Origin of the sequence: Ruegeria sp. HKCCD6119 (genome assembly GCF_013110585.1) — a bacterium.
Classification (GTDB): Bacteria; Pseudomonadota; Alphaproteobacteria; order Rhodobacterales; family Rhodobacteraceae; genus Ruegeria.
Genome location: NZ_WVQV01000001.1, coordinates 1 through 57348, shown reverse-complemented (window position 1 = coordinate 57348; position 57348 = coordinate 1). Strand labels below are relative to the sequence as shown.

54 protein-coding genes and 2 tRNA genes (1 of these 56 only partly in view) are annotated in these 57348 nt (G+C 57.4%); 36 read left to right on the top strand and 20 right to left on the bottom strand.

Going from position 1 to position 57348, the window contains the following annotated elements; translation table 11 throughout:
* The 5 genes from GS611_RS00285 to GS611_RS00265 form a co-directional block, all read left to right on the top strand.
* On the top strand, positions 1-333 hold the 3' portion of the coding sequence (locus GS611_RS00285) for an ABC transporter substrate-binding protein (RefSeq protein ID WP_171167064.1). 1254 nt of this gene lie to the left of the window's left edge; only the last 333 of its 1587 coding nucleotides appear in the window; its start codon lies beyond the left edge, outside the window; its stop codon occupies positions 331-333.
* Positions 334-348: 15 nt separating this feature from the next.
* Positions 349-1305: an ABC transporter permease gene (locus tag GS611_RS00280; RefSeq protein WP_152458791.1), complete on the top strand. Its 957-nt coding sequence runs from the start codon at positions 349-351 to the stop codon at positions 1303-1305.
* The gene (locus tag GS611_RS00275; RefSeq protein ID WP_171630787.1) at positions 1302-2117 is read left to right on the top strand and encodes an ABC transporter permease; all 816 of its coding nucleotides are present in this window, start codon (positions 1302-1304) and stop codon (positions 2115-2117) included. Before GS611_RS00280 ends, GS611_RS00275 begins: the two co-directional genes overlap by 4 nt.
* Entirely contained in the window at positions 2114-3751 is a 1638-nt protein-coding gene (locus GS611_RS00270; RefSeq protein ID WP_171630785.1) for an ABC transporter ATP-binding protein, read from the top strand. The genes GS611_RS00275 and GS611_RS00270 overlap by 4 nt, the downstream gene beginning before the upstream one ends.
* Before the next feature lie 154 nt (positions 3752-3905).
* Complete coding sequence (locus tag GS611_RS00265; RefSeq protein WP_171630783.1) at positions 3906-4742, top strand: alkaline phosphatase family protein; 837 nt, start codon at positions 3906-3908, stop codon at positions 4740-4742.
* 23 nt (positions 4743-4765) lie between these two features.
* Here GS611_RS00265 and GS611_RS00260 read toward each other — a convergent pair whose 3' ends face one another.
* From GS611_RS00260 to GS611_RS00235, 6 genes are all read right to left on the bottom strand, one after another.
* Positions 4766-5569 (bottom strand): methyltransferase domain-containing protein, encoded by an 804-nt coding sequence (locus GS611_RS00260; protein ID WP_171630781.1) that lies wholly within the window; start codon positions 5567-5569, stop codon positions 4766-4768.
* A 98-nt stretch (positions 5570-5667) separates the two neighbouring features.
* The gene (locus tag GS611_RS00255) at positions 5668-6591 is read right to left on the bottom strand and encodes an alpha/beta hydrolase (protein WP_171630779.1); all 924 of its coding nucleotides are present in this window, start codon (positions 6589-6591) and stop codon (positions 5668-5670) included.
* A 12-nt stretch (positions 6592-6603) separates the two neighbouring features.
* Positions 6604-8493 carry an acyl-CoA synthetase gene (locus tag GS611_RS00250; RefSeq protein WP_171630777.1) on the bottom strand — a complete coding sequence of 630 codons (1890 nt, stop codon included), beginning with the start codon at positions 8491-8493 and terminating at the stop codon, positions 6604-6606.
* Positions 8494-8653: 160 nt separating this feature from the next.
* Positions 8654-10474, bottom strand: coding sequence for an ABC transporter transmembrane domain-containing protein (locus GS611_RS00245; protein ID WP_171630775.1), 1821 nt, complete (start codon positions 10472-10474; stop codon positions 8654-8656).
* A 129-nt stretch (positions 10475-10603) separates the two neighbouring features.
* A tRNA-Gly gene (locus GS611_RS00240) sits at positions 10604-10677 on the bottom strand.
* Between the two features lie 93 nt (positions 10678-10770).
* Positions 10771-11643 carry a MurR/RpiR family transcriptional regulator gene (locus GS611_RS00235; RefSeq protein ID WP_171630773.1) on the bottom strand — a complete coding sequence of 291 codons (873 nt, stop codon included), beginning with the start codon at positions 11641-11643 and terminating at the stop codon, positions 10771-10773.
* A 103-nt stretch (positions 11644-11746) separates the two neighbouring features.
* Here GS611_RS00235 and GS611_RS00230 point away from each other — a divergent pair, with 103 nt between their 5' ends.
* The 7 genes from GS611_RS00230 (at position 11747) to GS611_RS00200 (ending at position 19624) form a co-directional block, all read left to right on the top strand.
* Complete coding sequence (locus tag GS611_RS00230; RefSeq protein ID WP_253284937.1) at positions 11747-12532, top strand: N-formylglutamate amidohydrolase; 786 nt, start codon at positions 11747-11749, stop codon at positions 12530-12532.
* Between the two features lie 16 nt (positions 12533-12548).
* Positions 12549-13067 (top strand): TRAP transporter small permease subunit, encoded by a 519-nt coding sequence (locus GS611_RS00225; protein WP_171630769.1) that lies wholly within the window; start codon positions 12549-12551, stop codon positions 13065-13067.
* Positions 13067-14392: a TRAP transporter large permease subunit gene (locus tag GS611_RS00220; RefSeq protein WP_171205339.1), complete on the top strand. Its 1326-nt coding sequence runs from the start codon at positions 13067-13069 to the stop codon at positions 14390-14392. Before GS611_RS00225 ends, GS611_RS00220 begins: the two co-directional genes overlap by 1 nt.
* Positions 14393-14459: 67 nt before the next feature.
* Positions 14460-15491 carry a TRAP transporter substrate-binding protein gene (locus GS611_RS00215; protein ID WP_170343589.1) on the top strand — a complete coding sequence of 344 codons (1032 nt, stop codon included), beginning with the start codon at positions 14460-14462 and terminating at the stop codon, positions 15489-15491.
* 90 nt (positions 15492-15581) lie between these two features.
* Positions 15582-16934: a glutamine synthetase family protein gene (locus GS611_RS00210; protein WP_171205338.1), complete on the top strand. Its 1353-nt coding sequence runs from the start codon at positions 15582-15584 to the stop codon at positions 16932-16934.
* Positions 16935-17028: 94 nt separating this feature from the next.
* A complete protein-coding gene (locus GS611_RS00205) occupies positions 17029-18411 on the top strand; it encodes an aldehyde dehydrogenase family protein (RefSeq protein ID WP_171630767.1) in 1383 nt (460 codons plus the stop codon).
* A 67-nt stretch (positions 18412-18478) separates the two neighbouring features.
* Positions 18479-19624, top strand: coding sequence for an iron-containing alcohol dehydrogenase (locus GS611_RS00200; protein ID WP_171630765.1), 1146 nt, complete (start codon positions 18479-18481; stop codon positions 19622-19624).
* A gap of 60 nt (positions 19625-19684) precedes the next feature.
* Here the strand turns inward: GS611_RS00200 and GS611_RS00195 are convergent, their stop codons facing one another.
* Together GS611_RS00195 and GS611_RS00190 are read right to left on the bottom strand one after the other, a co-directional pair.
* Positions 19685-20917: an HlyD family secretion protein gene (locus GS611_RS00195; RefSeq protein ID WP_171630763.1), complete on the bottom strand. Its 1233-nt coding sequence runs from the start codon at positions 20915-20917 to the stop codon at positions 19685-19687.
* Positions 20914-21318, bottom strand: coding sequence for a hypothetical protein (locus tag GS611_RS00190; RefSeq protein WP_216598143.1), 405 nt, complete (start codon positions 21316-21318; stop codon positions 20914-20916). Before GS611_RS00190 ends, GS611_RS00195 begins: the two co-directional genes overlap by 4 nt.
* 186 nt (positions 21319-21504) lie before the next feature.
* Between GS611_RS00190 and GS611_RS00185 the strand changes: the two genes are divergently transcribed.
* From GS611_RS00185 to GS611_RS00175, 3 genes are all read left to right on the top strand, one after another.
* A complete protein-coding gene (locus GS611_RS00185) occupies positions 21505-22578 on the top strand; it encodes an FAD-binding oxidoreductase (protein ID WP_171630759.1) in 1074 nt (357 codons plus the stop codon).
* On the top strand, positions 22575-23228 hold the full coding sequence (locus GS611_RS00180; protein ID WP_171630757.1) for a DUF938 domain-containing protein: 654 nt from the start codon (positions 22575-22577) through the stop codon (positions 23226-23228). Before GS611_RS00185 ends, GS611_RS00180 begins: the two co-directional genes overlap by 4 nt.
* A gap of 72 nt (positions 23229-23300) precedes the next feature.
* Positions 23301-23636: a carboxymuconolactone decarboxylase family protein gene (locus GS611_RS00175; protein ID WP_152458825.1), complete on the top strand. Its 336-nt coding sequence runs from the start codon at positions 23301-23303 to the stop codon at positions 23634-23636.
* A 43-nt stretch (positions 23637-23679) separates the two neighbouring features.
* Here GS611_RS00175 and GS611_RS00170 read toward each other — a convergent pair whose 3' ends face one another.
* The 6 genes from GS611_RS00170 to GS611_RS00145 form a co-directional block, all read right to left on the bottom strand.
* Positions 23680-26187 (bottom strand): FAD-dependent oxidoreductase, encoded by a 2508-nt coding sequence (locus tag GS611_RS00170; RefSeq protein ID WP_171630755.1) that lies wholly within the window; start codon positions 26185-26187, stop codon positions 23680-23682.
* Positions 26188-26329: 142 nt separating this feature from the next.
* On the bottom strand, positions 26330-26608 hold the full coding sequence (locus GS611_RS00165; protein WP_171630753.1) for a hypothetical protein: 279 nt from the start codon (positions 26606-26608) through the stop codon (positions 26330-26332).
* A gap of 86 nt (positions 26609-26694) precedes the next feature.
* Positions 26695-28104, bottom strand: coding sequence for an FAD-binding oxidoreductase (locus tag GS611_RS00160; protein WP_171630751.1), 1410 nt, complete (start codon positions 28102-28104; stop codon positions 26695-26697).
* A gap of 93 nt (positions 28105-28197) precedes the next feature.
* Positions 28198-29985 carry a gamma-glutamyltransferase gene (gene ggt, locus GS611_RS00155; protein ID WP_171630749.1) on the bottom strand — a complete coding sequence of 596 codons (1788 nt, stop codon included), beginning with the start codon at positions 29983-29985 and terminating at the stop codon, positions 28198-28200.
* 110 nt (positions 29986-30095) lie between these two features.
* Entirely contained in the window at positions 30096-30485 is a 390-nt protein-coding gene (locus tag GS611_RS00150; protein ID WP_171630747.1) for a GFA family protein, read from the bottom strand.
* Between the two features lie 20 nt (positions 30486-30505).
* A complete protein-coding gene (locus GS611_RS00145) occupies positions 30506-31492 on the bottom strand; it encodes a D-glycerate dehydrogenase (protein WP_171630745.1) in 987 nt (328 codons plus the stop codon).
* 198 nt (positions 31493-31690) lie between these two features.
* On the opposite strand from GS611_RS00145, the gene GS611_RS00140 reads away from it, so the two are divergent.
* The 3 genes from GS611_RS00140 (at position 31691) to GS611_RS00130 (ending at position 33403) form a co-directional block, all read left to right on the top strand.
* Positions 31691-32152 carry an SH3 domain-containing protein gene (locus GS611_RS00140; RefSeq protein WP_171205541.1) on the top strand — a complete coding sequence of 154 codons (462 nt, stop codon included), beginning with the start codon at positions 31691-31693 and terminating at the stop codon, positions 32150-32152.
* Positions 32153-32248: 96 nt separating this feature from the next.
* Complete coding sequence (locus GS611_RS00135) at positions 32249-33238, top strand: NADPH:quinone reductase (protein WP_171630743.1); 990 nt, start codon at positions 32249-32251, stop codon at positions 33236-33238.
* A 90-nt stretch (positions 33239-33328) separates the two neighbouring features.
* Positions 33329-33403: transfer RNA gene (locus tag GS611_RS00130), tRNA-Gln, on the top strand.
* 274 nt (positions 33404-33677) lie between these two features.
* Here the strand turns inward: GS611_RS00130 and GS611_RS00125 are convergent.
* Together GS611_RS00125 and GS611_RS00120 are read right to left on the bottom strand one after the other, a co-directional pair.
* Entirely contained in the window at positions 33678-34136 is a 459-nt protein-coding gene (locus tag GS611_RS00125; RefSeq protein WP_171630741.1) for a DUF6538 domain-containing protein, read from the bottom strand.
* Positions 34137-34411: 275 nt separating this feature from the next.
* Positions 34412-35128, bottom strand: coding sequence for a hypothetical protein (locus GS611_RS00120; RefSeq protein ID WP_171633749.1), 717 nt, complete (start codon positions 35126-35128; stop codon positions 34412-34414).
* A 115-nt stretch (positions 35129-35243) separates the two neighbouring features.
* Between GS611_RS00120 and GS611_RS00115 the strand changes: the two genes are divergently transcribed.
* Positions 35244-36692, top strand: coding sequence for a DNA cytosine methyltransferase (locus GS611_RS00115; RefSeq protein WP_216598129.1), 1449 nt, complete (start codon positions 35244-35246; stop codon positions 36690-36692).
* Here GS611_RS00115 and GS611_RS00110 read toward each other — a convergent pair.
* Positions 36689-37528 (bottom strand): hypothetical protein, encoded by an 840-nt coding sequence (locus tag GS611_RS00110; RefSeq protein ID WP_171630739.1) that lies wholly within the window; start codon positions 37526-37528, stop codon positions 36689-36691. The genes GS611_RS00115 and GS611_RS00110 overlap by 4 nt on opposite strands.
* 279 nt (positions 37529-37807) lie before the next feature.
* Between GS611_RS00110 and GS611_RS00105 the strand changes: the two genes are divergently transcribed.
* The 7 genes from GS611_RS00105 (at position 37808) to GS611_RS00075 (ending at position 43961) form a co-directional block, all read left to right on the top strand.
* On the top strand, positions 37808-38767 hold the full coding sequence (locus GS611_RS00105) for a hypothetical protein (RefSeq protein ID WP_171630737.1): 960 nt from the start codon (positions 37808-37810) through the stop codon (positions 38765-38767).
* Positions 38768-38892: 125 nt separating this feature from the next.
* Positions 38893-39057, top strand: coding sequence for an Arm DNA-binding domain-containing protein (locus GS611_RS00100; protein ID WP_216598128.1), 165 nt, complete (start codon positions 38893-38895; stop codon positions 39055-39057).
* A 40-nt stretch (positions 39058-39097) separates the two neighbouring features.
* A complete protein-coding gene (locus GS611_RS00095) occupies positions 39098-40669 on the top strand; it encodes a hypothetical protein (RefSeq protein ID WP_171630736.1) in 1572 nt (523 codons plus the stop codon).
* A gap of 164 nt (positions 40670-40833) precedes the next feature.
* Positions 40834-41166 carry a YegP family protein gene (locus tag GS611_RS00090; RefSeq protein WP_171630734.1) on the top strand — a complete coding sequence of 111 codons (333 nt, stop codon included), beginning with the start codon at positions 40834-40836 and terminating at the stop codon, positions 41164-41166.
* Between the two features lie 231 nt (positions 41167-41397).
* Entirely contained in the window at positions 41398-42228 is an 831-nt protein-coding gene (locus GS611_RS00085) for a hypothetical protein (protein WP_171630731.1), read from the top strand.
* A 2-nt stretch (positions 42229-42230) separates the two neighbouring features.
* Positions 42231-43001, top strand: coding sequence for a hypothetical protein (locus tag GS611_RS00080; RefSeq protein ID WP_171630729.1), 771 nt, complete (start codon positions 42231-42233; stop codon positions 42999-43001).
* Positions 43002-43203: 202 nt separating this feature from the next.
* A protein-coding gene (locus tag GS611_RS00075; protein WP_171630728.1) for an IS5 family transposase occupies positions 43204-43961 on the top strand; the annotation gives its coding sequence in 2 pieces (ribosomal slippage) (positions 43204-43528 and positions 43528-43961; 759 coding nt in all).
* A gap of 298 nt (positions 43962-44259) precedes the next feature.
* Here GS611_RS00075 and GS611_RS00070 read toward each other — a convergent pair.
* The 3 genes from GS611_RS00070 to GS611_RS00060 all read right to left on the bottom strand — a co-directional run bounded on the left by GS611_RS00070 (position 44260) and on the right by GS611_RS00060 (position 47476).
* Positions 44260-45405, bottom strand: coding sequence for an HPP family protein (locus tag GS611_RS00070; protein WP_171630726.1), 1146 nt, complete (start codon positions 45403-45405; stop codon positions 44260-44262).
* Between the two features lie 418 nt (positions 45406-45823).
* The gene (locus tag GS611_RS00065) at positions 45824-46645 is read right to left on the bottom strand and encodes an amidohydrolase (protein WP_171630724.1); all 822 of its coding nucleotides are present in this window, start codon (positions 46643-46645) and stop codon (positions 45824-45826) included.
* Between the two features lie 36 nt (positions 46646-46681).
* The gene (locus GS611_RS00060; protein ID WP_171630722.1) at positions 46682-47476 is read right to left on the bottom strand and encodes an IclR family transcriptional regulator; all 795 of its coding nucleotides are present in this window, start codon (positions 47474-47476) and stop codon (positions 46682-46684) included.
* A 137-nt stretch (positions 47477-47613) separates the two neighbouring features.
* Between GS611_RS00060 and GS611_RS00055 the strand changes: the two genes are divergently transcribed.
* The 10 genes from GS611_RS00055 to GS611_RS00010 all read left to right on the top strand — a co-directional run bounded on the left by GS611_RS00055 (position 47614) and on the right by GS611_RS00010 (position 57209).
* Positions 47614-48936, top strand: coding sequence for an ABC transporter substrate-binding protein (locus tag GS611_RS00055; RefSeq protein WP_171630720.1), 1323 nt, complete (start codon positions 47614-47616; stop codon positions 48934-48936).
* Positions 48937-49008: 72 nt separating this feature from the next.
* A complete protein-coding gene (locus GS611_RS00050) occupies positions 49009-49905 on the top strand; it encodes a carbohydrate ABC transporter permease (RefSeq protein WP_171630712.1) in 897 nt (298 codons plus the stop codon).
* 5 nt (positions 49906-49910) lie between these two features.
* Positions 49911-50774, top strand: a complete 864-nt coding sequence (locus GS611_RS00045; protein ID WP_171630711.1) for a carbohydrate ABC transporter permease — start codon at positions 49911-49913, stop codon at positions 50772-50774.
* Positions 50775-50778: 4 nt separating this feature from the next.
* Positions 50779-51870, top strand: coding sequence for an ABC transporter ATP-binding protein (locus GS611_RS00040; protein WP_171630709.1), 1092 nt, complete (start codon positions 50779-50781; stop codon positions 51868-51870).
* Positions 51871-51872: 2 nt separating this feature from the next.
* Entirely contained in the window at positions 51873-52982 is a 1110-nt protein-coding gene (locus tag GS611_RS00035; RefSeq protein WP_171630707.1) for a mandelate racemase/muconate lactonizing enzyme family protein, read from the top strand.
* Positions 52979-53311, top strand: coding sequence for an L-rhamnose mutarotase (locus GS611_RS00030; protein WP_253283369.1), 333 nt, complete (start codon positions 52979-52981; stop codon positions 53309-53311). The genes GS611_RS00035 and GS611_RS00030 overlap by 4 nt, the downstream gene beginning before the upstream one ends.
* A gap of 5 nt (positions 53312-53316) precedes the next feature.
* Positions 53317-54066, top strand: coding sequence for an SDR family oxidoreductase (locus GS611_RS00025; protein WP_171630705.1), 750 nt, complete (start codon positions 53317-53319; stop codon positions 54064-54066).
* Positions 54067-54085: 19 nt separating this feature from the next.
* Complete coding sequence (locus tag GS611_RS00020; protein ID WP_171630703.1) at positions 54086-54928, top strand: fumarylacetoacetate hydrolase family protein; 843 nt, start codon at positions 54086-54088, stop codon at positions 54926-54928.
* Positions 54928-56235, top strand: coding sequence for an L-fuconate dehydratase (locus tag GS611_RS00015; protein WP_171630701.1), 1308 nt, complete (start codon positions 54928-54930; stop codon positions 56233-56235). Before GS611_RS00020 ends, GS611_RS00015 begins: the two co-directional genes overlap by 1 nt.
* Positions 56235-57209 carry an aldo/keto reductase gene (locus tag GS611_RS00010; RefSeq protein ID WP_171630699.1) on the top strand — a complete coding sequence of 325 codons (975 nt, stop codon included), beginning with the start codon at positions 56235-56237 and terminating at the stop codon, positions 57207-57209. The genes GS611_RS00015 and GS611_RS00010 overlap by 1 nt, the downstream gene beginning before the upstream one ends.
* Positions 57210-57348 lie beyond the last annotated feature (139 nt).

The following is a 57348-nucleotide window of genomic DNA, read 5'->3' as shown; positions in this document are numbered from 1 at the left end:
CAGCCCTTCTGCGCCTCTTACTGGGGCGGTCGTCCGGTGCAGGACCAGATGTACTCGACCGCGTATCTGTCGACGGCTGACTGGAACGATACACGTTTCAAAGTTCAGGCATTTGACGACCTGCTGTTCGCGGCTCGTGCAGAACTGGATGTCGAGAAACGCAAGGGCATCTATAGCCAGATGGGCCGCATGGTCCGTGATGAAGGCGGTCTGATTTGCCCGATGTTCAACGATTTTGTTGAAGGTGTCAGCAACCAACTGGATGGTTGGGAAAGCGACCCGACACAGGAAATGATGAACGGCAACATGTCCCGCAAAATGTGGTTCGTCTGATACGGGCATCGGATAATGCATCCTATCATAAAACTGGTTTCCCAGCGCCTCGCGCTGGGAATTCTATTGCTGTTCGGCGCTTCGGCCTTGATTTTTGGCCTGACCGAAGCTCTTCCCGGAGACGCCGCGCAAGCCGTCCTGGGGCAGTCCGCAACCCCCGAGGCCTTGGCCAACCTTCGCGAAGAAATGGGCCTGAACCGCCCGGCCCTGACCCGTTATTTTGAATGGCTGGGCGGCATCGTTCAGGGCGACCTTGGCCAATCGCTGACCAACAAGCTTGATATTGCCGAGAGCATCGGAAAACGCCTCGGGAACACGTTGTTCCTGGCTTGTGTCGCGGCAATCGTATCCGTCCCGCTTGCGATCTTTCTGGGTCTGCTGGCTGTCCGGTTCCGCAATCGCTGGCCCGACAAACTGATTTCCGCCGTCACGCTGACAACGGTTTCCATCCCCGAGTTCCTGATCGGCTACGTCGTGATCTACTATATCTCGGTCAAACTGGGATGGTTTTCCTCGCTTGCGATGATCAACGACTCGATGTCGTTCTGGCAAAAGCTGAACGCGATTGCGCTGCCGGCCTTCGTTCTGACACTGGTGGTCCTCGCGCAGATGATGCGGATGACCCGCGCTGCAATTCTGAACCTCATGCAATCAGCCTATATCGAAACGGCCGAACTCAAGGGCCTGAGCACATTTCAGGTCATCGCGCGGCATGCCTTTCCCAACGCAATCTCACCCATCGTGAACGTTGTCATGCTGAACCTCGCCTACCTCGTTGTTGGCGTCGTCGTGGTTGAAGTCGTGTTCGTCTATCCCGGCATGGGGCAGTACCTTGTGGACGCAGTGACCAAGCGTGACGTGCCGGTTGTTCTGGCCTGCGGCGTGGTATTCGCGGCTGTTTACATCGGCCTGAACATGGTCGCGGATATCGTCTCGATCCTCGCCAACCCAAGACTGAGGCATCCGAAATGAAAAACATCCCTCTTTCGGCTCTGATTGGCCTCATATTCACCGGCGCCTATTTCTTCGTGGCCATTGCTGCCCCGTTGATCGCGCCTTACGGGATGGCAGAAGTGGTCGGCGATGTATGGGAGCCGGCCAGCGCCGAACACCTGCTGGGCACCGACAATATCGGCCGCGACCTGCTGACCCGCATGATCTATGGCGGGCGCACGACGATCTTCATTGCCGCCGCCGCGACATTGCTCAGCTTCTTGACCGGTACATCGCTTGGTCTTCTGGCCGCCGTTCTGGGCGGTTGGGCGGATCAGGCGCTTAGCCGGACGGTCGATCTGATCATGTCGATCCCAACCCTGATCCTTGCGCTGGTCATTCTGGCCATCGTTCCGGTAACTGTCCCGATCCTGATCCTCGTCATGGGCCTTCTGGATGCGACACGCCCTTATCGCCTTTCGCGCTCCGTCGCCGTGGACATCAACGTGATGGATTATGTCGAAGCCGCGAAACTGCGTGGTGAGGGGCGGACATGGATCATCTTCCGGGAAATCCTGCCGAACGCATTGTCACCGCTGGTGGCCGAGTTCGGCCTGCGGTTCATCTTCATGGTGCTGTTCATCTCTACCCTGTCTTTCCTGGGTCTTGGCGTTCAACCGCCGCTGGCCGACTGGGGTGGCATCGTGAAGGAAAACAAGGACGGCATCGTGTATGGCATTGGCGCGGCCCTGTACCCCGCGGTGGCCATCGCGACGCTCGCGATCTCGGTCAACCTTGTGGCTGACTGGATCCTGAACCGTACTACATCGCTGAAAGGAGGTCGGGGATGAGTGATTCCCTTCTCAAGGTCCGTGACCTCAAGATCGGTGCAACCGTTTACCCACCGGGTGAGAAACCCCATGACATCGAAATCGTGCACGGGGTCAGCTTTGACCTCGAGCGCGGCAAGGTATTGGGTCTGATCGGTGAATCCGGCGCTGGGAAATCCACCATCGGTCTTGCCTCGATGGCCTATGGCCGGGGTGGCGTTGAAATCACCGGCGGCGAAGTCTGGGTCAACGGGCGCGACATCCTGAAATCATCGCATGGCGATATTCGGAATCTGCGCGGGGGCGAGGTTGCCTATGTCTCGCAATCTGCCGCCGCGTCGTTCAACCCGGCCAAGAAGATCATGGATCAGGTTGTCGAAGCGGCTGTCGAGCACAAGAAGTTTTCGCGCAAAGAGGCCGAGGCCCGCGCGCGCGAGCTGTTCGCAAAGCTGGGTTTGCCTGACCCTGACAACATCGGCAACCGTTATCCGCACCAGGTTTCGGGCGGTCAGTTGCAGCGTTGTATGACCGCATTGGCACTGTGTCCTGAACCCGATCTGGTGGTGTTCGACGAACCGACCACGGCGCTGGATGTTACCACCCAGATCGATGTTCTTATGGCGATCAAGGATGCCATACGCGACACCGGTGTTGCCGCTTTGTACATCACCCATGACCTGGCCGTGGTTGCGCAGGTCAGCGACGATATCATGGTTTTGCGGATGGGTGACACAGTCGAATACGGCAGCACCGATCAGATCATCAACAACCCACAGGAAGAATATACTCAGGCTTTGGTCTCGGTGCGTTCGATCGAGCACGAAGAAAAGCAGCCCACACCGGAACCGCTGCTTACCGTTGACGGGATCACCGCGCGCTACAAGGGGCTGAACTTCGACGTGCTGCACAACGTCAATGTCGAGCTTCATCCGGGGCAAACGCTGGCGGTCGTGGGCGAATCCGGTTCGGGCAAATCCACGCTGGCCCGGGTGATCACCGGCCTGTTGCCGCCGCGCGATGGCGAGATCCGTTTTGCCGGTCGCACGCTGTCGCCGGACCTTGCGGGGCGTTCTCGGGAGGATCTGCGCGAGTTGCAGATGATCTATCAGATGGCAGACGTGGCAATGAACCCACGCCAAACCGTCGGCACCATCATCGGCCGCCCGTTGGAGTTCTATTTCAACATGCGTGGCGCTGAAAAGCGCAAGCGGATCATCGAGCTGTTGGATGAGATCGAGTTGGGCGAAAAGTTCATCGACCGCTATCCTGCGGAACTGTCCGGAGGTCAAAAACAGCGTGTCTGTATCGCCCGGTCACTGGCAGCCAAGCCCAAGATGATCATCTGTGACGAGGTCACTTCGGCTCTGGATCCGCTGGTGGCAGACGGGATCCTCAAGCTGCTGCTGGACCTGCAAAAGATCGAAGATGTGGCCTATCTGTTCATCACCCATGATCTGGCGACGGTCCGCGCGATCAGCGACAGCATCGCGGTGATGTATCAGGGTCGCGTGGCCCGTTATGGCTCGAAGAGCCAGGTGCTGAGCCCGCCCTTCGACGATTATACTGACCTGCTGCTCAGTTCGGTGCCTGAAATGCACCTGGGCTGGCTGGAAGAGGTTGTCGCCCATCGCAAGATGGAAAGCGCCGGCAACTGATCCGGTTCGTGACATTTCGATGAAGGTTTGAAATCCCGGCACCTTGTGTGAAGACAGGTGTCGGGATTTTGCTATTGGGGGCGCAAAGTGGCAGCCCGAGGACGTCGAATCTCTTAGGGTCGCCGGAATGCAATGTCTCTCAAAGGGCCTCGACATGGACCGCAAGCTACTCCTTATCATTCTGGACGGTGTCCCCTATCGCAACTTTCGCCGCCTGTTCGGCAATCTCGAAGGCTGGGTCGACAGCGGAGAAGCACGCGTCTGGAAACTGCATGCCGTGCTGCCCTCGACATCGGCCAGTTGCTATGCGTCGATCCACACCGGCGTGACGCCGCAAGAGCATGGCTGCACCGGAAATGGAAACGTCTTCCGGCTGAACCACAAGGACGTGTTCAGCCAGGTGCGTGAAGCCGGTGGTGTGACCGGGGCGGTCACACACAGCTATTGGTCGCAATTCTTCAACCGTCATCCCTTCGATTACGTCCGCGACATCGAATATGACGAACCCGAAAGCGCGACGATCAACCATGGCCGTTTTCACAGCATGACGGGCTATGGTAAAGCCAACCAGATGACGCCATCCGATGTCGACCTGTATGCCACTCTGACCAATCTGTGCCTGCGTTTCGGGCTGGGCTATGGCATTCTGCACACCTGCACGCTGGACAGTATGGGCCACCGTTTCTTCCACGATTGTGAAGAAATGGATCACGCTTGCTTTGTCGCCGACGAAATGCTCGCCCCTTTCATCCCCCGCTGGCGCCAGTTGGGATATGAAGTGATCGTCACCGCGGATCACGGCCAGGACGAGCGTGGGCACCACGGCGGGCGCGGCCCGCTGCAACAGGAAACGGCGCTGTACTATTTCGGCGACGCCGAAGGGCCAGACTCAGATACCGTCATAAGCCAGTTGCAATTGGCCCCGACCATCCTGAGCCGAATGGGTGCCCCCATTGCTGAGACAATGAAGGCCGAACCGTTTCTGCGGTAATGCGCACGCAGCTTCGGGGTCACTTATACGGCCTTCGCAGCCACCACTGTCGCAAACACCTGATATCCATAAAGTGACCCGTTTCGAGCACGTCTTTCGTGCTCGGCCACAAGCCCCTCTGCCAGTTCTTTTCCGATATCACCCCGCTCGTACATTTGCTTGGTGGTCAGGTCGACCCAAGGCAACATCTGCTCGGGTGTCGAGACAACTCTGCTCTGCACGTCGAAATGTTGCACGGAAAGTCCGGCATCGGAAATCATTGACCTGAGTTTTGCGACGACAAAAGGATCGGTCACAAACTCGCGTACAAATTCCTTTGCACACATATCCAGTGGATCATTCGGAAAAGCACTGAAGGTCGCTTTTGAGAAATCAGCGTCACAGACGATCAAGATCCCATCGGGTTTCAGCACTCTGAAGGCCTCGGCAACCAACGATTTGGGGTCTTCTACATGCGTGAGCACCGTGTGCATGATGACCGCATCGACGGCATCATCCTCCAGCGGAAGCGCGGCACCGTCGGCAACCTTGAAAGTCAGGTTCGAATGCTCTTTGGCCCGAGTGCTGGCTTCCGAGACAAATCCTTGCGAAGGCTCGAAACCTATGACGTTCGCCGGGTGGCAGTGTGATGCGATGCGACGTGTAACGGCGCCTGCACCGGCGCCAACCTCAACAACCGTCGATGCATCCGTGACGTTCAGGTGGCCCAGATACGCGGCAACGATCTGTTCCATCGTCGGGTCCGCTTGCCGCTGGTCCATCGAATCCGCAAACAGCTTGATGAATTCCGGCCCTGCGGCATCGACGTTCTGAAAGGGGTCGGCCATAAGGTAAGATCTCCTTGGAAAATTTGAGTGAGCTTACCACAGCCAGCCGGTTTTCGGCATATAGGCCCCAAAAGGACCTGAGCCTTCAATTCACTGCATCAGTCGTAGGACCAGATCCCCTGCCCCAGCGCTTCTATCGCAACCGAAATACGCTCAAAACTGTCGGCCGCACGTTTCACCGCAGTTCGTGCGCGCAGATATCCGTGCACAAGACCGAATTCATTGATCCAGTGTGCCTGCCCGCCCGCCGCATTGATCCGACTGCAATAAACTTGCCCGTCGTCACGCAGCGGATCGCAATCAGCCGTTACAACCACGGTCGGTGGCAGGTTTGAATAGTCACTGTCCTGCAATGGCGCATAGGTCGGATCGCCCTGGGGCGGATCGCCCGCGCATCGGATGGTTTCATAGAACCTGATTTCGTCCAGCGTCAGCAAGGGGGCCTGGGCATGTTCCTGGTAGGACCCCTGACTGCGGTCCCCTCCGAGGCCCGGATAGATCAGAACCTGCCCAAGAATCCCGTCCAAACGGCCGCGCGCGTAGTGGGATACAGCAGCAGCCAGATTTCCACCGGCGCTGTCACCGGCCAAAATCAAAGGGTCTCCGAATTCGTTTGCGGCCCAGTTTGCAGCGCTCCAACAGTCGTCAAACTGTGCCGGGTGCACATGTTCAGGGCACAGCCGGTAATCGACGGCGACGACCCGATACCCGGTTTGGGCGCACAATTCAGCGCAAACATCGTCGTGACTTTCCAGACCACCAACAACGAAACCGCCACCATGAAAATAGATGACGGTTCGGGTTGGTTGCCCGGCAGAGTAAATTCGAACCGGAACACCATCGGCCGCTCGGTCTTCTGTTTCCACGCCAGCCGGGCGTGGTTGGCGAAAGTCCTGACACATGGTGTCATAGACACGGCGCTGATCCTCGATCGACAGCTCGACAGCGTCATCGGGATAGCTTTCGGCCGTGCGACGTATGAACGCCCAGGTTTCTTCGTCGATCAGGCGTTCATAGTCCATTGTCCCTCCGGCTTATTCAGACCACTCCCATGGCCGGGTGTATACGCCCAGCACTTTTGCAACATCGTCTTCCGAAGATCCGTTCGCGTCAAGCTGCGCGACGAGGCCGCGTTTCTTATCATCAATGACAGAAACCACTCGCGCCGCCAAACCGGCATCCTCGAGGGCACCGTTGTAGATACGAGTGATGGCCTGTTTCCGAAGATCAGGCTTGAACACCTTGCCAACGGCCGTTTTGGGCAGCTCATCCAGAATGGTCATGTGCTTGGGTTGCGCCGCGCGTTCATGCACGTGAACCTTGCAGTAATCCATCAGCTCTTTCTCGGTGACAGACGCGCCCTCGACCAGCTCGACAAAGGCGCAGGGAACTTCACCGGAATGCGCATCCGGCTGGCCGATGGCACCGGCAAAAGCGACGGCCTCGTGACCCAGCAAAGCCTCTTCGATCTCGGCAGGGTCGATGTTGTGACCGCCACGAATGATCAGGTCCTTGGCGCGACCGGTGATCCAGAGATATCCATCTTCGTCGAAGCGCCCCAGATCGCCCGTGCGCAGGTACTTGTCGAAGTGATACAGGTTAACGTTCTTGTCGGCCTCAGTGTAAGTATTGCCCGCATAAACACCAGGGTTCGAGATGCAGATCTCACCGATTTGATCAGTGTCGCACTCGGTCGGTCCATCTGGCCCATCCTGCAAGATCTTGACGTCTGTATAGGGGAACGGAATACCGATCGATCCGATCTTTTTCTCACCATCCACCGGGTTGCACGAAACCAGACACGTGGCCTCTGTCAGACCGTACCCTTCGACAATGGTGACGCCGGTCGCTTCTTCAAAGCGGCGGAACAGTTCCACGGGCAGCGGAGCCGAGCCCGAGAAGGCCGTTTTTACGCTTGAGATATCGGCATCGACCGGGCGCTGCATCTTGGCTGAAATCGCGGTTGGCACGGTGATGATGAAGCTCACCTTCCAACGCTCGATCAGCTTCCAGAAATTGTCGAACACCCCGTCGCCGCGATATCCCTGTGGCGTCGGGAAAACCACATGGGCACCGGATGATACGGCCGCCATCACAATCACATGCACCGCAAAAACGTGGAACATGGGCAGCGGGCACATGATGACGTCGTTTTCGTCAAACAGAAGCGTGTTCCCTAACCAGCCGTTGTAGATCAGGCCGGAATACTTGTGCTGCGCCACCTTCGGCATACCCGTGGTACCGCCGGTATGGAAATAACAGGCGACACGATCTTCCTTGCTGTCTTCAAAGGTCAGCTTCGTCGGTTGCTTGGCCAGTTCCGTGTGGAAGTTCTTGTAATCCGCATGGGCAAGCTTTTCCTTGTCGCCCATCTTGGGGCGCAGAAACGGCACCAGCCATGATTTGGGCGGGGTCAGATACCGGTTCAGGTCGATTTCCAGAATGGTATTGACCTTGGGTGCGTGGCGCACCGCCTCTTCGACCTTCTGCGCGACATCTGTTTTCGGGAAAGATTTCAGCGTCACCACGACCTTGGCGCCGGTCTCGCGCAGGATCGCGGCAATCTGTTCCGGTTCAAGCAAGGGGTTGATCGGGTTCACGATCCCCGCAACCGCGCCGCCCATCATCGTGACCAGTGTCTCGTTGCAGTTGGGCAGCACATAGGCGACCACGTCCTTTTCACCCACACCCAGCGAGCGGAACAGGTTCGCCGCCTGGTTGACCTGAGCCAGAAGTTGCGACCAGGTCAGGGTCTCGGCCTTGTCCTTCGGGCCCGAGAACAGTTGGAAGCTCATGGCATTGTGGTTGGGGAACTTCCCTGCGGTGCGCGACAAAAGCTGGTGGAAGGTGACAGGCAAATCCCGATCCTCCCACGGCATTTCCTGTTCCATGCGCTTCTTGTCTTCCAAACCCACAAAGGCCATGTGGTTCCTCCCGTATTATTCTCCCGAGTTTTGCGCGGGCTTGTTGTTCGCAACCAAGATGGAAGCAAAACGAACCTCGCGCAAGCGAGGCCTTAGCCTTCAAGGGGAGTAAAATGTAGAATGACGCTACGGCGAATTCGCAAGTGCCGGAGCGTCACTCTTATTCTGCGGCGACACCATCGGTGAACTGCAACCGGGCAAGGCGTGCATACAGCCCGTCCTGAGACACCAGATCCTCATGGCGGCCTTGTGCCACGATGCGGCCTTCCTCCAGCACGACGATGCGGTCGGCTTTCTTAACGGTCGCCAATCTGTGCGCGACGATTAGGGTCGTGCGGCCGGCGCGCATCTTGTCCACCGCGCCCTGCACTGCGCGTTCGCTTTCCGCATCCAGCGCCGAAGTCGCCTCGTCCAGCAGTAGAACCGGCGCGTCGCGCAGGATTGCGCGGGCAATGGCAATACGCTGCTTCTGCCCCCCAGACAGCATGACACCGCGTTCGCCGACAAAGCTGTCATATCCTTGCGGCAAGGCCGCGATAAAATCATGCGCGGCAGCGGCCCGCGCGGCGGCCTCAACTTCTGCATCCGAGGCGTCCAGACGGCCAAAGCGGATGTTTTCCCGCGCGGATGCGGCAAAGATCACAGGATCCTGAGGCACCAGAGCCATGTGGCGGCGGAAATCAGACCGGTTGATGTCGCGCAGATCAAGACCGTCCAGCGTCACGCGGCCCGAGTTCGGATCATAGAACCGTTGGATCAGTTGGATCACGGTTGTTTTTCCCGCCCCGGATGGCCCGACGAATGCGACCGTCTCGCCAGGTTTCACCAGAAGCGACAGATGATCCAGTGCAACCGTATCGGGCCGCGCGGGATAGCGGAAGCTGACATCTTCAAACCGGATTTCGCCCTGAATGTTCTTGGGAAGCGCTTTGGGATTGGCAGGGTCGGTCACGGTATCTTCTGCATGCAGTAGCTCGACCAGACGTTCGGTGGCCCCCGCCGCACGCTGAAGTTCGCTCCAGATTTCGGACAGGGCGGCGACCGAACCCGCCATGATGATCGAATAGATGACGAACTGGATCAGAACACCTTCGGTCATCACGCCATTGCGTACGTCATTGGCACCCATCCACAGAACGCCGACAATGCCGGAAAAGACCAGAAAAATTACGATGACGGTCAGCACCGCGCGGGTTTGAATACGGCGCAGCGAGACGGCGTAAGATGTCTCGGTCATCTCGCTGAACTGCTGGCGGCTGGCCAGTTCATGAGAAAATGCCTGAACGGTCTGTACCGCGCCCAATGCCTCACCCGCGTTGCCGGACGAGGCCGCGATCCAGTCCTGATTCTCGCGGCTGATCACGCGCAGACGGCGACCAAGTACAAGGATCGGCACGATGACCACTGGGATCAGCAACAACACCAACCCGGTCAGCTTGGCGGATGTCAGCAGCATCAGAACCAGTCCGCCAATGAACATCAGCATGTTTCGCAGGGCAATGGACACGGACGAGCCGAGAACAGATTGGATCAGCGTCGTGTCAGTGGTGATCCGGCTCAGCACCTCTCCGGTCATGATTCGCTCATAGAATTCCGGGCTCATACCGATGACCCGATCAAACACCGCCTTGCGGATATCGGCCACCACCCGTTCGCCCAGACGGGTCACAAGCGCATACCGAATACCGGTGCCCACGGCCAGAACGGCAGCGATGACCAGCGCGGCCAGAAAATACCAATCCAGAAGCTCTCCATCCTGAATCCGGAAATTGTCGACCACGCGCCGCACCGCCAATGGCAGCGTGAGGGTCATGCTGGCCGTCAGAATCAACGCCAGCGTCGCGCCGACCATCAGGAATTTGTAGGGTTTCATGAACGGCCAAAGCGAGGCCAGAACCCCAATCTTCTTTGAACGGGCGCGTTCCTCGGAAGCTCCGGGCGCGGCGGTATGCGTTGGCTTGCTGGCGGCTTGTCTTGCCATGTCTGGCCCTTGTGTCCTGAACCGTACTGAGTGACCGCTTTCTTGGAGGTAGCGGCAGGTATGGTCAAGCATCACAACCGCAATCGGCAGGTCGAAAGGGCCATTTGACGCAGAATTTCAGGGAAGGCGTGGAGCGGGTAGACGGAATCGAACCGACATAGCCTGCTTGGAAGGCAGGGGCTTTACCATTAAGCTATACCCGCAAATGGTTTGCGCTGGTTAAGTCATGCTTTCGGGATCGTCAAGCCGGAAGTGGCAAATTTAGTGGCGCAATTTTTCCGACACGGCTCGGCCCGTCAGTCCTGATTGCGAAATATCCGGGTCGAGGAAAAGAACCGCTCCAGTTCTTCGATCCGCTCCTTGCTTTCTTCCCAACGCGCCTCCTGCACTTCGGCAATCAGCGTTTCCGAGATCAACTGCAAGGCAATGGTCGAATCCCAACTGGAAGGCGCCTCGACCAATGCGTGGAAGGAATAATTGGCGGTCTTTCCGATCGGCGATCCCCATTGGTCCGTAAACAGAACAACGGTGACGCCGCGGCCCGAGGCAACCTGTGCCAGCTTCTCCAGATGCGCCTCGTAGCGGCGGATGTCGAAGATCACCAGAACGGATGATTTATCCATATCCAAAAGGTATTGCGGCCAGACATTCGCCGAATTGCCCAGCATCGTCACGTTGGGCCGGATGATCTGCATGTGATTGAACAGGTAATCCGCATTTGACCGCGTGATGCGGCCACCAACGACGTAAAGATGGCGCTCTGTCTCGGCCAAAAGACGCGCGACGGCATCGAACATCTCTTTGTCCAGACGTTCCAGCGTGTGGCGCATGTTGGTCCATACGGCCTGGGCGAAGCGCGTTGTCGGATGTTCTGCCTCATCATCCACAACCCAGGCGTCCCGTTTCGAGATCGGCTTTTTGATCTGCGCCGCAACCTCTTCGCGCAGCGCATCCTGCAAGTCGGGGAACCCGTCAAACCCAAGCTTGCGCGCCATGCGAATGACGGTCGGGGTCGAAACCTGCGCCGCAGCGGCCAGCTTGGTGATCGATTGCAAACCGGCCATCGGATAATCCTGCAACAGGACCGAGGCCAATTGACGTTCAGACCGTGTCAGATCGTCCAGCTCATCCTGAATCCGCTGTTTGACAAGTTTGGCAACGGTGGCCATCGGCGCTCTCGTTTCTTGAATTTGTTACAGAATATGTTCGTTTGAAATTTTGTCTACAGAAATTTTCTTGACAGGTGAGAAGTTGCTGTAACAAATGCTACCTATGCGTCACGAGACCGAGTCATCATTGCTTTTGCCGACCGAAGCCCCGGCAGCCCGCGTGCTCAATGCGCACGGTTGCGCGCCTGCCGTGCTGATATGCGAACATGCAAGCCGATTTATTCCGGCCGCGCTGGATGGATTGGGGCTGGATGAGGCGGCGGCCAGCTCACACGCGGCCTGGGACATCGGCGCGCTGGACCTGTCGGTGGAGCTGATGGGCGCTTTGGATGCGCCGCTGGTCCACTCGCGCGTCAGTCGCCTTGTTTATGACTGCAACCGCCCGCCCGAACGCGACGATGCCATGCCGCAGGTCAGCGAAGTGTTTTCCATTCCCGGAAACATGAACCTGACAGATGCTCAGCGCGCCCAGCGGGTTCGCGACGTGTATGAACCTTTCAAAACACTGGTTTCATCCACTTTGGACGAACGGCCCGAACCTCCGGTTGTCATCACGATCCACAGTTTCACGCCCGTCTACAAGGGAACCCCCCGAACGGTAGAGCTGGGGATTCTTCATGACGAAGACGACCGCGCCGCGCAGCTGATGCTGAGCCACGCGGAAAGCTCGGGATTGCGCGTGGCTTTGAACGAACCTTACTCGGCCACGGATGGCGTCACGCACACGTTGCGCGAACACGCGGTCCGGCGAGGGCTTCCAAATGTCATGATCGAAGTTCGAAACGATCTGATCGACACAGCAGACGGCGTGAACCGCATTGCGGGATTGCTGACGCCAATTCTGCAATCGGTCATCCAAGACTTATCGCACGCAGAGGCGAAACCATGAGAGCAGAGGTATCGGGATGAATTTCATGCGGGGATATGTGGCGGTCATTGACCGCACGAACCGCTGGATCGGACGCTTCGTCATGTACGGCATCTTCGCCATGATGGGCATTCTGCTCTGGTCCTCGATTTCAAAAACCTTTTTCCTGCCATCGCTTTGGACCCTGGAAATGGCCCAGTTCGCAATGGTCGCCTATTACATTCTGGGCGGCCCCTATTCGATCCAGATGGGGTCCAACGTCCGCATGGACCTTCTGTACGGCGAATGGTCCGACCGTCGTCGCGCGTGGACGGATGCGATCACCGTCCTTTTTCTAATCATCTACCTGGGCGTGATGATCTACGGCGGATACGACTCGCTGAGCTATTCGCTGCAATATGGCGAACGCAGCCCGACCGCGTGGCGTCCATATCTGTGGCCAATCAAGGTCATCATGGTCGTGGGTCTGTTCCTGATGTTGCTTCAGGCGATCTCGGAACTGTTCAAAGATATTCTGCGCCTCAGGGGCGATGACATCCCGCGCGAGGTGATCTGATGTCTTACGAATTGATCGCCATCCTAATGTTTTCGACCATGATGTTGATGCTGCTGACCGGGCAGCGCGTTTTTGGCGCGATTGGATTTGTCGCCGTGATGGCCGCCCTGTTTCTGTGGGGGGATCGCGGCGGCTATGACATTGGCTTTTCGGCCGCCATGAAGCTGATGAAATGGTACCCGCTGCTGACCCTGCCGATGTTCATCTTCATGGGCTATGTTCTGGCCGAATCCAAAATTGCAGACGATCTGTACAAGATGTTCCACGTCTGGATGGGGGGCCTGAACGGCGGGCTCGCGATTGGCACGATCGGTCTTATGGTGCTGATCTCGGCCATGAACGGGCTGAGTGTCGCAGGCATGGCCATCGGCGCGACCATTGCGCTGCCGGAACTGCTGAAACGCGGCTATGACAAGAAAATGGTGACCGGGGTAATACAAGCCGGATCGTCATTGGGTATCCTTGTGCCACCCTCCGTCGTGCTGGTTCTTTACGCGATGATCGCGCGCCAGCCTGTCGGGCAGCTCTGGCTTGCAGGGCTGCTTCCCGGGCTAATGATGGCCGCAATGTTCATCCTTTACATCGTGATCCGCTGCCGCATCAACCCGGCGTTAGGGCCCGCCTTGTCAGCCGAGGAGCGCGACGTGCCCATGGCTGAGAAACTGCGCCTGTTGCGCGCGGGCCTGCTGCCCCTGGGTATTTTTGCCGCGATGATGGTGCCCTTCGTCAACGGCTGGACCTCGCTTGTTGAAAGCTCGGCCATCGGTGCGTTGACGGCGTTCGCCGCGGCCATCCTCAAGGGCCGTATGACACGTGAGGTTTTCGAGACGTCTGTACGGTCAACGCTGGGCATCACCTGTATGTTCATGTGGATCATTCTGGCTGCGCTTGCCTTTGGCGCTGTTTTCGACGGTTTGGGCGCCGTTCGGGCAATCGAGAACCTGTTTACCGAACGGCTGGGCCTCAACCCGTGGGTGATCCTGATCTTGATGCAGCTCAGCTTTATTCTGATGGGCACGTTTCTGGACGATACGGCCATGCTGGTGATCGTCGCGCCTTTGTACGTGCCGCTCGTGGGTGCATTGGGGTTCGACCTGATCTGGTATGGGGTTCTGTACACGATCACCACCCAGATCGCCTATATGACGCCGCCCTTCGGCTACAACCTGTTCCTGATGCGCGCGATGGCGCCGCCAGAGATATCGCTGCGCGACATCTACGGTTCGATCCTGCCCTTCGTGATGGTGATGACGCTGGCGCTGGCGATCATCATGACATTCCCGCAGATCGCGCTGTGGCTGCCTGAATACATCTACAACAAATGATCCCGGATCAAACCGGGGCTTCGCGGGCAATCCCCGCACAATCGAAACTGACCAACGGAGAGAGAGAATGACGAACAGACGTACATTTCTGAAAGGTGCTGCGGCCGCTCCCGCCGCTGCTCTGGCGACGCCTGCACTGGCGCAATCGACCATCAGATGGCGGATGCAGACCTATGCCGGCCCGGCGCTGGCCGAACACGTGATCGACCCGGCCATCAAGATGTTCAACACGATCGCCGGAGACCGGATGCAGATCGAGCTGTTCTATGCCGACCAGCTGGTTCCGACGGGCGAGCTGTTCCGTGCCATGCAGCGCGGCACGATTGATGCCGTGCAGTCGGATGATGACTCGATGGCGTCGCCCACCGAGGTCACCGTGTTCGGCGGCTATTTCCCCTTTGCCTCGCGCTACTCGCTGGACGTGCCGGTTCTGTTCAACCAGTACGGGCTGAACGAGATCTGGGACGAGGAATACTCGAAAGTCGGCGTCAAGCACATCTCGGCCGGTGCCTGGGACCCGTGCCACTTTGCAACGAAGGACCCGATCAACAGCCTGGCAGACCTTCAGGGCAAACGTGTGTTTACCTTCCCGACCGCGGGCCGCTTCCTGTCGCAGTTCGGCGTTGTGCCGGTCACCCTGCCCTGGGAAGACATCGAAGTCGCGGTACAAACCGGAGAGCTGGACGGCATCGCGTGGTCCGGCATCACCGAAGACTACACAGTCGGCTGGGCGGATGTGACCAACTACTTCCTGACCAACAACATCTCGGGCGCCTGGGCCGGTTCGTTCTTTGCCAACATGGATCGCTGGAACGAGCTGCCCGAAGATTTGCAGACCCTGTTCCGCGTCTGCACCGATCAGTCGCACTATTATCGTCAGTGGTGGTACTGGGGCGGCGAAGCCAGCCTGCGCGTCAACGGAGACAAGATGCAGCTGACGTCGATTCCGGACGAAGAATGGGCAACCGTCGAAGCCGCGGCCGTTGCCTTCTGGGACGAGATCGCAGCCGAATCCGAAACCAAGGCGAAGGTTGTTGAAATCTTCAAACAGTACAACGCCGACATGCTCAAGGCTGGACGGCCCTACCGCTACGGCTAAGAATTGGCCAAGCGACCCGCCCCTTGCATGGGGGCGGGTCTGACAGAACGAATGGCCGATGAAGGATTTCGGCAAAGACAAAGGTGGCACATGCTCACGTTCGAACATCTGAAAACGCAGGTATCCGAAGGTTCGGTTGATACGGTTTTGGTCTGCATGGTGGACATGCAGGGCCGGTTGATGGGCAAGCGTTTTCACGCGGGCCATTTCGTGGCTGGCGCATGGGAAGAGACCCATTGCTGCAACTACCTTCTGGCCACCGATCTGGAGATGGCGACACCCGATGGCTACGCCTCGACCAGTTGGGAACGGGGCTATGGCGATTATGTCATGAAACCGGACCTCAGCACCCTGCGCCCGGTGCCGTGGCTTGAAGGCACGGTGATGGTGATGTGTGACGTGCTGGATCATCACACGCACGAGGAAGTGCCGCACGCGCCGCGTTCAATCCTGAAAAAACAGGTCAGCCGTTTGAAAGCCATGGGTTATGACGCCATGACGGCGACCGAGCTTGAGTTTTTCCTGTTCGAGAAAAGCTTTGACCAGATCCGCAAGGAAGGATTCCGGGATCTGGAGCCGATCTCGGGCTATAACGAAGACTATCACATCCTTCAGACCACCAAGGAAGAGCATGTGATGCGTCCGATCCGCAACCATCTGTGGGATGCGGGCATTCCGGTTGAGAACTCCAAAGGTGAGGCCGAGACCGGACAGGAAGAGCTGAACATCAAATACGCGCCCGCGATGGAAACGGCCGAGTATCATTCGATCGCCAAGAACGCTGTGAAAGAGATCGCGTGGCAACATGGTCACGCAGCGACGTTCCTGCCGAAATGGCACCATGAGAAAGTCGGCAGCTCGTCCCACGTGCACCAGTCACTGTGGGCGGATGGACAGCCTGCCTTCTATGACGCCGGGGACGATCTGGGCATGTCGGCGCTGATGAAAAGCTATATGGCTGGGCTGCTGAAATATGCCCCTGATTACACTTATTTCATGGCACCTTACATCAACAGTTACAAACGCTTCATGAAAGGCACCTTCGCGCCAACGCGGATCATCTGGTCTGTGGACAACCGCACCGCCGGGTTCCGCCTGTGCGGTGACGGCACCAAGGCCGTACGCGTCGAGTGCCGAATTCCGGGCTCAGATATGAACCCCTATCTGGCGATGGCTGGCATGCTGGCGGCAGGGATCGCGGGCATCGAGGAAGGGCTGGATCTGCAACCGCCGACCAAGGGCGACGTTTATCAGGGTGAGACTGCCATGATCCCGGGCAACCTTCGTGCGGCGCGGGATGCGCTGCACGGATCGGTCATGTTGCGCGCGGCCATGGGCGATGACGTCGTCGACCACTATACCCGTGCCGCAGAGGTCGAGATCGAGGAGTTCGAACGCGTGGTCACGGATTGGGAAATTGCCCGCGGGTTCGAGCGGGCGTGAGGTCGGGTCACGCTGGGGGCTCTGCCCCCAGACCCCCGGGATATTTTGGGCCAGATGAAGCAGGGATCCTGTTTCTTTCGGAAATGGAGTGAAAATGGGGCAGATGTTGAAATGTGTCTCGCCGATCGACGGATCGGTTTTTGCCGAACGTGCAGTGTTGTCGCGAGAGGCCGCGTTCGGGGCCGCGGCGCGTGCTCGGGCTGCTCAGGCGGAATGGGCAGCCCGTCCGTTGCAGGAGCGGATCGAACTTGTGATGGCGGGTGTGGCCGCCGTTGGCGCCATGAACGATGAGATCGTGCCGGAACTGGCCCATATGATGGGACGCCCGGTGCGTTATGGCGGCGAGTTCGGTGGTTTCAACGAACGCGCCAGCCATATGGCGGAGATTGCCGAGACGTCCCTGGCAGATATCGCCGTCGGCGAAGACGAAACGTTCAAACGCTACATCAAGCGCATTCCTCATGGGGTGGTCTTTGTGGTGGCGCCCTGGAACTATCCCTATATGACGGCGATCAACACGGTCGCACCGGCGCTGATCGCGGGCAATACGGTCGTCCTGAAACACGCGACACAGACGCTGCTGGTGGGCAAGCGCATGGCAAAGGCGTTCCATTCGGCAGGTGTGCCCGAGGACGTGTTCCAGAATGTGTTCCTGAGCCATGACGTGACCAACGACCTGATCGCGGGCAACGCATTTGACTTCGTGAACTTCACCGGATCAGTCGGCGGCGGTCAGGCGATGGAACGTGCCGCGGCGGGCACGTTTACCGGCGTCGGCACCGAGCTGGGCGGCAAGGATCCCGGCTATGTCATGGACGACGCCGACCTGAATGCCGCGGTCGACACGCTGATTGACGGTGCGATGTTCAATTCGGGCCAGTGTTGTTGCGGAATCGAGCGGATCTATGTTCACGAGAGCCTTTATGATGACTTCGTCGCCAAGGCAGTGGACATTGTGAAGGGTTACAAGCTGGGCAATCCGCTGGATGCCGAGACGACGATTGGCCCGATGGCCAATGTGCGGTTTGCCGATGAGGTGCGAGCCCAGATCGCCGAGGCGGTTGCAGCCGGTGCGGTTGCGCATATCGACACCTTCGCTGAAGACGACGGTGGCGCGTACCTGACACCGCAAATCCTGACCAATGTCACTCATGACATGCGCGTGATGCGGGACGAAAGCTTTGGGCCCGTGGTGGGCATCATGAAAGTGTCCTCGGATGAGGAGGCCATCGCCTTGATGAATGACAGTGAGTTTGGCCTGACTGCCAGCCTGTGGACCCGCGATGTGGATCGTGCAGCGCGGATAGGTGACCGGATCGAAACCGGGACCGTGTTCATGAACCGCGCCGATTATCTGGACCCCGGCCTGTGCTGGACGGGCTGCAAGAATACCGGGCGCGGCGGCGGTTTGTCCGTCATCGGATATCACAACCTGACACGTCCCAAATCCTACCACCTCAAAAAGGTAACGGGCTAAGGACGACGGCCTGCTTCGGACCCACCCCCTCGCCGAAGCAGGCCTTATTTTGCAAAGGAAACCTGACATGACACTTGTTGGAAACTGGTCCTATCCGACCGCCATCAAATTCGGAGCCGGGCGCATCAGGGAATTGCCCGAAGCCTGCGCCGCCGCCGGAATGAAGAAACCATTGCTGGTCACGGACAAGGGGCTGGCCGATCTGCCCATCACCAGCGCGACACTGGACATCATGGAAGCCGCGGGACTGGGCTGCGGCCTGTTCAGCGATGTGGACCCCAACCCGAATGAGAAGAACCTTGAAGCCGGAGTTGCGGCCTATAACGCAGGTGGTCATGACGGGGTGATCGCCTTTGGCGGCGGCTCTGGTCTGGATCTGGGCAAGATGGTCGCCTTCATGGCCGGTCAGACGCGCCCCGTTTGGGATTTCGAGGATATCGGCGACTGGTGGACACGAGCCGATGCCGACGTGATCGCGCCAATCATTGCCGTTCCGACCACCGCAGGGACAGGATCGGAAGTGGGCCGCGCGAGCGTCATCACCAATTCCGAGACCCATGCCAAGAAAATCATCTTTCATCCCAAGGTTCTGCCGACCGTGGTGATTTGCGACCCGGAACTGACCGTCGGGATGCCCAAGTTCATCACGGCAGGAACTGGCCTGGACGCCTTCGCGCATTGTGTCGAAGCCTTCTCGAGCCCGCATTATCACCCGATGAGCCAGGGCATCGCGCTGGAGGGTATGCGACTGGTGAAGGAGTATTTGCCCCGTGCCTATGCAGACGGCACCGATATCGAGGCCCGCGCCCAGATGATGAGCGCCGCTGCCATGGGCGCAACGGCTTTCCAGAAGGGCCTTGGCGCGATCCACGCGATGAGCCACCCAATAGGTGCGGTATTCAACACCCATCACGGCACCACGAACGCCGTCTGCATGCCCGCGGTGCTGGACTTCAACGCCCCGGCCATTGCAGACCGGTTCCAGCAAGCTGCGGCATATCTGGGCATCGACGGCGGCTTCGATGGTTTCCGCGCCTTCGTGCAGAATTTCAACGACAGCCTTGGCATCCCCCGCACATTGTCCGAATTGGGTGTGACCGAAGCTTCTATCCCAGAGCTTGTCGAAGGGGCGATCATCGATCCGTCATGCGGCGGCAACCCGATTGAGTTGACGAAAGACAACCTGACGCAGCTGTTCAAAGCAGCGCTTTAAGAAACCAAAGGGCCCGGCGAAACTTGCCGGGCCCTTCGCGTTCGGATTGCCAAGATCAGATCAATGCCCGGTCAAAACCAGAGTGTTCACCGGCATCAGGATCAAACGCAGGCGCAGACCCGCGGCATGTACCACGCCGATCGTGTCGACCACGTGCAGAAAGGCCGCCTCCCAAAAGCCCAGATCCTCGTGCTCCAGCCGCTCGTGGTTGTCTGTGTAGACATTGGCCAGACAATTGCTGCCCGGCGGAATGTCATCGGCCATACCTTTGTATAGCGGCTCCATATAGACCAGAATCGAGCCCGGATTGTTGTTGGTCTGCACGTCCCGCAATTCGTCCGATGGGCGGATCTGGCCGGACGGGATGACATCCTGCACCTCGACCACCACGGTGGGGATCACGGTGAATGGCTTTGTCATGCAGCCCAATTCACCAATCATGCCCGGCTTGATAACCTGGGCAGAGAGCTGGTTGAAAGCGGCCTGAAAACGATCATGCCCTGTGTGCGATGGCACAAGAATGCCCGCGGGGCGCAACAATGGGCTTACGTAGTCACCGACCTGAAGGCCGAACTGTTCGACCCGCCCTGTGACGCCCGCGGTGATCACCGTCTTGTCCAACTCGGTCTGCGCAGCATCCAGTTGCGCAATGGCACTGGCCAGCTGCGCGGGGATCAGTTCTTCGATCTGCTGCTCAACCGCAGCACGTTTGGATTCCGCTGCAAGAACCTGGGCCTCTCGCTCGGCGACAAGGTTTTCCAGCCTCTCAATCTCGGCCAGTCTTACGGCGCTTGAACCCTCATCTCGCAAGGTTGTGTTGCGCTCAAGATCCTCCAGAGACTGCGCAAGCGCTGCCTTGGCACCTGCAATTCCAGCTTCCGCCTCGGCCAAATCGGTTTCCGCAACCTTAAGCGAGGCCTGCACCTGTGCAATCTGCGCATTTGCCGCCTGAACCTGAGCAGTCTGGCTGAAATCCTCGATCCGGAAGATCGGTTGTCCTGCGGTTACCAGTTCGTTGTTCTTGACGAAAACCTCGGAAACACGACCGCCCAATTGCGGCAGAATGGTCACCGTTCGGAAATAGGATGCCGCGGTTTTGCTGGCCGGATGAAAATAAAACAGTGTGGTAATGACGGTCAGCGCCAGAATGGCACAGGTGGTCAAACCCCAGCGCAGTTCGTACCACATGGTGAACAAGGTAATCTCGTGACCGATCCGCTTGCCCTGTACAAAACGGCGGAACAGATAGTCGGGCAGCACCGTTATCAGGGCGCAGAGCATGGTCTCGATCATATGGCTTGCTCCTGCGCGTCGCTGGGTTCGGATTCTGACGATGCCGGCACCGTTGTTTCAGGCACTGGTTCCGGAACAGGTGACCGACCCAGAGAACGAATGGCATCGGCAATGTTTCGAAGCGGGGTGGCAAAATCCGGAAACTGAAACCCTGCGACCAATATTGCAGCAACCCAGAAAAGCCCATTATGGGTAAATAGCGCCAGCAGCGCCAGAATACCCACCAACTGAAATTGCGGGTGATTGTTTTCGTGGGCCATTTTTTCAGGAACCGAATGCAGCGTCAGGTATCCGACACCGATCAGCACCACCAGAACGACGAAAAAAACGACCATGGCGGAGAAAAGGTAATCGCTTCCGTCAGCTGCGACAACATATCCTGGAATATGCCCTGTGGCCATTGGATGAACGTCTGCTGCGGTCACCTTACCCTCCTGTTTATTTTGATACTTCTTTGACCGGGTTGAAGCACAATTTCAAGGCTGCTTATAGTCCGGAAAACCAAACGCGTGGCGAATGAGGAGCTTTGGCGTCAGCATGAAACTCAAGGAACCTGTAGCGTCTCTGTACAGGATGGATCGCAAGTCATGATTGATTTCCTGATAATCGGAGGCGGCATCGCCGGGCTGAGCGCCGGTGCGCGCCTGTCGCAGCACGGAACCGTGATGGTTCTGGAAGCGGAAGATGCCCTGGGCTATCACGCCTCGGGCCGGTCAGCGGCGTTGTTCGAAGAAAGCTATGGACCGCCTTCGGTCGTCGCATTGAACAAAGCGGGGGCTGCCTTTCTTCATACGCAGAATGGCGGTTACCTGACCCCGCGCGGATTGATGCTGGTCGGGGCAATTGACCAGCCCGACATGTTCGAAGCCGATTGCGCCGATCTGAACATGGTGAAAATACCGATGGATCAAGCGATATCGCGCGTTCCGATTCTGGATCCGGACAAGGTCGGGTTTGCAGCCATCAGCGAAGCGGCCTTTGACATCGATACGGATCGCCTGTTGCAGGATTTCGCCCGGACCATCCGGCAAAACGATGGAACGGTTTCGACGAAAAGCAAAGTCACCGGCATTCGAAAAGAAAAGCACTGGGTGGTTGAGGCCGGTGAGATCTTTGAAGCCCGCACTCTGATCAACGCAGCAGGGGCCTGGGTGGATGAGGTTGCACAGCTTGCGGGGCTGCCCGGTATCGGCCTCACACCTCGCCGTCGGTCGATGGCGCGTCTTCCCGCCCCCGGAGGGCATGACGTTTCCATCTGGCCGATGATGCTGGGCGCCGGCGAAACATGGTACGCCAAACCGGATGCGGGCAAGTTGCTGGTTTCACCATCCGAAGCCGATCCGGTTGCGCCACAGGATGCTTATGCCGATGATATGGTGCTGGCAGAAGGTCTGGCACGGTATGAGGAACTGATGACCGAGCCTGTCACAAGAGTTGAAACGAATTGGGCAGGATTGCGCAGTTTTGCCCCAGACGGGACCTTGGTGCTTGGGCGCGACCCGCTGGACCCTTCGTTTGTCTGGTGTGGCGGCCAGGGCGGGTATGGTTTTCAAACCTCACCGGCGGCCTCGCAACTGCTGTGCGATCTTGTTGTCGGAAACCCACCCGAACTGGAACCTGACATAATTGGCATGTTGACCCCTGACAGGCTGGAACGATGATCAAACGCAGCCTCCCCTCGTCTGCAAGCGTCGCCAATGCGTCTGAAGATGGCAAGCTGGTGGCCCCGGCAGCATCCCGGAACACGGACGCCCTGTGTGCTGTGTTGCAAGAATGGGGCCCGCCCCAGGGCCACGCATTGGAAATCGCAAGCGGGACTGGTCAGCATGTCAGGGCCTTCGCCGAAGTGCTGCCCGGGCTGACCTGGCAGCCTTCGGAAGTTGACCCTGAGCGGCGCGTGAGTATCGATGCCTATACCCGCAACCTACCCAATGTCGCGCCGGTCGCAGAACTGGATGCAGCGACATCAGGCTGGCACAGGCGGTTTTACGGCCAGGATCTGATCGTTTTGATAAACTTGATTCACTTAATCAGTTGGCAGGAAACCAGAACCATCATTTCAGAAGTCGCACAATCCCTGTCACCAAAGGGGCGGTTTATCTTGTACGGCCCGTTCAAACGCTCGGGCCAACTCACCAGTGACGGGGATGTCCGCTTTCATAAGGCTTTGATTCAGCAAGACCCGGAAATCGGCTATAAAAACGACGTGGACATTCTGAATTTGTTCGAAAACGTCGGCCTGCTCGCGTTGGCACCGGTCGAAATGCCTGCCAACAATCTAGCGTTCATTGCCGAACGCCCTGACGTCTGATCGAGATCAAAGTCAAACAGCCGCAACCCAATTCATATTCCAGTTGCTAGATATGAAGAAGGGCACTCAGCAATGGCATGGCAAGAAAAACTCTCGGCAACACGAAAGAGTTTGCGAAACCTGAACGGATCCATTCCCGATACGACACGCGCATTCGGAGCGCTTGGCAAAGCCGTCAAAGAGGGCGGGACGCTCGACTACAAGACCAAGGAATTCATTGCGTTGGGCATGTCAGTCACCCTGCGATGCGAACCCTGCATCACCCTGCACACCGAAGCTTTGATCAAGGCCGGTGCGACCCGGGAAGAAGTGTCCGACGTGTTGGCCATGGCGATCCAGATGGGCGGCGGCCCAGCCATGATGTACGCGGCCAAGGCGCTGGAATGCTTCGACGAACTGTCTGGATGACAAAAAAGAAAAGGCCCCGAAGATTTTCGGGGCCTTTCTTAGATCAACCGTCCTTGCGGATGGTTTCGTTTTTCGGATCGTAGGGGCTGTCGCAGGTGACGACCGCATCCCACAGCTTGTCCTGAATTTTGACCTGCAGCTTGGTGCCTTCGACCGCCATTTCGGGCTTCACGTAACCCATGCCAATGGATTTCTCGAACGCCACCGAGTAGCCGCCCGAGGTCAATCGACCCACGCGCTCACCTTCCGGTGTGTACAGCGCCTCGCGGCCCCACGGATCGGCATCGTCCGGTCCGTCGATCAGCAGGGTGCAGCATTTGACGCGCACGCCGGTCTCTTCCAGCTTGGCCTTACCGTAGAAGTCCTTGGACAGGTCGACAAAACGCGGCAGGTCGGCTTCCAGCGGAGTCGCGTCGCGGCCCAGTTCGGTGCCGAATGCGCGATAGGATTTCTCCTGACGCAGCCAGTTCTGGGCTCGCGCGCCAACCAGCTTCATACCATGCTTCTCACCGGCCTTTTCAAGCAGGTCGAACAGGTAGTTCTGCATCTCGATCGGGTGGTGCAGTTCCCAACCCAGCTCACCGGTATAGGCCACGCGGATCGCGTTGACCGGGCACATGCCCAGTTCGATCTGGCGCGCCGAAAGCCAAGGGAAGCGCTTGTTGGACAGTGCGGTTTCCGGATCGGCATCTTTGATGACCTCTTTCAGAACGTCACGCGACTTGGGTCCGGCGATGGCGAAAACACCCCATTGCGTGGTCACGTCCTGGATCTCGATATATCCGAACTCCTCCATCTTGTCCTCGGCCGCCTTGCGCAGATAATCGGCGTCGTACTCGGTCCAGGCACCGGCAGAGACGAGGTAATAGTTGTTCTCGCCATTGCGGACGATGGTGTATTCGGTGCGGGTGGTGCCGTGCGATGTCAGCGCGTAGGTCAGGTTGATACGACCAACCTTGGGCAGCTTGTTGCAGGTAAACCAATCCAGGAACTGGGTGGCACCGGGGCCTTTGACAACATGTTTGGTGAAGGCCGATGCGTCGATCAGGCCAACGCCTTCGCGGATCGCCTTGGCTTCTTCGACGGCATATTGCCACCAGCCGCCACGACGGAACGAGCGTGCTTCTTTGTCGAAGTTCTCGGGCGCATCGACAGGGCCGAAGTAGTTCGGACGTTCCCAGCCGTTGACCCAGCCGAACTGGGCACCGCGCGCTTTCTGACGGTCGTAGGCCGGAACGGTCCGCAGCGGACGGCAGGCTTCACGCTCTTCGTCCGGGTGGTGCAGGATATAGACGTGCTCATAGCACTCTTCGTTCTTGCGGGCCGCGAACTCGGTGGTCATCCAGTTGCTGGAATAGCGTTTGGGGTCCAGCGAGGCCATATCGATTTCGGCTTCGCCATCGACCATCATCTGCGCCAGATAATAGCCGGTGCCGCCTGCGGCAGTGATACCAAAGCTGAAACCTTCGGCCAGCCACATGTTGCGCAGGCCCGGCGCAGGACCGACCAGCGGGTTGCCGTCAGGCGTATAGCAGATCGGGCCGTTGAAATCGTCTTTCAGGCCGGATTCAGCACAGGACGGCACACGTTCGGCCATCGCCATGTACTGATCCGCAATCCGATCCAAATCCAGCGGGAACAGATCCGCGCGGAAGCTGTCCGGTACACCGTGTTCAAACCGCGCGGGGGCGCCATGTTCATAGATACCCAGAATCCAGCCGCCGCGTTCTTCACGGGCGTAGGATTCATTGTCGGCGTCGCGCACGACGGGGTGTTCCGGGTTGCCTGCTTCGCGCCATTTGACCAGTTCAGGGTCCTTGTCCATGACGATAAACGTGTGTTCGACCGGGATCGCCGGCATCTTGATGCCCAGCATCTTGGCGGTGCGCTGTGCGTGGTTGCCCGATGCAGTGACGACATGTTCGGCAGTGATCACAACCTTTTCGTCGCTTTCGACAAGGTTGCCGCCTTTTTCCACCATCTTGGTGCAGGTGACTTCCCAATGGGTGCCGTTCCAGTGGAAGGCATCCGCCTGCATCTTGCGCACGATCTCGACGCCACGCTGACGGGCCCCCTTGGCCATGGCCTGCGTCACATCTGCCGGGTTAATATACCCGTCTTCGGTATGGTAGATTGCGCCCTTCAGATCCGATGTCTCGATCAACGGCCAACGTTCCTTGATCTGCTCGGGGGTCAGCCACTCATAGGCAACATCGCAGGTTTCGGCGGTGGAGGCGTAGAGCATGTACTCATCCATGCGCTCCTGCGTCTGTGCCATGCGCAGGTTGCCGACGACGGCAAAGCCCGCGTTCAGCCCGGTTTCTTCTTCCAGCGTCTTGTAGAAGTCGACCGAGTACTTGTGGATGTGAGTTGTCGCATAGGACATGTTGAACAATGGCAGCAGACCAGCCGCGTGCCAGGTGGACCCGGACGTCAGCTCGTCCCGTTCGATCAACATCACATCATCCCAGCCCGCTTTGGCCAGATGGTAGGCAATCGAGGTCCCAACGGCGCCGCCGCCAACAACCAGTGCTTTGACTTGGGTTTTCATAACCGGGCGTCTCCCCTTGAAATCAGTTGACACCATATGGCGCACTTGAGGGGGATCGCGCGACATTCATCCGACCAGTGATATGAAAAAAACGACCCGATGATCGAATGCGGGTCGCAGATCTGACATGAAACCCGTGATCTCAACCGCTGGAGCGACAGCGCTTGCTTGTCCCGATCGTGGTGCAGACAAGTTTCCGAACTTCCTCTGACGGTGTCTTCGCCGCAGGTTCCTCGGGCTGTGAAGGTTGGGCATCAGCTTCAAGCCGACTTTCCGAAATCCCGACACGCGCGGATACCGAGGTAACATAACCTTTGAAGCCCAGCCCGTTTTCGGATGCCTTGGCCTGCTGATAATAGTCCAGCCCAACAACGGCGATCCCGCAGATCGCTGCAAACCCTGCCAGATATTTTGCGCTCATGTCGGCCACCTGTTCCTAACCGAGTCGGTGAGACCAGAACATGTGGACGATTTGAAGGCGCAATGCCGGCCAGAACGCGAAAACCGCTAGGATTGGCCCGCCAAAACCTTGCCGGGATTCATGATGTTCTCGGGGTCCAAAGCAGCCTTGATTGCGGCCATATACTGCGTGGCGGCGCCCAGTTCCTTGATGAGGTATGGCCGCTTGCCCTGACCGATTCCGTGTTCACCTGTACAGGTGCCCTCCATTGAAATTGCCAGGTCGTTCAACCACCCGACAAACTCTTCGGCCTTGGCGACTTCTTCGGCGTTCTGCATGTCGATCAAAAGAAGCGAGTGAAAGTTCCCATCCCCCACATGCCCCACCATTGGCGCGAGCAAGCCAAGATCAGCTGCCTTCTGCTGAGTGCTTGTCACACACTCCGCCAGGCGCGAGATCGGCACGCAGACATCCGTTGAAATACCACGCGCGCCCGGGCGCAGTTGCAGACATGCCCAATACATATCATGGCGCGCCTGCCAAAGCTTGTTCCGTTCTTCGGTGGTCGAGGTCGCAGCAAAATCTGTACCGCCGAATTCCCGGGCGATCTGACCAAAGGTTTCAGCCTGTTCCGCCGCACCGCTTTCAGAGCCATGGAATTCCAGCAGCAGCAATGGCGTTTCCGGCAGGCTCAGCCCGGAATAGGCGTTCGCCGCCTGAACCGACATTTCATCCAGCAACTCTATTCGGGCGACCGGAATGCCATACTGAATGGTCATCATCACCGCGCGGCACGCGGCATCGACCGAAGGAAAGGAACACCTGGCCGAGCTGATCGCTTCGGGGATGCCCTGCAAGCGCAGAGTCAGCTCGGTGATGATACCCAACGTGCCTTCCGCCCCAATCAGAAGGCGTGCCAGATCATACCCGGCCGATGACTTCTTGGCCCTGTGACCGGTACGGATGATCTGGCCGTCCGGCATCACCGCCTCGAGGCTGAGAACGTTGTCCCGCATCGTTCCGTATCGCACCGCATTGGTGCCCGACGCGCGGGTCGCGGCCATACCGCCCAGCGAGGCATTCGCCCCCGGGTCAATCGGAAAGAACAAACCCTGATCCCGCAAATGGGTGTTCAGCGCCTCGCGCGTGACGCCGGGCTGCACGACACAATCCAGATCTTCGGCGTGGACAGCCAGCACCTTGTCCATCTGCATCAGATCGACCGAGATCCCCCCTGCTGGCGCATTCACATGCCCTTCCAGCGACGTTCCCGTGCCAAAGGGAATCACCGGCACCCGGTGCGCGGCACAGGTTTTGACAATTTCCGACACGTCCTGCGTAGTATGCGGGAAAACCACAGCATCCGGGCTCTGGTTTTCGATCCAGGTCGTGGTGTGCCCGTGCTGTTCACGGATCGCGGTACCCGTTTGCAACCTGTCGCCAAAACGTTGTTTCAGAACGCCTATGACGGTTTCAATACCTGTTTCATTCCGAGGCAAAGCGGTCGCCTGCACCATCGTCATCCTCCCCTGTCCCAGCACGTTGCGGGCCGTTCAGTCCATGACTAAAGGGCCCACCAAGTGCCGGCAATCCCCACAAATACCGAGGCCCTATTCGCCCAGCGCAATACCTTCGCGACGGGGGTCGGCACCACCGCTCAGCCCGTCTCCGATTTCGATGGCGTGAAGGCCAGATGTCAGGTCACGCGGGTTTACCTCGAACCCAAACTGGGTCAGCCCGTCGGAAAAGCCTTCGGCAGCGGTCCCGGCCTCGACATCATATGTTCCGAAACGATTGACAAGATGCGGCAGCGACACGGCTTGTTGCACATCCATGCCCCAGTCGGCCCATGCGATGATCGATTTGGCCACATAGCCGATGATCCGACTGCCGCCCGGCGAGCCAATCGCCAGAACCGGCGCGTCATCCTGCATCACGATGGTCGGGCTCATGGACGAACGCGGGCGTTTTCCGGGTTCCAGCCGGTTGGCGATCGGCACACCATCGCTGTGGGTCTTGAACGAAAAATCCGTCAGTTCGTTGTTCAGAAGGAACCCGTTCGTCATCAGACGTGAGCCAAAGCCGTTTTCGATGGTCGTGGTCATCGACAGCACGTTGCCATAGCTGTCTACAATCGAGATATGCGAGGTCGAAGGCAGCTCCAGCGACACATCATCCGCCCAGTTCAGCGCGTGGTCGAACTCCGGCTGACCGGGCCCGACATCTGCCAGCGCGCCTTCGGTGTTCAGCAATTCCGCTCGTTGCGACAGGTAGGCCGGATCAACCAGCCCCTTGGTCGGCATGGGCACGAAATCGCTGTCAGCCATGTACCGGCCCCGGTCCGCAAAGGCGAGGCGCGAAGCGTCCCCGATCAACCGCCAGGCCTCGGCGCTTTCCGGCCCCATAGCCGCCAGATCATAGCCGTTCAGCATCCCCAGAATTTGCCCCACGGTCAGCGCACCCGACGACGGCGGGCCCATGCCGCAGACTTCATAGGCGCGGTATTCCGCGCAAACCGGCTCGCGCTCGATCACCTGATACAGCGCAAGATCCGCACCGGACAGACCACCAGGATTGCCCGGAGCGTTGCGAACCGTGCGCACGATATCCGCGGCAATCTCACCGCCATAGAATCCGGCCGCCCCATCGCGGGCCAGCACACGCAGTGTTTCAGCATAAGCCGGGTTCATCAGGCGCTGCCCCTGTTGCAGCGGTGCGCCCCCCGGCAGAAAATACGCGGCCGTTTCCGGAAAGCGCGACAAACGCTCGGCATCTTTTTCGACCAGGCTGGCCAGACGCGGGGACACCAGGAACCCTTCATCCGCCAACCGGATTCCATCGGCAAACAATCCGGGCCACGAGGAACGCCCCCAGCGGCGATGCGCCTCTTCCAGCAAGGCAGGTGTACCCGGCGTCCCCACGGACAGCCCACCGACAACCGCATCGAAGAATTTCAGCGGCTCACCGTTTTCGTCCTGAAACACGGTCGGTGTGGCCGCCAGCGGCGCCGTTTCTCGCCCGTCCAGAGTTGTCATCTGACCGGTCGCTGCATCGTACCAGACCAGAAACGCACCGCCGCCCAAGCCCGAGGATTGCGGTTCGACCAGGCCCAGCACGACCTGCACCGCAACCATGGCGTCTGCGGCAGACCCACCTGCGCGCAATACTCTGGCACCGGCTTCCACCGCCAGCGGGTTGGCCGCGGCGACCATCCAGTTCTGGGACGTGACCGGAACGCCATCCAGTTTGGCCTCGAGCGCCGCGATGACCTCGTCGGTCATGGCCTGTACCTGCCCTTCCGTGGCCGTTTCGGGCGCAACGGCATCGGCCGCTTCCTGAGCGACCCCCGGAGCTGCAAAACAAAATGCAGAAAACAGTAGAACTGAAACACGTCTCATCTGATCAAATCCTCCGATACATCCGTGATTATCAAAACTGCGCGCCGAACACGCTCTGAACAAGTCCAACCTGCACGCCATCAGCAAATGGCCGGCGTCCGCAGCACGCGTTAAGCCTTTGCGTCGCCCACCAATCGATCCTGATCATAGCGGGTCATACCGCGGAACTCGGGCAACCAAGCTTCACGCCGGATGACCCAGCTTTCATATGTTGGCGCCAACTGATCTGGCGCATCAAGGCATCCAAGATGCACCTCCACTTCGGTTCCGCTGCGCGCAAAGACCGGAGAGCCGCAGCCGGGGCAAAAATACCTGTTAGCATAACCACGCGCTTCGCCGGAAACCTCTATTCTGTCGTCCGGGAAAACGGCCGCCGCATAGAAAACCGCGCCATGATGCTTGCGGCAGTCCAAACAGTGACAGATTCCGACCCGCAGAGGACGACCCGAAGCCCTGATGCGCAGATTTCCACAACGGCACCCTCCTTCATAGACGTCCATTCCTGCTCCTTTCCAGAGCGCTAGAGCATTGCTGGCACAACCTGATCCGGCGGGCGGTGGCCATCTTCGAAGGTCTTGATGTTGATGATGACCTTCTCGCCCATCTCCACCCGGCCCTCGAGCGTGGCTGATCCCATATGAGGCAACAGAACCACATTGGGCAGCTGCCGCAGGCGCGGGTTCACGTCAGTGCCCTGTTCGTAGACATCCAGCCCCGCCCCCGCAATTTCACCTGCGCGGATCATCCGGGTCAGGGCGTTTTCGTCCACAACTTCACCACGTGACGTGTTCACGATCACTGCCGAGGGTTTCATCAGTTTCAGACGACGTGCGTTCATAAGATGGAAGGTCGACGGCGTTGAGGGGCAATTGACCGAGATCACATCCATCCGCGCGACCATCTGATCGAGGCTTTCCCAATAGGTTGCCTCCAGCTCCTGCTCGGTCTCGGTGCGCAACCTGCGGCGGTTGTGATAATGGACCTGCATTCCAAACGCTTTCGCACGCCGCGCCACCGCTTGCCCGATCCGGCCCATGCCCAGAATGCCCAGACGACGACCACCGATACGGCCTCCCAGAAACGCGGTGGGCGCCCAGCCGGACCAATCTCCCTGCTGCATCACGCTCAGACCTTCGGGAATGCGTCGGGTAACGGCCAGAATCAGGGCCATGGTCATGTCGGCGGTGTCATCGGTCAGAACCCCCGGCGTGTTCGACACCAGAATCCCACGCTGGCGCGCTGTGGACACGTCAATATTGTCGACACCGGCACCGTAATTGGCGATGAGCTTCAGCCTTTCGCCCGCCTGCCCCAGCAGACCGCCATCAATCGCATCAGTCACCGTAGGCACCAGGACATCGGCGTCCTGCACTGCGGCCACCAGTTCTTCGCGCGTCATCGGAGTGTCATCGTCGCGCAAGCGCACATCAAACAACTCGCTCAAACGTGTTTCGACCGCTTCGGGCAACCGTCGCGTAACGACAACACTCAAACGTTCTCTTGGCACCTCGGCCCTCCCACTGCTTTGCAAACGGACGCGCGCCATGGCATCGTGGCGCAGGATAAGGCGGGGCACAAGAACCCCTTTGGCATTGAGTCGACCTTTTTTCAGAACCGGATCAACAGGCATAAGAGCAGGCAGTCAGTGAGTGGTATTCGACCGGTAAATCGCCGCTGTCTGGCGGCACTATCCGTATTTCTGATCATGTTCGGCGCATGGGCTGCTCATGCCGACGTGAAACGAGGATCCGTCACCAACCTCCCCCTGCCCCGTTATGTCTCGATGAAAGCAGCAGAAGGCAACGTGCGACGCGGACCTTCTTTGACACATCGAATCGACTGGGTGTTCAAACGGCGCGGAATGCCGCTTCAAGTCACTGCCGAATACGGCAACTGGCGACGGGTTCAGGACCGCGACGGCGCCGGAGGCTGGGTTCACTACGCCCTGTTGTCGGGTGTTCGGACAGTACTGATTGAATCCGAAATGCTGCCTGTCTATGCCCGACCCGATCCGACCTCCCCCGTGAATGCGCATTTCGAATCCGGGGTCGTGGCCCGACTGGGAACCTGTTCGCTGGACTGGTGCCGGATCACCGCCGGCGGGTATCGGGGTTGGACCTTGAAGTCGAACCTTTGGGGGGTCGACCCGTCCGAGATTCGCGAATAACCACAGGGCCGACCTTCCCCCGCGTTGCGGACACGCGACAAGGTGTTTGAGTTTCCTGCCGATATGCTGTGAAACTCGACCAAAACGGAGGCGATCATGCGCGCAGTTACATATTCCAACTTCGGAGACCCGGCCGATGTCCTGCGGATACAGGACCTCCCTCCGGTCCCGCCGGGTCCGGGCGAGGTCACGGTAGAGCTGTCCTTTTCCGGAGTGAACCCTTCCGACGTCAAAGCCCGCGCCGGGACCAGACCGGGCGTGACAGAGCCTCCGTTCCCCCTGATCATCCCGCACAGTGACGGCGCTGGTGTGATTTCGGCCGTTGGCGACGGAGTATCCGCATCTCGGATCGGGCAGCGCGTGTGGATCTGGAACGGGCAATGGCAACGCCCTTTCGGCACCGCCGCCAGCCACATCACCCTTCCCGATGCCCAGGCCGTGGCTATGCCGGATGCGGTGTCGATGCAGACCGGCGCGATTCTGGGCATTCCCGGTCTTACCGCCTGCCACGCGGTGTTTTCAGGCGGCTGTCCCGATGGGCAAACGATCTTGATACACGGTGGCGCGGGCACCGTCGGCTTTCTGGCCGTTCAGCTTGCCAAATGGGCAGGCGCGCGCGTGATCGCTACCGCCAGCCCTCGCAACTTTGACCGGGTCCGGGAAGCCGGCGCAGATATCGTGATTGATTACGCCAGCAAGGATCTTTCCTCCGAAATTCTCGATGCAAATGAAGGAAAGACAATCGGCCGAATTATCGACGTCGAATTCGGCCGGAATATTCAAACAAACGCCGCGGTCATTGCCGAGAACGGTCGCATCAACGCCTATGGCTCTGCCCAAGACATGGCCCCCGTGTTTCCATTCGGACCGATGATGTTCAAAGCCATGACGCTTGAGACCATTTTGATTTACCTTCTTCCGCTGGATCTTCGTACCAATGCCGTGAAAACCCTTCACAAGGCATTGACGGATGGCGCTTTGACCTGCCCTGTTCAAAAGGTCTTTGCACTGGAAGAATGCGCATCTGCGCATGCAATGGTGCAGGATGGAAACCGGACCGGAGCCGTGTTGATCGACACCCAATGACTGCCCTGAAAAAAATCGGTTCAACCTGAGTTTTTTTGACAAAACGCTCTTGATCCCCGCCAACAACAATCGTAGATAGCCGCTCACTGTTGGGGTGTAGCCAAGTGGTAAGGCAGCGGTTTTTGGTACCGTGTATCGTAGGTTCGAATCCTACCACCCCAGCCATGATTTTCTCTAGAATCACGCACTGAGAATTTGGCCGCCTATTAGCGCGTGTTTTCAGCAGGTTATCATCCGGCTACTCCAGCTGAGACCCGAGTTTATGCGCAACAATGGTCGATTTCGGGCCGCAGTCTCAGTTCGCCATTCCGGCGGTACGAGTTTGGTGACCTTGGGAGAGTCTGTAGATCTGAGTTCAGCAAACTGCTTGTGCTCACCTGACCAGATCGCCGGGAAGCCCGACCTGATCAGGTAATCCGCGGTCAGACCGTCAGGTTGTTCACCCGTTCACGTCGGCTTTGATATAGACTTCAAGGTGTTTGTCGCCACAGGCATCAATCACGTAGCCGCACGTTCTCTCGGCACCCCGGTGAAACGTCACGGGGCGTCCTTGACCTTTCTGTGTAAGATAAATCTCGACTACCTCTGACAACAGCACAGAAGCAGCAGAAGTCTCGTTTAGAACAACTGGCGCTACGGCGGAGTTGGCTGCGCCAAGACGCAACATGTACTTTCCACGCAGTTGCGCATCCTTCGACTTCAGATGAAACCGATACTCATCCAGTTGATCAGCTGCTCTTCTTGCTATCGTCGCCGCTACGTTTGCCGAGTGAGTACGCAAAGAAAATGCGATCCGAGAAGACGAGTAGTAGCGGCAAAGCTCCTTGGGGATGCGGCGACTGAAGTAAAAAACACCCTCTTTCACGAAGGTGTACTTGGGTGAAATGGTCTCTGCCATGGCCTACGGCTCCAACCTGCTGTTAAAAGCCGGAGTGAAACCAAGGGCTTACCTGAGGAAGTGGTGCCCGGGGGCGGAATCGAACCACCGACACGAGGATTTTCAATTTTCCTAGGTTTCCATTCAAGCCTTAGCAAGCAGGTTCAGGCTGTCGCAAAAACCCTTTTTGTTGAATGGCGTGTGTTTTCCAACGCCAATCAAAGCCTCTCAAGGAATTTCATCCTAGCCCGGTGCTTTCTGCACCCATTGTGCACCCAAGAGCATCTATTGGCCTACTATTCCGTCTGCGAGGTGTTGGTTCGTGACCTCTTGCCCCGAGCAAAAGCACACCTGTTTCTTAAGATGCAATCTCTGCATCTCGGGTTGTTTTTGCGACAAACTGATGAGGCGAAGTCCAGCGTTGCCCAGTTGGTTTCAATCGGATGGTCTCGAACCAGCCAGTGCGCGGCAGATTGAAGCCAAGGGTCGTGACGGATGTCAGCCAGCTTTCTGGGCCGTAAAACGCGCTCTATAATCCTCGCCATGTTGACGTCGACTAGTGGCCGCGCTTGGTCATGTTGAAAGAGCAATATTGCGTTGCCCGCGTACTGACCCACGGCAGGCACGTCTTTCAATTCCACCGTGGTTGACGGGAATTGGCCACCCATGCTTGAGGCGTAACTCGCAAGCGCCTTGAGGGATACAGCCCTTCGCCTCCAAAGGCCCAGTGGCTTCAAGAATTGCCCCAGCTCATCCTCTGGGCACTCAGCGATGCTTTCCCATGTTGGGAACCGAAAAAAGAACTCCTCGTAGATTGCAGAGACGGTTTCGCGGCGTGTTCGCTGCAAGAGCACCTCAACGCAAATGCGCTCGTAGTCAGAGGCTGATGGGCAGCGCCATGGAAACCTCGCGCCGTTGATAGAGTACCACTCCAACAAGGTTTGCCTCAGCAGGGTCAACTTTCGCTTCTCGCCGCTAGAGACCACAGGCGGTGGTTTGCAACCTTGGTCCATTCGGATGTTCTTTTTTTGTTTCATTTTCCGGTTGCCACGGAGCTTAACCCTAAATTAGGTATAACACGTCAAGTTCAGGCAGGTTTAGTCGTTCACAAACTGTCATGAACTAGATATGCTACATCAACACCCGAAACAGCTACATTTTCTGGATATGCTTGAAGCCGTGAACAAAATTGCCGATATCGTCCCTCTTTCCGATGAAAAAACCGGCTCTAACCGTCGCCCCATGTACATGGTGGACATGTTCGCAGGCTGTGGTGGCTTGTCTATGGGCATGGAGAACGCGGACTTCGTTCCTGTCTTCGTGAACGAACTGAACCCTGACGCGATGGCGACTTATCTCAAGAACCGTCATCATTCCTTGGGAGGGTTGCATTTCTCGGCGAACGAGGACCTCCGATGCAATGATGCCAACGACTTGCGTGGTCCGAGGCTTGAGCAACTGGTGTCAGATCTCAGGAACATTCCCGAGCTGGGACTGCAATTTGATTTGGGAGCGAGCGCGGAGTCGGGCGCTGGTTCCAATCTTGATATTCTCGCGGGTGGTCCACCTTGCCAAGGCTATTCCGGCATCGGGATCAGACGCTCCTACGACGTGGACAAGGCCGACTTGCCGTCCAACCACCTGTTCGTTCGCATGGCACACGTCATTCGCAAGCTTCGGCCCCGAATCTTCCTTTTCGAGAACGTGCAGGGCCTACTGAACGCGAAATGGACGCGTGGTGGCACCGACAAGATTTTCCCGGATGTCTTGGCCGAGTTCCGCTCGATCCCCGGCTACACGGTTCGATATTCGCTGGTGAAGGCCAAAGATTACGGGGTGCCGCAGAACCGTCCACGTGTTCTGCTAGTTGGCATTCGTGATGACATCTTGGACTCTTGTGAATGGCTAGTGCCTCAGGCCCACAAGGAAGATGCCGTAAAGTGTGGCTTCCTTCCCCAACCTACGGGAGGCTTTCCGGACCTTATCGACTTATTGGGTGACCTGATCGACGATAGCGTTGCCGATACCTTGCGCAGTGGTGATTTCGCAAAGGGGCCGTTCATTACGGACAGGTATTCTTCGAAGCCTAAGAACGAATTGCAGAGACGGCTTCGTACGGCCCCCCACTGGTTCCACAGCAAGACCGTGCCGTTGACCGAACAAGAATACAGTAAGCACAAGCCGAACATCGTCGCCAAGTTCCAGCACATGCTGGACAATAACGGTGAGATCCCTGACCAGTTCAAAACCAAGAAATTTTCGCAGCGCGTTCTTCGTGCACGTTGGGGCAACACCGAACCCAACATCACGGCGACGTCGCTTGCAGATGACTACGTGCATTTCAGTCAGCCGCGCGCCCTGACGGTTCGCGAATGGGCACGTCTTCAGTTGTTCCCTGACTGGTACCAATTCGCAGGCAAACGAACCACGGGTGGCCTACGACGGGCAGGTAATCCGCGTGAAGGCTTGTTCGACCGAGAGGTCCCTAAATACACACAGATTGGCAATGCTGTTCCCGTGGGACTTGCCGAAGCCGTGGGTGAGCATTTCCGCAAGATTATCGACGCATCGGTTTAGTTTCCAAACAGCCCCGTTTTAGCGTTGATCGAGTTCTGTATGCTGGCTCGCACATTCAAGCTAAACGTGCTCGCGAAGTTACTGTCAAAAATCTCTGACAGCGAAAGCGCGACGCCAGACTTGGTGGGCAAGCCCCAATAGTTTCCCCCTGTCAGGTTGCAAACGCGCTTCACGGCCATCTGGGTGCTCTTGCTCGGCATGCGCCCCTCTTTCTGTGAAGGGACCGTCACGAACGAATAAGTGAACCTCCGAAGGTTCTTAACGCTGTATCCATTTTTGCCAATGTGGATGCCCGTACCCGGCCCGAAGCTGGCCCGGTACACCATGTCCCACAACATCGGCACTTGGGCGTTGTCGTTCCAGTTCGTCTTGCACTGGATAATCCCTAGCTCGATGTCGCCAATGCGCTTGGCAACCTCGGCATCCAAATTCTTCATGAAACCCTTGTCAGGCTCCGGGAAATCGAAATCCTCGGGGTACACGACGACACAAACATCCGACTCTGTATTCGTCTGATGGTTCCCGTATCGGATGGTTGTCGCGTCAAGCAAGGTTCGAGGCACCACGGCCTGCGACTGTCGCATCGCAACTGCGTTCGTCCCAGAAAAGACCAAGTTGAGGTACCACGTGACAAGGCTTTCCCAGCCCGCACCACCACCTGACAAAGATCCTTGGTCACGGCCGCCAGTGTTGGTCGCAAAAAACACTTCGCGGAGGTGATCTCCAACCTGATGGACCTTGGTTGCGTCGGATAGGTTGTCAGTAAGGCCGGATACGACCTCGCGCCAGATCGGCCAGCAATCCTGCCAAGTCTTGATCGACGCTACCGCGTCCATCGCCAATTTCCTGTGGTATTCTGCAGTCATTTCAGTTCGCCCAAATTGCTTGCCTCAATTGGTACACGTGCGAACAGAAGGCTCCAAGATGAAAACACAATGTTTAGGAGATGCTTATCGCACTTCAGGTTGCTAAAGCTGCTCTCGCTGCCAGCCCTATAAGCGAGAGCTTCACCACAGAAATTTTCTCTTCAAACGGCAGCTTGCAGGGTTCACCCACGTTATGCGGGTGCTATGCTCGAGCTGAATCTGAGTTAAATTGGAAATTTGGAAATATCTATGGGTGACAATGCTCGTTACGTTTTTCGTGCTTCAAGAGATGCACATAAGTCGATCACGCGCTTGTTCGATTTCGTTCATCCTACGGCCATATCCCTATGGAATCTGCGCTGGCAGGTTCAGGGCTACCTGAAAAACGTTTCTGATGCAGACGCAAGAACCCTTGAAGCGCGGTTCGCGAGCGGTTCCGGAATTGGCGCTGGTTCTTTGAAGCGCGCAACCGTCGAAACCACCTGGGACGAGCAATTAGAAAACTTCGCGTCGTTCATCCTCACGAATACAATAGCAATTTTTGAAGACTACTTTTCGGCAATTTGCGATGTCTCTAGCCTAACAAACGCCCAGAAGAGACAGGTTGAAAAACAGCTCCAATTTCCAAGTGGGGCAAACAATGGAGGGTTCTCGGCTGCTTTGACAACTTTGGGCACCTCTAGCTTGGTTTCAGGTGCGGTCACGTGGGACAAAAGGACCACCCGGAGGATTGACGAAACAAATGTTGAGCCCTTGCTCGTGTGCTATCGCTATTTCAAGGAACTGCGTAACTCCCTCGCTCACAACGGAGGACGTGCCGGACAAAGGCAACTAGACGCACAGTCTGAATTTGCGCAAACGATATCGGGAGGGAAAATCGGATCAGTTAAGGCCCCAGATTACAATCCATTCAATGCGGTAGACGAGGAGATTCGGCCAGAATATCGTGGGGTAATTGGCTTTTCTGAAGTTATTCTGCACTTGATTGCGACATATGACAGCGTCTTGTCGAAAACACCGATTGTTGAAAACGAACTTCGCGCCGCGCTTGTTCCAGACAAATTGACTTGGCCAACGAGCCAGATCGGGAAAACTCGTCGTTTTAATAAGGTTTTTGACCGGAATAAATTTCCCAAGTTCACACCAACGCCCGAACTCGTAGCTTTCTTGAAGACGGAAGGGCTGATCCCTCTATCCGTGACTATTTAGTTCAGCAAGAAATTGGCGAAGCCATCGGTAGTTCGGCGCAGTTCGGACGAGCCTGCACCGAGATTTCGCATTTGGCCCCAAACCGTACCCTGACACGCGGATTCTGGGTGTCTTACGATATCTGTATGAAACAGATGCTTACAACCAAATCACTCGATGCGATGCACCCGGCGACTACCAAACGGTTCGAGGTGCGCGACCAGAAAGTAAACGGCCTGCATGTGCGTGTGTCGACCTCAGGTGCAAAGGTGTTCTACACGATGGTGCGCCCGAACGGTTCGCGAAGCTGACCAACCGGCAGTTCACCTTCGACCTCATGCAGATCGCAGAATGATCGTTGGAACGCACAGCAAGCAGTTGTTGTGCGTTCATCTCTTTGCCCATCCAACATCAGGTTCACAGGACACCATGAAGACGTTAACCCTTTCCACCCTCCTTGCCTTATCGGTCGTGACCTATGCTGGTATCACACCCAGCTTCGCCCAAGCACAAACCGTCAACCAATCCCAATCGCAACTTGAGACCGCATTTAAGCAATTGCCCGAGCGTGACCGGATCGCGATCCAGTCACAGCTTTCCGACTTTGACCTCTATGCCAGCACCTTGGATGGACTGTGGGGGCGGAACACTGAAAACGCCCTGCGCCAAGCTGCTTCGATGATGGAACAGAACATGGGAACAGATTTGGCATTGCATTCCTCACAGCGAGCCAGAGAAATCCTGAACCAATTCCTTGATGGATCAGTCAGTGCCTTCATGTGGGGTGAAGGTGGTGAATGTGATGGGTGTGAGGAACCTGACCTTCAACCGGCAATGGCCTCAACCACGGACGCAGGGAACGCAGAGAACTTACAGCGGGCAATCTTTTTAGCCTGCATGAAGAATGCCGGTCTCCTGAACCACTACATGTCAACCGATCCAGTCGGCAGCAATGCCTTCAACACAAAGGTCAGCACATCTGTGAACTGGGCGGAGATCGGGTTGTCTGTGAAACGGCTGGGAGTACGCCACGTTAACAATCGATGGCAGACTGTGGATGAAGCGACCCTGAGGGAAGCCTGCAAAGAACAGGAGCAATGGGCTGATCTGTTTAGCTCGGAAATCCAATATCTGGGCAAGCACATCCCGCTACGTGATCTTGCTTATCGTGATACTGCGACAGGCCAACTGTCAGATGATCTGGCCATATTCCAAAAACACTCGGTGGCCGTGTACCCTGTAACGGCGAAAGAAGCCGAACGGCTGAACAGCAACCCGAATGACTACGACATCATGGCAACCTCGTTTCATCTGATCGAGAGAACTGCCTGCCGGGGCAATAGGAAGGCGACCAATGCGAGTGAAACACGGAGCGCATCAGGATCGAAGGTCCGTGTCGTCGGGGCCAACAGATCGACAACCCCAATCACAGCCTGCGAAGAAGTCAGTGGCGTATTCGTTGGCGGCCAGCATTTTGACCTGTCCGAACAGAGCAGGTGCTTTGTGAAATTCCACATCGCCCCGAACACAACAAACGTACATGAAGATGCGATTGGCGATGAAGCCCTGCGTGGGTTTAGCGACATGGGTGGCTACGCCATGCACACACGACCGTTCGGCTTGCACCTTCTGGACGTACTGTCACTCAGTGATTTTCAGAACTGGCAACATCGAGGCACTTGGTTCCTTGAGGGCAAAGGCGACCTTCGGGATATTGCCAAGGTTCTCGGATCTGCAACGGATGCGTTTGAAGGTACGATTGAATGGGAGAAAGCTCAGCAACAGCTTGACGTCACGGCCTATACCTTCGTCACTCAGCCTGCTTTGGGTCGTGACCAAAGCGCCATCGCTAAACATCCGTTATGTCAAACCGCTCTCAAGGAAACCCGGAACAAGATTGCCAGCCAACGTCTCAGCCAATGACAGGCCGCACATCATGCGTCGATTGAATGACGCAAGGTGAGTCACCTGTCTTAGGGTGGCTCATTTCTTTCTTTGCACTCGGTCGCAAAATTAGTCTTGTGGCCACATGGTAAACGTAGCAACGTCATGCTGATTTTTGGTTCAACAATAATGAGGTAGATCACATGGCTGGGAAATTTGAGCTCTACGAGGACAAGGCTGGCGAATATCGGTTTCGGCTGAAGGCAGGGAATGGCGAAATCATCTTGGCCAGTGAAGGCTATGTTCAAAAGGCCAGCGCCGAAAACGGTGTCGCATCGGTAAAAACGAATGCTCCGAATGACGACAGGTACGAGCGCAAGGAAACCAAGTCCGGCGGCTACATGTTCAACCTGAAAGCCAGCAACGGGCAGGTGATCAGCACCAGCGAAAGCTACACCAGCGCATCTGGAAGGGACAACGGCATAGAATCCGTCAAGCGGAATGCCCCCGATGCACGGGTTGAAGACTTGACCTGACGAGACTTGATCATAGGTCTCGAGCGCTACTCAAATCTGAATGACAAAGCAATGGCTGAGTTTTCTCAGCCACTTTTTGTCCAGTGGGTTTTAACGGCTACGCATCAAAACAACTATTGAGCTATGGCACAGTGAGACAATTGCGAAAACAAGTCCAATCGCCTTATGCTAAGCATCCAATGCCCTTAAGCTGCGCTTACATTTTGCGTAAATAATATTGAGAATCAGAACGTGAGCAGCCTTACAGACATCGAGAAACGGTATTTAGAACGCTTACTTGAGATGGGAAGTGGGTATGTCTTGGACTATTCCGACGTGACCTTTGGAGCGTTTTTTAACAAGTTCCGTATCGATATCCATGGGCAAAAGTACCAAACCTACGGCACCTCGAAGGCAAAGAAGATGCGGGCTTTTTGGGAGCAAGAGCCGGACCCAATCGTCGGAAAGGTTCTGTCGGAGATGTTGGACTCGTATATCGCGACCTGCGAGCTTGGCGGAACCGAAATCGACAAGCCCGTCCTCGAGAAATGCCGCACCGTTGTTGATCGTCTCCTAGGAAAGAAAGCGAAATCGACAAGTGCGCCTACCGAGAGCAGCTTTCTCGACACTGAGTTCACCATTCCGAACATTGGGAAGCTGCCTGTCGATGCGCTTGTCGTACCTGTCATCGAGACGCGTCTTACGGAGGCCCGAGTTGCCTTGAAGGCCGGTGCAAACCTGTCAGTGATCTTCCTCTGCGGGAGCGTCTTGGAAGCCGTGTTGTTAGGCGCAGCGCAGAAGCACCCTGCGAAATTCAACAATTCGAAGGCCAGTCCAACAAATAGCGCTGGCAGCGTGAAGAAGTTCTATGAATGGAGCCTTGCGCAGTTTATCGATGTTGCGTGTGAGATCGGCTTGCTCAAACCCGATGTGAAAAAATTCGGGCACGGCCTTCGCGACTTTCGCAATTTCATACACCCGTATCAGCAACTCGCGACTGGCTTCACACCAGATCAACACACCGCCAAAGTCTGCTTTCAGGTCTTGAAAGCGGCCTTGGCAGACGTAGCAGGAGAGCGCTGACGATGGATAGCTCTTATACTGCCTTTCACTTCTGGTCTGGGCATCGACGGCATTTGATCGACGAGCACAACTTTTTCGTCTCGCAGGCCCGCGAACGATTGTTTGCGCAATTCGATGACGAGGAAATGAAGAAAGCGGCCGATGCGCACGCAGATGCAACATGGGATGCGATGGGCCAGCATTTTGACCCTGATCGACATGATCCCGGAGACTTCGCAGAACAGGCGTACGAAGCGGGTACGAACTTATACTTGAGCCTTTGTGGCATGCGGGACCAGGTTCTTTTTGCGATGTTGGTTTCGATCTTCCACCGATGGGAAAAAGAACTTCGTGACTGGCTCGTCAGAGAAATGCAGCACTGGATGTCCGATGAGACAGCATTTCGCCGCGTCTGGTCTTCCAGCTTTGTTGAGGTTCTGAACCTGTTGAAAGACCTCGGTTTGGACGTTCGCGCGAAGCCTTATTACAAGGCACTTGATGCCTGTCGTTTAGTGGTCAACGTTCACAAACACGGAGACGGCAAGTCACTTGATGACTTAAAGAGGCAGTACCCAGAGTTGATCGTGTCTGAAGAAGAAATCGGGGAAGATCGGGAGTTAGCCCTCTCGTGGAAAGATCACACCAACCTGCTCATTTCCGTAGAACAATTCGAGATCGTCTCACACGCCATCGTTCAATTCTGGAATGATGTGCCGGAGGTAATCACATTGGGTGAAATAAAAAAGTTGCCAAAATGGCTGCTTGATGCAGCACCGAGCATTAGCGTCAAGTAAGAGGCATGTGGGCGTACTAGTGCGCAAATCATGATTTGTGTACCACATGTGAGAACTCTGAAAAATCAGAATGTGGGTATGGTGCAGGTCAATTGCTGCCCTGCGCCATTTTATTTTAGCGGCCCTATTGCGACCCTAGGGTCAGGATGCATTGATTTTCGCTGCGCTGCGTGATTCACGGCTCCCAAAACGGAGCGGTGACATGAGAGACCTTTATTGGCTAACCGACGAGCAGATGGCGAAGCTCGCCCCCTTCTTCCCGAAGTCGCACGGCAAGCCTCGGGTTGATGACAAACGGGTGTTGAGCGGGATTATATTCATCAATCGCAATGGGTTGCGCTGGAGAGACGCCCCGGAAGCCTACGGGCCTCACAAGACGCTTTACAGCCGGTGGAAGCGTTGGAGCGAGAAAGGCATCTTCGCGCGGATGCTGGCCGGTCTCGCCGCCGAGCACAGCGAAAAGAAGACGGTCATGATTGACGCGACCTATCTAAAGGCACACCGCACCGCGACCAGTATGGCCGCGAAAAAGGGGGGCGTGGCCGCCTGATCGGCAGAACCAAGGGCGGCATGAATACCAAATTGCACGCCATCTGTGACAGCAAAGGGCGGCCTTTGAACCTCTTTGTCACCGCTGGCCAGGTTAGTGATTACATCGGTGCTCGGGGTCTGCTCAGCAGCATTCCAAACGTGGACTGGCTACTCGGTGATCGTGGCTATGACGCCGATTGGTTCCGAGAGGCGTTGAAAGACAAAGGGATACGCGCCTGCATCCCCGGTCGAAAGCAACGCAAGACGCCGGTAAAATACGACAAGCGCAGATACAAGCGACGAAACCGCATCGAGATCATGTTTGGCAGGCTCAAGGATTGGAGGCGCGTGGCAACGCGCTACGACCGTTGTCCCAAGGTCTTCATATCAGCCATCGCACTCGCGGCTATAGTCATTTACTGGTTATGAATCCTGACCCTAAACATTACGGTGGACCAGTTTAGTTGGGGAGGCTCAGTACTTACTGCCCCCAAATCCTGGGACCGCAGCGCTTGTCCAAACAGCAGATCGCGTTCGCGCGCAGATGGCCATGATTGTTTGAACCGAAAACTCGAAATACTGGAGTAGGGCGCAGATATTAGGGTCAGGGCTGGGTTTTCCGCCCCGGCTTCTCAGGCATTGTCCTTCCGTCAATCGGGTCTTACTCGAAGCAATCTGAACATCAGATCTATGCGCGAAGAACTTGACGTCGCCGATTGCCTGCGGATTAACCGCTGCGAACAGCGGCTCGTGCCAATGCGGCGATCAGGTCGGTCCGCGTGACAATCCCTACGATGCGATCGTATTCGAGGACAGGGACGGCGTCGACATCCTCAACCGCCATCATCGGAAGCAGCACCCCGAGGGGTGAATTTGTCGTCACGCGCGGGCCTGCCACCTCCATGATGTCACCCGCTGTCACAGGCATCTCCCTTTTGCGATCCAATAAATGATTGAGTGTCGAAAAATATCCGCGCTTCAACCTGATTGCGTCTTCACGGGCTTGTCTGATCAGATGCATCTGAAAAATGACGCCCAAAAACTTTTCGTCGTTTCCGACGACAGGAAGAGAGATGAACCTGTGCCTTTTGAACAGCTCGGCAACCTCCCCGAGCGCCGTTTCGGGACCCACTGTGATCAGACTGGAGGACATGACATCTTTTGCCGTCAAAGGGGCGGTCACGTGTGTTGCCGCCTGCAGTTCCGCCGCGCTGATCAGGCGTGCCAGATCCTCGACCCCCAGATTGAAGGAGTGTCGGTAGCGCTCCAGAATACCTGCAAGTTCTTCTTCGGACAGGCCAAGGCGCTCTGAGGGGTTCTTGGCTTCCGATTGATTATTGCTCGGATCGTCGAATTGCCGGAATGGATAGCGACGTCCGGTGATCCGGGCATAGACTGTCGCAAGGATGACAAGGACACAGGTTCCGACCGCAATCGGTGCAAGCGCAAACCAGAACCCCAATTGCGCGATGGCCTCGGGATTCAATGCGGCCGTCATGGCGACGGCTCCTGCCGGCGGATGAAGCGCCCGGCACAGGATTGTTGCGGTAATGGCAAGCCCAACTGCAAGCGCAACGCGTAGCGCCGGGTCTGCGATTGTCATGCAAACAGCCACGCCGACAAGGGCCGCCACCGTATTGCCGACAACGGCGGACCAAGGCTGCGCGAGCGGGCTATTTGGGACAGCAAAGAGCAAGACAGAGGTCGCTCCGAAGGGTGCTACAAGATAAAGACCCAAATCCAGATCGGAACCCGGAGTCAGAAGGAACAGTCCCGTCAGCCCAAGACCGACAAGAGCACCCAGACCCGCACGAGCCGCTTCAATCGGTGAAACGCGGGAAACGGCCGGCCCGAGAGATCTGAGAATATACACGGCGCAGGCCCCATCCTTCTTCTTCTGCGCACAGTTTCAGCAGAATGAAAAAAGTTCAACCGCAGGGTTGCAGAGAGAGAATGTCGACCAACGACTTTGCCACTTTATTGGATGGGCGACATGGGAATTGGAAGCTGCTTGAAAGTGGGTAAATTTTTCAACACATCAGGCTGCTCTTTTGCACATCAAGGCTAAAGCAGATGGCCTGGCCCTTGGCGACCAAAGCTCCAGTCGTTTTCTACCCAGCATTTCCAACGATATGCCACGCACGGCGCAAGACACAGGACGGATGTTAAAAGTGCATTTGCCGAAGCTGGTCTCCCTCTCAGATACAAGCTTGAAGCATGTTTGTCGGCGGATTTGAGCCCTTTTTGTCAACATCAATTGAGGCCCGCTCAATCGGGTTGTCTTCTATGTTTTAGCTGGACAAACGAGGGTAGGCCGCTTTCGGACTTTGCGAAAGTATACTTTTTGCTGCGTCACCCATGGCACCCATGGCGATCTCGTGCCACGATTTGTAGTCCGAGGCGAGGTTCAGAACCGGCCAGTCGCTGCCGAACAGCAGCCTCTCTGGGGCATAAATGCCAAGAATGTGGGCAATGTAAGGCTCAAGGCTGCTTGGCTTCCAATCGGTCGAGGCTTCGGTCACAATGCCCGACAGTTTACAAAACACCTGCGTGTTTTCGGCAATGTCAGCCATGTCCTGCGCCCAGCCCTCATAGGCCCCATTGCGGATTTCGGGCTTGGCGCAATGGTCAATGACGACTCGCAAATCGGGGTATTTTGCCAGAAACGCTTTGAGATGGTGTAGATGGTGGGGCAATACCAGAGCATCGAATGTCAGATCATTTTCGACCATGGCAGCGATAGCCGGACGCAGATCATCGCGCAGCATCCAAGCGTCATCGGGAATGTCCTGTATCATCGGGCGTAGTCCAAGAAGCTTTGGATGGGCCGCCAATCGCGCGATCGAGGCTGGTGCCGTTTCGGCGGCAAGGTCCACCCACCCGACAACCCCTCGTATCCAGTCATGCGTGTCTGCAAGAGACAGCAGGTATTCAGTCTCGGCCTCAGTATCGGCGGCCTGAACCGCGATGGTTCCACTGATACCCGCCTCGTCCAGCAAAGGTTTCAAATCCTTGGGCAGAAAATCGCGATATAGCGTTTCAAGCTCGGGTGTCAGCCAGCCGTAATCGCCTCGATCGAGCTTCCAGAAATGCTGATGCGTGTCGATGACCATGCTAAAACCTCTGATCATGTTTTTTGTTAAGCCGCCTTAAGCGGCTCCGAATTCCGGTGTTGATCCACCGTGAAGCAACGTCAGTTCCCGGGCCAGTTCCCGGTGCATATTCACGATTTCGTCCAGAGAGGGGACTTTCAGATCGTCGACACGTTCCAGATAGGGGCAGCTCAGCACCGCTGCGGCCCTGCCGCCCGGGCCAAAAATCGGGAAAGCCACATTGGTTACACCGATCGCAGTTGCAGACGGCATTTTTTCATAGCCCAAGCGTCGGATGCGGGCGATATGCTCCATGAACTCGCTACGATCCAGCGGGGGTTCACCTACGGCAAGGCGGTGCTGCTCGATCAGGTCCTCGACTTCTTCATTTGAACGGAAGGCCGCCAGCACCCGGCCAGAGCCTGTATTCCCCAGCCCCACGACGGTTCCGGTTTTCAGCGCAAGGCCCCAATTGCCCGGAGATTCCGCTGAGGCCACGATCACGATATCACCGTTGCTTTCCATTCCCATATGGCAGGATTGCCAAGTTTTTCGTGTTATCGCGCGCATACGGGGCAGGGCACTTTCGATTACCCGTCCAATCGGCGGGTGTCGCTGCGAAATAGCGAACATCTTCAGGCCAAGTGAATATCGATCGCCTGACAGGGACCGGATGACATACCCGCGCCGTACCAGTGTCGAGAGCATCCGGTAAATCTCAGACGGGGACCGTTCCAGCGCCTTTGCGACCTCTCCCTGGGTCAGTCCCTCACCGTGGTCAGCCAAAAGCTCGATGATATCCAGGCCTTTTTCCAGCGCGGGTGCGCGGTATTTGTCGGTGATGTCGTCCATACAGTGCCCTGTCGCGCAATATTCCTGATTGATTTTCAGTCATTGGGAAGGCTAAGTCAACATTGATTTATAGATGAATAAATGTTTTAAATACGAACAAACAACAAGCATCGCTTGATTGCATCAGGGAGGACATGATGAAAAAATCCAGCATTTTAATGGGTTTGATGGTCGGAACAGCGATAGTCGCGGCCGTCGAATCGGCAGGTGCGTCGGATTGGGGGAACTTTGATGGCGTGACCATCGAGGCGAAACTGATCGGCGGACAACAATACGAAGGTCTCTATGGCCGTATTGCCGAATGGGAAGCTGCGACCGGTGCCAAGGTCGACATTATTTCGAAAAAAAGCCACTTCGAGATCGACAAGGAAATCAAGTCGGACATGGCCGCTGGGACCACCAGCTGGTGCGTGGGTTCAAACCACTCTTCCTTTGCGCCCCAGTATGAAGGGCTCTATGTTGATCTGAACGAGCTGGTTCCAGCGGAAACCATTGCCGAATTCGTTCCGGGCAACATTGGCGCCTCGACGGTCGACGGCCAGCTTTTGATGCTGCCGCGCGCGCAGTTTGACGTTTCAGTGCTTTATTACCTGAAGTCGAACTATGAAGACGCCGACAAGGCCGCCGCGTTCAAGGAAAAATACGGCTATGATCTGGCTGTTCCCGAGACGTGGGAGCAGGTCAAAGATCAGGCGATCTTTTTTGCCGACCCTCCGAATTTCTACGGCACTCAGTATGCAGGCAAGGATGAGGCCATCGTGGGTCGGTTCTATGAGATGGTTGTCGCCGAGGGCGGCAACTATCTGGACGAAAACAAGAAACCAATCTTCAATTCCGAGGCAGGTCAGCGCGCGCTGCAGTGGTTCGTAGACCTGTACGAGGCCAAGGCGGTTCCGGCTGGCACGACGTCCTATGTGTGGGACGATCTGGGGCAGGGCTTTGCCAGTGGAACCGTGGCGCTGAACCTGGACTGGCCGGGCTGGGCCGGGTTCTTCAACGATCCGGAATCGTCCAAGGCTGCTGGCAACGTCGGCGTTGCTGTGCAACCCATGGGTTCGGCGACGCGGACCGGTTGGTCCGGGCATCACGGGTTCTCGGTCACCAGTGACTGTGCAAACAAAGACGCCGCAGTATCGCTTGTTCAGTTCCTGACCAGCGAGGAAAGCCAGTTGGCCGAAAGCGCTGGTGGCTCGCTGCCGACACGGACAGCCGTTTGGGAGGCCAACGTCGCTGCGGCGCAAGCTGGTGATGACGCATTCCGCGCCGAAGCTCTGGCCGCGTTTGCCGAAGGTGCGAAATACGCCTTTGCGGTACCGCCAATCCCGGAATGGGGCGAGACCACAAACCTGGTCTTTCCGGAACTGCAGGCCGCCATCGTTGGCGACAAGACTGTACAGCAGGCGCTGGACGATGCCGCGGCTGCGGTGGACGAACTGATGCGGGAATCTGGTTACTACTGAACCCGGACCCACAAGTATCCGCGGCGGGTGTTCCGCTGCGGGTGAACCCCCAAGACCCCCAAAAGGTGCACCATGACCCGCCGCCGCTTGCCCGAGTGGTTAGTCCTTCTGTTGCCTGCGATCATCGTGATTGCCGCAGTTGTTCTGATCCCTCTCATCTTCTCGCTCTATTCCAGCTTCACGTCGTACAAGCTGACGCGGCCTTCGACGCTGTGGAAATGGGTGGGGTTCTTCAATTACGAAAAAATCCTGACCGATGCGAAATTCTGGGCGGCGTTCGGGCGCACGGTGCTGTTCCTGACCATCGTTCTGAATCTGGAACTGCTGTTGGGACTGGGCATTGCGTTGATGATGAACAAGGTCACATGGGGGCAGCGTACGCTGCGCACGATCCTGATGTTCCCGATGATGTTCTCGCCCATTCTTGTTGGCTTTCAGTTCAAGTTCATCTTCAACGACAATATCGGGCTGGTGAACAACGTGTTGCAATCGGTGGGCTTCCAAAATGCCTCGCTGCCGTGGCTGGTGGACGGCAACCTTGCGATGTTCTCGATCATGTTCGCGGAAATCTGGATGAGCACATCCGTCTTCGCCATTCTGATCCTGGCCGGTCTGTTCGCCATGCCGCGTGACCCGCTCGAGGCCGCCAAGGTCGATGGCTGCACCGCCTGGCAGACCTTCCGCCACATAACTCTGCCGTTCCTGATGCCATTCATTTTTATTGCCATGACCATCCGCTCGCTGGACGTCGCACGGGCCTATGACATCGTGCAGATCATGACAGGCGGCGGCCCTGCCCGTCGCACGGAACTGTTGTGGACGTTGATGAGCCGCACCGGCTATGTCGATGCCCGCATGGGGCTGGCGAACGCGATGGGTTATATCTCGATCCTGCTGTCGATCCTCTTCACCATCTATTTCTTCCGCAAGCTCAGCGCCGCACGTGCTGAACTGGGAATGGCGGGGTAGGGCCAATGGACCGCAATCTAGCACACCGCAATCGCCGCCGCGCCCTGAAAACTGCGCATTTCATCGGGCTGTTCCTGATTATGTCGATCATTTGCATTCCCGGGCTCTGGATTGTTCTCAACTCGTTCCGTCCAACGGTCGAGATTATGGCCAAACCGCCGGTCTGGACCCCCAGCTTTACGCTAGACCACTACCGCGCCATGTTCGGCGGCGCGGGCGAGGGCGGTGTGCCAGTGTTCAGCTATTTCCGCAACTCGCTGATCGTTTCGGTCGTCTCAACCTTCATCGCGATCCTGATCGGCATGTCGGGCGGCTATGCCTTTGCCCGCTATCGCTTCAAGGGCAAATCGGGCTATTTTGTCGGGCTGATGCTGTTCCGCGCGGTTCCTGGTGTGGCGTTGTCGCTGCCCCTGTTCATCGTGTTTGCCCGGGTCGGCATCATCGACACCCATTTCGGCCTGATCTTGGCCTATGTGGCGATGAACGTGCCGTTCACCATCTGGTTGACCGACGGGTTCTTCCGCCAGATCCCGAAAGAGCTGCACGAAGCGGCAGAAATTGACGGCTGCACCCGCTGGCAGGCATTCTGGAGGGTGGAATTTCCGGTGGCGCGCTCGGGCGTTGCCTCGGCGGCGATCTTTGCCTTCCTCACCTCGTGGAACGAATTCGCGCTGGCGTCGCAGCTGACCCGCTCGGTCGGGTCCAAGACGATGCCTGTGGGTCTTTTGGATTTTACCGCCGAATTTACCATCAACTGGGGGGGAATGTGCGCGCTTGCGGTTCTCATGATCGTGCCCGCGCTGGTCCTGACCTTCATCGTCCAGAAACACCTGATTGCCGGCCTGACCTTCGGCGGCGTCAAAGGATAAGAAAATGACTGAAGTTACCCTTTCCAATGTCGTCAAGAAATATGGCAAGCATCAGGCTGTGCACGGCATCGACCTGGGCATCCATGACGGAGAGTTCGTCGTGCTGGTCGGCCCTTCGGGCTGCGGCAAGTCGACGACGCTGCGGATGATTGCCGGACTCGAAGAAATCTCCGGCGGCGAGATCGCCATCGGCGGCCGTGTCGTCAATGACCTGCCCCCGCGCGAACGTAACATCTCGATGGTGTTCCAGAACTATGCTCTGTATCCGCATATGACCGTGCGCGAAAATCTGGGCTTTTCACTGAAGATCGCCAAGCGGCCCGTGGATGAGATTGCCAAATCTGTGGCCGAGGCGGCGGGCATTCTGGGACTGGACGAGTTGATGGAGCGCAAGCCCGCCGAACTGTCGGGCGGTCAGCGCCAGCGCGTCGCAATGGGCCGCGCCATCGTGCGGCACCCCGACGTGTTCCTGTTTGACGAGCCGCTGTCGAACCTTGACGCCAAGCTGCGCACCCAGATGCGGGTCGAGATCAAGAAGCTGCACCAGAAGGTCGGCAACACCATTATCTACGTAACACACGATCAGGTCGAGGCGATGACGCTGGCGGATCGAATCGTTCTGATGCGCGACGGCCATATAGTGCAGGTCGGCACCCCGCTGGACCTGTTCAACACGCCGGTAGATACCTTCGTGGCGACCTTCATCGGCTCGCCGCCGATGAACCTTGTCGATGGAGAGGTGTCCGGTGGCACCCTTAGTCTGAATGGCGGTATCGAGCTGTCCGTTCCCGCATCCGCGCGGTCACTTGTTCGCGACGGCCAAAAGGTGCGGTTCGGTTTCCGCGCCGACAACCTGATGCCAGTGGGCCACTCGGTCGAGGAAGAAGGCGAGACCGCAGAGCTGGACCTGTCCGTCACGCTGACGGAACCGCTTGGCACCGAGACGCTGCTGTTCGCCGACCTGGCCGGGGTCGAGGTCCAGGCCAAGATGTTCAATCCGCGCCCCGTCGCTCCGGGCGAGGCGATGAAGTTCCGCCTGATGCTGGACAAGACCCATGTCTTTGACGCTGCATCGGGCAAGGCGATCCGGGGGTAAGCATGGCGACAATCACTCATATTGAACTGCGCATGATCGATTTGGTGCCCAAGGTGAAACGGGTCGACGCCATCCAGACCTTTGTCAGTCAAGAAACCCCGATCCTTACTGTCTATGACAGCGACGGCGCCAGTGGTACGGGCTATTCCTATACCATTGGCACAGGTGGGCCATCTGTCATGGCGCTGCTGGAACACACGCTGGCCCCGATGCTGACCGGGCGCGACCCGGACCGGATCGAAGGCATCTGGCGCGACCTGCTGTTTGCCACTCACGCGACAGCGGTGGGCGCAATCACCTCGTTGGCGCTGGCCGCCATCGACACCGCGCTTTGGGATCTGCGTTGCCGCAAGCAAGGTCTGCCGCTTTGGAAAGCCGCCGGGGGATCGCGCGAAAAAGTGCCGCTTTATTCCACCGAGGGCGGCTGGTTGCATCTGGAAACGCAGGCGCTGGTCGATGACGCGCTGGCGATGCAGGCACAGGGCTTTCGCGGCTCAAAAATCAAGATCGGCCGCGATCACCTGAGCGAAGATGACGCGCGTCTGGGGGCGGTCCGGTCTGCCCTGGGTGGCGGGTACGAGATTTTGACCGATGGCAATCAGGGCTTTACTCTGTCCGAAGCGATCCGCCGGGCGCGGGTTCTCGAGGAGCACGGGATAGGCTGGTTCGAAGAACCGCTGCCCGCCGATGATGTGGCAGGCCATATGCAACTAGCGCAACACACCAGCGTGCCGATTGCGGTGGGCGAAAGTATGTATTCGCTGAGCCAGTTCAAGGATTACCTGCAAATGGGCGCGGCCTCGATCGTGCAGGTGGATGTGGCCCGGATTGGTGGCATCACCCCTTGGCTGAAGGTGGCGCACATGGCCGAGGCGTTCAACGTCATGGTTTGCCCGCATTTCCTGATGGAGCTGCACCTGCCGCTGGTGTGCGCTATCCCTAACGCAAAATGGCTGGAATACATCCCGCAATTGGACACCGTGACCAACGGCCCAATCCGGATTGCGGACGGTCACGCCATCCCTTCTGATGAACCCGGTTTGGGTATCGATTGGGATTGGGATGCGATTTCGCGGCTTTCCGAGGTCAAAACCGTCAAGGAAGGTGCATGATGCAGCGCATGGGCATGGTAATCGGGGTCAAACCCGAGATGATCGAAGAATATAAGCGCCTGCACGCCGCCGTCTGGCCGCAGGTTCTTAAGCAGATCAGAAACAGCAACATTCGCAACTATACCATCTTCCTGCGCGAGCCGGAAAACCTGTTGTTCGGGTACTGGGAATATCACGGCGAGGATTTCACTGCGGATATGGCCAAGATGGCCAAGGACCCGGTGACTCAGGAATGGTGGACCCATACCGACCCCTGCCAGTCGCCTCTGGCCAGCCGCGCCGAGGGCGAGCAATGGTCGATGATGCAAGAAGTATTTCACACGGATTAAAAGCTATGACTGACACAACGGGCCGTCTGGCCGGAAAAAAGACACTCATCACCGCCGCAGGCCAGGGCATCGGACGGGCGACGGCCGAGCTGTTCGCCGCCGAAGGGGGCGAGGTCATCGCCAGCGACATCAACGAGGATGCGCTGGCGGAATTGGCTAACAACCCGCGTGTCACTGCGCTGAAGCTGGATGTGACCGATGGCGCCGCAGTAGAGGCCGCCGTTACAGATATCGGCCCGCTGGACGTTCTGTTCAACTGCGCGGGCTATGTGGCGAACGGCACCATTCTGGAATGTGACGAAAAGGACTGGGATTTCAGCTTTGATCTGAACGTCAAGGCGATGTATCGGCTGATCCGTCTGACACTGCCGGGAATGCTGGACAACGGTGGCGGATCGATCATCAACATGTCCTCGGTCGCGTCCTCGATCAAGGGCGTGCCGAACCGGTTTGCCTATTGCGCGTCCAAGGCGGCGGTGATCGGTATCACCAAGGCAGTGGCCGCTGACTATGTCACCCGTGGCATTCGCTGCAACGCGATCTGCCCGGGCACCGTTGACAGCCCCTCGATGCACGGACGTTTGCGCGCCACCGGCAACTATGAACAGGCACTGAAGGACTTCATCGCACGTCAGCCGATGGGCCGCATCGGAACCGCCGAAGAAATCGCGGCATTGGCACTGTACCTCGCCAGCGACGACAGCGCCTTCACCACAGGACAGAACCACGCCATCGACGGCGGCTGGTCCATTTGATTTGCAGGAGAATTTAGAGATGAAACTGTTGCGCTATGGCCCGGTCGGGTCCGAAAAGCCGGGTTTGCTGGATGCCGAAGGGAACATTCGCGACCTGTCGGGTGTTGTTGATGATGTTTCGGGCGACACTCTAAGCGACGCCGCGCTGGACAAGTTGCGTGGCATCGACCCTGACTCATTGCCGTTGGTCGATGGCGACCCGCGTATCGGCGCCTGCGTGGGCCAGGTGGGAAAATTCATCTGTATCGGCTTGAACTATGCTGACCACGCCGCCGAAAGCGGCATGGAACTGCCGCAGGAGCCGGTGATCTTCTTCAAGGCCACTTCCTCGATCTGCGGGCCGAACGACGACACCGAAATCCCGCGCAGCTCGGTCAAGACCGATTGGGAGGTCGAGTTGGGCGTGGTGATCGGCAAGCACACCAAATACGTCAATGTCGAAGAGGCGCTGGACCATGTGGCAGGTTATTGCGTCATCAACGACCTGTCCGAGCGTGATTTCCAGCTGCACCGCTCGGGCCAATGGGTCAAGGGCAAGTCGGCGGACACGTTCGGCCCGATCGGTCCCTGGCTGGTGACACGGGACGAGGTTGCCGACCCGCAGAACCTGCCCATGTACCTAGAGGTCAACGGCCACCGCTATCAGGACGGCTCGACCCGGACCATGCATTTCGACGTGGCAACCGTTATCTCGCACCTGTCGCAATTCATGTCGCTGCAGCCCGGCGATGTAATCTCGACCGGTACGCCTCCGGGTGTCGGTATGGGGCAGAACCCTCAGACCTATCTGAAGCCTGGCGACGTTGTTGAACTTGGCATCGAAGGGCTGGGTGTTCAACGTCAGAACGTGGTGGCGGGCTGATGGTTACCATTACCGACCTGAAAACCTTCGACCTGCGGTTCCCGACCTCAGACTCGCTGGACGGGTCAGACGCAATGAACCCCGACCCGGATTATTCCGCCGCCTATGTGGTGCTGGAAACCGATGGCGCGTATCAGGGCCATGGCCTGACCTTCACCATCGGGCGAGGGAATGAGATTTGCATTACCGCTATTGAGGCGATGCGGCACCTGCTGGTCGGTCTCGATCTGGATTGGGCGCGCGAAGACATGGGACGGTTCTGGCGCTATGTCACCGGCGACAGCCAGTTGCGCTGGATCGGGCCGGACAAGGGTGCAATCCATCTGGCCACCGGTGCGGTGGTCAATGCGGTCTGGGATCTGCTGGGGAAAGAGGCCGGCAAGCCCGTCTGGCAACTGGTCGGGGAAATGACGCCCGAGGAAATCGTGCAACTTGTCGATTTCCGCTACATGACCGATGTTCTGACCAGGGACGAGGCGCTGGACATTCTGCGCAGGGCCGAACCGGGCAAGGCGGACAGGATCGCAAAGCTGAGGGCCGAAGGTTATCCCTGCTATACCACCTCGGCAGGATGGCTGGGCTATTCCGACGATAAGCTGCGCCGCTTGTGCCGCGAAGCGCGCGAGGCCGGATTTACCCATACCAAGTTCAAGGTGGGCCGCGAACTGGCCGACGACATCCGCCGCCTGACTATCGCCCGCGAGGAACTGGGCGAGGGCATGAACATCATGATCGACGCCAATCAGGTATGGGAGGTCGATCAGGCTATCGACTGGGTCAAGGAACTATCATTTGCGCGACCTTTGTTCATCGAGGAACCCACCAGCCCCGACGATGTGGTTGGGCACAGAAAAATCCGTCAGGCAATTGCCCCGATCAAGGTGGCGACGGGTGAAATGTGCCAGAACCGCATTCTGTTCAAACAGTTCATTGCCAACGAGGCTATTGATTTCGTGCAAATCGACAGCTGTCGTCTGGGCGGTTTGAACGAAGTGCTTGCGGTACAGCTGATGGCAGCAAAATTTGGCTTGCCGGTCTGGCCCCATGCCGGCGGCGTGGGCCTGTGCGAGTATGTGCAGCATCTGTCGATGATCGATTATGTGGCGATCACCGGTGAAAAAGACGACAAACGCATCGAATTTGTCGATCACCTGCACGAGCATTTCGTCGACCCCTGCATCGTGGAGAACGGTGCCTATCAGGCACCTGTGGCGCCGGGGTTTTCCATCGAGATGAAGGCAAGCTCGATCGCCGATTATCAACATCAACCATCTGCAACGCAAACCGCCGAGCAAGGAGCGGCCTGATGCGACAGAACCTCATTGGGAATACCGGTGTGCGCGTGACCGAGGCATCGTTTGGCTGTGCGAGTATCGGAAACCTGTACCGCCCAGCGACCGACGCGCAGGTGGATGAGGTGCTGCAATGCGCTTGGGACGCGGGAATCCGTTATTTCGATACCGCACCGCATTATGGTCGCGGCCTGTCCGAAATGCGACTGGGCCGCTTCCTTACGCGGTATCCCCGCGACGAATACGTCATTTCAACCAAGGTTGGGCGGGTGCTGTCACCCGGATCAGCGATGGTCGAGGCCGATGGCTTTGTCGATCCGCTGCCCAACGCGGTGCGCTATGACTATTCAGGCGACGGGATTGAAGCTTCGCTGGAACACAGTTTTGGCCTTCTGAATACCAACTACGCAGATATCGTCTATGTCCACGATATCGGTGAATGCACTCACGGACAGGACAATAGCGCCCATATGGAAGCCTTCCTCGGGTCGGGATATGAACGGCTGGTAAGGTTGAAGGAGCAGGGCAAAATCCGGGCTTTCGGGCTGGGCGTGAACGAAAACCAGATTTGTCTCGACGTAATGGACCATGGCCCCATCGACGTGATCCTGTTGGCTGGTCGGCTAACACTTCTGGACCGATCGGCAGAACAGGAGCTCACCGCCAAATGCCGAGCGCTAGGTACCAGCCTGGTACTGGGCGGCGTGTTCAATTCGGGCATCCTCGCTACCGGCCCGGTCGAAGGAGCAACCTATGATTATGTCCCGGCATCACCGGAAGTCATCGAGCAGGTTAAAAACCTTCAAACAAGAGCCGAGGTGCTTGGGCTGCAACTGGCAACTGCGGCGCTTCACTTTGCCAAACGGCATGAGTTGGCAGCCTCTGTCCTGTTGGGAACAGCTAGCGCGCGGTCATTGCAACGAAACCTTACTGCATTGGATGGACCAACGCCTGATGAGTTTGACAGTCATTTCAGGCGAGGATTTTGACGTGCAAGATGATGACAGGCGCAATCCGCCTAGCCGATAACCTAGGGTCAGAATTCATAGCCAAAAAGATGACGGTAGCCGCCTGTGCGATGGCTGAGAGGAAGACCTTTGGGCACCTGTCGTATCGGGTTGCCACACG

What these genes read in the sequence shown, in the direction of transcription:
- GS611_RS00280 (WP_152458791.1), top strand. Translation starts at nt 349, where the DNA reads ATGCATCCTATCATAAAACTGGTTTCCCAGCGCCTCGCGCTGGGAATT.
- GS611_RS00275 (WP_171630787.1), top strand. Translation starts at nt 1,302, where the DNA reads ATGAAAAACATCCCTCTTTCGGCTCTGATTGGCCTCATATTCACCGGC.
- GS611_RS00270 (WP_171630785.1), top strand. Translation starts at nt 2,114, where the DNA reads ATGAGTGATTCCCTTCTCAAGGTCCGTGACCTCAAGATCGGTGCAACC.
- GS611_RS00265 (WP_171630783.1), top strand. Translation starts at nt 3,906, where the DNA reads ATGGACCGCAAGCTACTCCTTATCATTCTGGACGGTGTCCCCTATCGC.
- GS611_RS00260 (WP_171630781.1), bottom strand. Translation starts at nt 5,569, where the DNA reads ATGGCCGACCCCTTTCAGAACGTCGATGCCGCAGGGCCGGAATTCATC.
- GS611_RS00255 (WP_171630779.1), bottom strand. Translation starts at nt 6,591, where the DNA reads ATGGACTATGAACGCCTGATCGACGAAGAAACCTGGGCGTTCATACGT.
- GS611_RS00250 (WP_171630777.1), bottom strand. Translation starts at nt 8,493, where the DNA reads ATGGCCTTTGTGGGTTTGGAAGACAAGAAGCGCATGGAACAGGAAATG.
- GS611_RS00245 (WP_171630775.1), bottom strand. Translation starts at nt 10,474, where the DNA reads ATGGCAAGACAAGCCGCCAGCAAGCCAACGCATACCGCCGCGCCCGGA.
- GS611_RS00235 (WP_171630773.1), bottom strand. Translation starts at nt 11,643, where the DNA reads ATGGCCACCGTTGCCAAACTTGTCAAACAGCGGATTCAGGATGAGCTG.
- GS611_RS00230 (WP_253284937.1), top strand. Translation starts at nt 11,747, where the DNA reads ATGCGTCACGAGACCGAGTCATCATTGCTTTTGCCGACCGAAGCCCCG.
- GS611_RS00225 (WP_171630769.1), top strand. Translation starts at nt 12,549, where the DNA reads ATGAATTTCATGCGGGGATATGTGGCGGTCATTGACCGCACGAACCGC.
- GS611_RS00220 (WP_171205339.1), top strand. Translation starts at nt 13,067, where the DNA reads ATGTCTTACGAATTGATCGCCATCCTAATGTTTTCGACCATGATGTTG.
- GS611_RS00215 (WP_170343589.1), top strand. Translation starts at nt 14,460, where the DNA reads ATGACGAACAGACGTACATTTCTGAAAGGTGCTGCGGCCGCTCCCGCC.
- GS611_RS00210 (WP_171205338.1), top strand. Translation starts at nt 15,582, where the DNA reads ATGCTCACGTTCGAACATCTGAAAACGCAGGTATCCGAAGGTTCGGTT.
- GS611_RS00205 (WP_171630767.1), top strand. Translation starts at nt 17,029, where the DNA reads ATGGGGCAGATGTTGAAATGTGTCTCGCCGATCGACGGATCGGTTTTT.
- GS611_RS00200 (WP_171630765.1), top strand. Translation starts at nt 18,479, where the DNA reads ATGACACTTGTTGGAAACTGGTCCTATCCGACCGCCATCAAATTCGGA.
- GS611_RS00195 (WP_171630763.1), bottom strand. Translation starts at nt 20,917, where the DNA reads ATGATCGAGACCATGCTCTGCGCCCTGATAACGGTGCTGCCCGACTAT.
- GS611_RS00190 (WP_216598143.1), bottom strand. Translation starts at nt 21,318, where the DNA reads ATGGCCACAGGGCATATTCCAGGATATGTTGTCGCAGCTGACGGAAGC.
- GS611_RS00185 (WP_171630759.1), top strand. Translation starts at nt 21,505, where the DNA reads ATGATTGATTTCCTGATAATCGGAGGCGGCATCGCCGGGCTGAGCGCC.
- GS611_RS00180 (WP_171630757.1), top strand. Translation starts at nt 22,575, where the DNA reads ATGATCAAACGCAGCCTCCCCTCGTCTGCAAGCGTCGCCAATGCGTCT.
- GS611_RS00175 (WP_152458825.1), top strand. Translation starts at nt 23,301, where the DNA reads ATGGCATGGCAAGAAAAACTCTCGGCAACACGAAAGAGTTTGCGAAAC.
- GS611_RS00170 (WP_171630755.1), bottom strand. Translation starts at nt 26,187, where the DNA reads ATGAAAACCCAAGTCAAAGCACTGGTTGTTGGCGGCGGCGCCGTTGGG.
- GS611_RS00165 (WP_171630753.1), bottom strand. Translation starts at nt 26,608, where the DNA reads ATGAGCGCAAAATATCTGGCAGGGTTTGCAGCGATCTGCGGGATCGCC.
- GS611_RS00160 (WP_171630751.1), bottom strand. Translation starts at nt 28,104, where the DNA reads ATGGTGCAGGCGACCGCTTTGCCTCGGAATGAAACAGGTATTGAAACC.
- ggt (WP_171630749.1), bottom strand. Translation starts at nt 29,985, where the DNA reads ATGAGACGTGTTTCAGTTCTACTGTTTTCTGCATTTTGTTTTGCAGCT.
- GS611_RS00150 (WP_171630747.1), bottom strand. Translation starts at nt 30,485, where the DNA reads ATGGACGTCTATGAAGGAGGGTGCCGTTGTGGAAATCTGCGCATCAGG.
- GS611_RS00140 (WP_171205541.1), top strand. Translation starts at nt 31,691, where the DNA reads ATGTTCGGCGCATGGGCTGCTCATGCCGACGTGAAACGAGGATCCGTC.
- GS611_RS00135 (WP_171630743.1), top strand. Translation starts at nt 32,249, where the DNA reads ATGCGCGCAGTTACATATTCCAACTTCGGAGACCCGGCCGATGTCCTG.
- GS611_RS00125 (WP_171630741.1), bottom strand. Translation starts at nt 34,136, where the DNA reads ATGGCAGAGACCATTTCACCCAAGTACACCTTCGTGAAAGAGGGTGTT.
- GS611_RS00120 (WP_171633749.1), bottom strand. Translation starts at nt 35,128, where the DNA reads ATGGACCAAGGTTGCAAACCACCGCCTGTGGTCTCTAGCGGCGAGAAG.
- GS611_RS00115 (WP_216598129.1), top strand. Translation starts at nt 35,244, where the DNA reads ATGCTACATCAACACCCGAAACAGCTACATTTTCTGGATATGCTTGAA.
- GS611_RS00110 (WP_171630739.1), bottom strand. Translation starts at nt 37,528, where the DNA reads ATGGACGCGGTAGCGTCGATCAAGACTTGGCAGGATTGCTGGCCGATC.
- GS611_RS00105 (WP_171630737.1), top strand. Translation starts at nt 37,808, where the DNA reads ATGGGTGACAATGCTCGTTACGTTTTTCGTGCTTCAAGAGATGCACAT.
- GS611_RS00100 (WP_216598128.1), top strand. Translation starts at nt 38,893, where the DNA reads ATGAAACAGATGCTTACAACCAAATCACTCGATGCGATGCACCCGGCG.
- GS611_RS00095 (WP_171630736.1), top strand. Translation starts at nt 39,098, where the DNA reads ATGATCGTTGGAACGCACAGCAAGCAGTTGTTGTGCGTTCATCTCTTT.
- GS611_RS00090 (WP_171630734.1), top strand. Translation starts at nt 40,834, where the DNA reads ATGGCTGGGAAATTTGAGCTCTACGAGGACAAGGCTGGCGAATATCGG.
- GS611_RS00080 (WP_171630729.1), top strand. Translation starts at nt 42,231, where the DNA reads ATGGATAGCTCTTATACTGCCTTTCACTTCTGGTCTGGGCATCGACGG.
- GS611_RS00065 (WP_171630724.1), bottom strand. Translation starts at nt 46,645, where the DNA reads ATGGTCATCGACACGCATCAGCATTTCTGGAAGCTCGATCGAGGCGAT.
- GS611_RS00060 (WP_171630722.1), bottom strand. Translation starts at nt 47,476, where the DNA reads ATGGACGACATCACCGACAAATACCGCGCACCCGCGCTGGAAAAAGGC.
- GS611_RS00055 (WP_171630720.1), top strand. Translation starts at nt 47,614, where the DNA reads ATGAAAAAATCCAGCATTTTAATGGGTTTGATGGTCGGAACAGCGATA.
- GS611_RS00050 (WP_171630712.1), top strand. Translation starts at nt 49,009, where the DNA reads ATGACCCGCCGCCGCTTGCCCGAGTGGTTAGTCCTTCTGTTGCCTGCG.
- GS611_RS00045 (WP_171630711.1), top strand. Translation starts at nt 49,911, where the DNA reads ATGGACCGCAATCTAGCACACCGCAATCGCCGCCGCGCCCTGAAAACT.
- GS611_RS00040 (WP_171630709.1), top strand. Translation starts at nt 50,779, where the DNA reads ATGACTGAAGTTACCCTTTCCAATGTCGTCAAGAAATATGGCAAGCAT.
- GS611_RS00035 (WP_171630707.1), top strand. Translation starts at nt 51,873, where the DNA reads ATGGCGACAATCACTCATATTGAACTGCGCATGATCGATTTGGTGCCC.
- GS611_RS00030 (WP_253283369.1), top strand. Translation starts at nt 52,979, where the DNA reads ATGATGCAGCGCATGGGCATGGTAATCGGGGTCAAACCCGAGATGATC.
- GS611_RS00025 (WP_171630705.1), top strand. Translation starts at nt 53,317, where the DNA reads ATGACTGACACAACGGGCCGTCTGGCCGGAAAAAAGACACTCATCACC.
- GS611_RS00020 (WP_171630703.1), top strand. Translation starts at nt 54,086, where the DNA reads ATGAAACTGTTGCGCTATGGCCCGGTCGGGTCCGAAAAGCCGGGTTTG.
- GS611_RS00015 (WP_171630701.1), top strand. Translation starts at nt 54,928, where the DNA reads ATGGTTACCATTACCGACCTGAAAACCTTCGACCTGCGGTTCCCGACC.
- GS611_RS00010 (WP_171630699.1), top strand. Translation starts at nt 56,235, where the DNA reads ATGCGACAGAACCTCATTGGGAATACCGGTGTGCGCGTGACCGAGGCA.